The organism is Bradyrhizobium sp. U531 (assembly GCF_051710265.1).
GTDB lineage: Bacteria > Pseudomonadota > Alphaproteobacteria > Rhizobiales > Xanthobacteraceae > Bradyrhizobium.
On sequence record NZ_JASVEN010000002.1, the window covers coordinates 569,869 to 625,395 of the forward strand.

The following is a 55,527-nucleotide window of genomic DNA, read 5'->3' on the forward strand; positions in this document are numbered from 1 at the left end:
CTTGCGGATCGCGCTGTCCCACCATTGCGGACCGCGGCGGTTGATGAGCTTTTCCAGCTCGGCGCCGGGAATGATGCCCTGATAGGCGGAGCGCCAGGCTTCGTCATGAGTTGACGCCACCGCAGTTGCATCTGCAGCTTTGGCCGGCCGGACCTCGATCAGGGTTGTGCTCATGGGCGTGATCAAACCAAGTCGCCGCGCCGGCGGCAAGACCTATCGTTAATTATCGGTTAACGTGTGGACTTTGTGCATCAGTCTCTTAACCATGTTGTACCGAAAGAAGACAATACGCCAATTCGAAGGGCACCGGCGTGCCATGCGCCGGTGCAAAACTCCGTTGCGGCAGCGACTGGATGGCGATGACGACGCAGAAAGCCTGCCGATACTGATTCGTTCCGAGTAGTCTCATTGGCGCTGTTCTCGCCTCCGGCAATTCATGCGGCTTCTCAAAACCCTCGCGCTCCTGTCTCTGCTGGCCCTGCTGACCGCACCGCCTCTGTGCGCTCAGGTCACGTTCGGTGCATCGGGCGAGGAAGGCGAACCGTTTCGCCGGCAGGCGTGGCGCGTGCCGTCGCCGGATACCGGCATCGCAGCGCATGCCCTGCTGTTTCGCCCCGCCGGCGCCGGTCCGTTCCGGCTTGCTGTCATCGCGCACGCCTCGACGCAGAACGTGCTGCGTCGTGCGCAAATGCCGCAGCCGGAATACCGCCCGCTCGCCGCCTATCTCGTCGCGCGCGGATTTGCCGTGCTGGTGCCGGAGCGGCTCGGCCATGGTGCGACCGGTGGTCGCTATGTCGAGGACCAGGGTGGATGCGACGAGGCCGACTATGCGCGCTCGGGCCGTGCGACCGCCGAGGAAATCCGGCTCGCGCTCGATCATTTGCGAAAGCAGGATTTCATTCGCAAGGAGGACGCCGTCGTGATCGGCCATTCTGCCGGCGGTTGGGGCGCGCTGGCGCTTGCCGATGCCGATCCGAAAGCGATCGCCGCGATTGCGGTGTTCGCGCCCGGGCGCGGCGGCCATGCCAATGACGAGCCGAACCGGATCTGCGCGCCGCATACGCTTCGTGGCGCTGCGGCGGAATTCGGCAAGGCGGCCCGCATTCCCGTCACCTGGCTCGTCGCAACCAATGACAGCTACTTCGCGCCGGCATTTTCCAAGAGCCTGGCTGATGCGTTTCGCGGCGGTGGCGGCAAGGTGGACTTCCGCATCCTGCCCGCCGTCGGCAGCGAAGGGCATTGGATGATCGAGACCGAGGCCGGCGTCAAAGCCGCAGGCAGCGATCTTGCGCGAGCGCTGAACCAGGCACGGCCAATGGCGACCAAGAAGCCATGACGCCGTATTTCCTGGTCAAATTCCTGCATGTGCTCGGCGCCGTCGTCATTCTCGGCACCGGGACGGGTATTGCGTTCTTCATGCTGATGGCGCATCGCACGAACGACGTGGCGTTCATCGCACGTACTGCATCGGTCGTGGTGATCGCGGACGCGATCTTCACGCTCTCCGCCGTGCTGCTCCAGCCATTGACGGGCGGCTTGTTGATGATGCTGTCGGCAACGCCGATCACGGAGCGCTGGCTGCTCGCCTCGCTCGGGCTCTACGCCGTCGCCGGGCTGTTCTGGATTCCCGTGGTGTTCATGCAGATCGAGATGCGCGATCTCGCGCGCAAGGCCGCCGATCAGCACGCGGCTTTGCCGGAGCGATACTTCATCCTCTTTCGCCGTTGGTTCGCGTTCGGCTTCCCCGGCTTCGGTGCGACGATGTTGATCCTGTGGCTGATGATCGCAAAACCGTTTTGAGAGACGTGATGGCTGAACGAACCATCTTGGTGCTCGGCGCTTCCGGCCTGATCGGCCGCTTCGTCACCGACGATCTCCGCGCACGCGGCTTTCGCGTGGTCGGTGTGGCGCGCAGCCTGTCGCCGGCGCAGAGGACGAACGCGCTGGATATCGAGCTGCCGATCCTCTCTCTCGATGGGGCCGCGCTGACGCGATTGCTCCAGGAGCGCGCCGTCGATGTCGTCGTGAACTGCCTTGGCGTGCTTCAGGACGGTCCCGGCAGCGACACCAACGCCGTGCATCGTGATTTCGTCGCGCGCCTGCTGAAAGCAATCGGCGACACTGGTCGTGCCTCACGCCTGGTGCACATCTCGATCCCCGGAGCCGCGGAGGCCGACCGCACCGCCTTTGCGACGACCAAGCGCGAAGCCGAGCGGCTGATCACGGCCTCCGGCATTCCCTACGCCATTCTGCGGCCCGGCTTCGTCGTCGCGCCGTCCGCCTATGGCGGCAGCGCGATGCTGCGCGCACTCGCGGCCTTTCCGGTCGATCTGCCGGACAAGGAGATGGCGACGCCGTTCCAGCCCGTCGCGGTCGAGGACATCGCCGCGACCATCGCCTGGCTCGCCGCGCGCGATATCGAGGATGACTCGGTGGGGGCGGTGAGCTGGGATCTGATGCAAGCCGAGCCTGTCACCATGAGCGGCCTCATCGAGCATTTCCGGGCCGCGCTCGGCACGGCCGGCTGGCGGCGCATCGCGATGCCGAGCTTCATGCTCGATCTCGGCGCGAAGACCGGTGATCTCGCCAACATGCTCGGCTGGATGCCGCCGATGCGCTCCACGGCCATCGCCGAGCTCCGCCGCGGCGTGACGGGCGATCCGTCGGCGTGGGCTGCCGCCACTGGCATTACCCCGAAGACACTGACTGATGCGATCGGGCGTCATCCCGCGACCATCCAGGACAAATGGTTCGCGCGCCTGTTCCTGATCAAGGCGCTGATCTTCGCGAGCCTGGTCGCATTCTGGCTCGTCTCCGGCTTCATCGCGCTGTTCGTGTCCTACCGCGCCGCCGCCGGCATTTTGACGGCTCACAACTTTCCGCCGGCGCTGGTCGATCCCGTCACGATCGGCACCAGCCTGATGGATATGAGCATCGGCGTCCTCATCGCCTTCCGCCGCACCGCGGCGATCGGGCTCGTTGCAGGGATGGTGGCCTCCCTCGGCTACATGTTCGGGGCGGCGATTCTGACGCCGGACCTCTGGATCGAGCCGCTCGGCGCGCTGGTGAAGACTGGGCCCGCGATCGTGCTGATGCTGGTCGCACTTCTGATGTTGGATAATCGCTGATGCCCAAATGGCCCGATGACGACGTAATCCTGTTCGACGGCGTCTGCATCTTCTGCTCGCGCTGGGTCCGCTTCGTGGCCAAGCGCGATACGGCGAAGCGGTTTCGGTTCACGCCGATCCAGTCGGATTATGGCGCAAAGCTCGCGCGCACCTTCGGGATCGATCCCGATGATCCCGACACCAACGCGGTGGTCCACGGCGGCGAAGTATTCATGAAGTCTGACGCTGCGCTGACCGTGCTGTCGCTGCTTCCCGGCTGGGGCTGGGTGCGTGCGCTATTCGCGGTGCCGAAGCCCCTACGCAATGCCGTCTACAGCCTCGTCGCGCGCAATCGCTATCGCATCTTCGGCAAGTATGACGCGTGCTTTGTGCCGGATGCGGATTTACGGGCCCGGGTGATCGAATAGCGAACCGTCATTGCGAGGAGCAAAGCGACGAAGCAATCCAGAGTGTCTCCGCGGAGGGATTTTGGATTGCTTCGTCGCAAGGGCTCCTCGCAATGACGGAGTTTGCGGTTACAGCTTTCCCAAAGCCCCCAGCACTTCCTTCGCCGCCCGCTCGCCGCTGTCCCTTGCCCCATGCGCCGTCGTGAAGAACTCCGGCGACGTCGCCTCTCCCGCGAAGAACAGCCGCGCATCCACCTGCGCCGCCAGCACGGCGCGATCGCCGGCGTGGCCGGGCAGCGCATGCGAATAGGATCCTCGCGCGAACGGATCGTGCGCCCATCGGGATTCATAAAGCGGCTTCAGCTTGCGGCGGATGTCGTTGCCGAGAAAGCTCGCGATCTCGCTGATGGCGTGCGCGGCAATCGCGCCGTCGCCGGTCTCCTCCAATTCGCGCGCAAAGCTGCCTCCGAAAAAGCCTTCGATGCAGGGCTGGCCGAACGGGCGGATGTGATAGGTGCCCATCTCCGTGCGCATGGTGGCGCCGCGCAGATTACCTTCCTTCGGGTAGGCTTCGGCATCGGCGAGCGCCAGCGTCACCTTGTCGTCGGCGCCGAGCGGCAGGCCGGCTGCCGCGTCGACCTTGGACGGCAGGGGTGGTGAGAAGCGGATTGTCTCGTCAGCGATCAGGTTGGTCGGCACGGTGACGATCACCTTGCCGGCGGTCAGCGTGCCCTGCGATGTCTCGATGCGGATGCGCTTGCCCGAATGGTCGATCAGCGTGACCTCGCAGTTCAGCGCGACCGGGCAGGGCGCGCCATAGGCCGCAACGAGCGCGCCGTAGCCGCGTCGGACGCGCCAGTTGAGCTCGCTGTCCTCATAGGCGTCCCAGTCGAGCGTGGACATGTCCTTGAGTTCGCAGCCGTTGATGTAGGTCGAGACCGCGTCGATCATAAGATTCCAGCGATTGCCCGGCTCGAGACTCAGGCTCGCGGGCTCGTCCTTGCCCGTCTGCGCGGCCTGCCAGAGGCGCTCGTAGAACGCGTCCATCGCGCGCGTGAAATCGTCGCGCTCGCTTTGCGGAAATGCATTGCCATAAGCGCGCTCGCGCCATGGCGGCAGGTCCGTGTTGAGCTCGAAACCGAGCTGTCTTGCGATCGTAACGAAGGAGTTCTTGTCGGCCGAATGCAGCCAGCCGCAGCCGACGTCGAAGGTCACCTCAGGCGAGGCCTGCACGGTCCAGGCGCGGCCGCCGAGCCGATTGCGCGCCTCCAGCACGATCACCGAGAGACCGGAGCCAGCCAGCGCATGCGCTGCGCCAAGGCCGGCTGCACCGGCGCCGATGATCGCGACATCGACGGAGGAGGGCAGGGAAGTCATGGGCGGGCTCTAGCACGTCTGTGAAACGCGCTAAAGGTATCACCAGGGGAAGTGTCATCGCCCGCGCAGGCGGGCGATCCAGTACCCCGAGACGGCAATGATTAAACCGAGAAGCCGCGGCGTACTGGACTCCCCGCCTTCGCGGGGAATGACAGTCGATTGGTGGGCACGCTTGCGCTTTGCCCACCCTACGGCACCGGGGTGCGCGGTGGCCTTACGCCACCGCTTCCTTGGCCTTTTCCGCGCGCTTGCGCTCGTTCGGATCGAGGTGCTTCTTGCGCAGGCGGATCGACTTCGGGGTGATCTCGACGAGCTCGTCGTCCTCGATATAGGCCAGCGCCTTTTCCAGCGTCATGCGGATCGGCGGGGTCAGGCGCACAGCCTCGTCCTTCGAGGTCGTGCGGATGTTGGTGAGCTGCTTGCCCTTGAGAACGTTGATCTCGAGATCGTTGTCGCGGGTGTGCTCGCCGACGATCATGCCGCGATAGACCTTCCAGCCCGGCTCGATCATCATCGGGCCGCGGTCTTCCAGCTTGAACATGGCATAGGCCACCGACTCGCCCTGGTCGTTCGAGATCAGCACGCCGTTGCGGCGGCCCTGGATCGCGCCCTTGTACGGCAGATAGTTGTGGAACAGGCGGTTCATGATCGCCGTGCCCTTGGTATCGGTCATCAGCTCGCCCTGATAGCCGATCAGGCCGCGGGTCGGCGCGTAGAACACCAGGCGCAGGCGGTTGCCGCCGGACGGCTTCATCTCGATCAGCTCGGACTTGCGCTCGCTCATCTTCTGCACGACGACGCCGGAATGCTCCTCGTCGACGTCGATCACGACCTCCTCGATCGGCTCGAGGGTCTGGCCGGTGGCTTCGTCCTTCTGGAACACGACGCGCGGACGCGACACCGAGAGCTCGAAGCCCTCGCGGCGCATCGTCTCGATCAAAATCGCGAGCTGCAATTCGCCGCGGCCGGATACTTCCATCGCGTCCTTGTCCTGGGACTCGACGACGCGCAGCGCGACGTTGCCTTCGGCCTCGCGCAGCAGGCGGTCGCGGATCAGGCGGCTGGTGACCTTGTCGCCCTCGGTGCCGGCGAGCGGCGAGTTGTTGACGATGAACGACATCGACACGGTCGGCGGATCGATCGGCTGAGCCTGGATCGGGGTCTCGACTGTGGGGTCGCAGAAGGTGTCGGCCACGGTGCCCTTGGGCAGTCCGGCGATGGCGACGATGTCGCCGGCCTCGGCGATCTCGACCGGCTGACGCTCAAGGCCACGGAACGCCAGGATCTTGCTGATGCGGCCGGTTTCCACCAGCTTGCCGTCGCGCGACAGCACCTTGACGGATTGGTTCGGCTTCACGGTGCCCGACGAAATGCGGCCGGTGATGATGCGGCCGAGATAGGGGTTGGCCTCGAGAATCGTGCCGAGCAGGCGGAACGGGCCTTCCTCGACCACCGGCGGCGCCACATGCTTGAGCACGAGCTCGAACAGCGGCTTCATGCCGACATCGTGGGAGGCGTCGGGCGAGTTCGCCATCCAGCCGTTCTTGCCCGAGCCGTAGAGAATCGGGAAGTCGAGCTGCTCGTCGGTGGCGTCGAGCGCCGCGAACAGGTCGAACACCTCGTTGACGACTTCGGAGATCCGCGCGTCAGGACGATCGACCTTGTTGATGGCGACGATCGGCTTCAGGCCGAGCTTGAGCGCCTTGCCGACCACGAATTTGGTCTGCGGCATCGGGCCTTCAGCGGCGTCGACCAGCACGATCACGCCGTCGACCATCGACAGGATGCGCTCGACCTCGCCGCCGAAATCGGCGTGGCCGGGGGTGTCGACGATGTTGATCTGGGTGCCTTCCCAGGTCACCGAGGTGCACTTGGCCAGAATGGTGATGCCGCGCTCACGCTCCAGATCGTTGGAGTCCATGGCGCGCTCGGCGACCTTCTGGTTGTCGCGATAGGTGCCGGATTGCTGCAGCAGCTTGTCGACGAGGGTCGTCTTGCCGTGGTCGACGTGGGCGATGATGGCGATGTTGCGAAGGTTCATGAGTGAGCTTCTTTGCGGTCGAACAATGGGTTAAGCGCGATCTCGCCGGTCAGACCGGGACCTCTTCTCGAAACAACGCTGGAAGACTGGAAACGGGGCGCTTTCCGCCCAAAAAGGAAACCCGGCCATATCGACCGGGCACCCTATGCGTTGCGGCGCAATATATGCAAAAACAGCCAAAAAACAATGTGTTCTTTGCCGGTTGGTTGACCGAATTTTGTCCGGGAATCCCCGGGGCTTAGCTGTCGTTCCGAATTGGCGGGGCCTTTCGCCCCCTGATGGCCGCCCAGATCAGGGCGCCGCCGCCTATCCCGACGACCAGACCCAGAAAGACCAGCGGCGCGATGTCGGCATCGACCCGGCCGGTGTCGGATATCGAGATTCCCCCGAACAGGACCGCGCACAGGCCGGGCAGCAGCAGGATGATGCCCGAGATCACCATGAACGCGGTGAGGCACCCGCTGCGTGGCACGGGCGGCGGAGGCGGCGGCAGGGCCGAAGGCGGCTGCTGGTTGTCAGGATTGCTCATGATGGCGGTGGCCCCAATCCCCATTTTCTGATCGCGGCGGAAAGTAACAAGGCAGCGGCGGCGCAGAGCAGGACCAATCCGATCAGCGCTAAACCGGAAGAGTTGCCTCCCACGGCCAGGAAGCACATGCCCGGTAATAGCAGCAACAGTCCGCCGACCACCATGAAAGCCGTTGCGCAACCGCTACGTAGTGGCGGCGCTGTCGGAAAAGCATCCGCATCTGGAAGCGGCGGCTTCGGTGCGGGCGGCGTTGTGCCGTCGTCGCTCACCGCGGCACCTCCTCGCCCGCCTCCACGTCCTGATAGGTCTGCCCGGCCAGCGCGGCGCGGATGCCGTCGATCTTTCCGTTGCGGTAGAACAGATTGTAGGTGTCGAACGGAATGATCGCGCCTGCTTCCGTCACGAAATGGATGCAGCTGCGCTTGACGTTGCCGACGCAGAAATTGAAGCGGTCGAGAAACTGCACGATGGTGACGCGGAAGACGTTCTCGTAAGACAGCCCGTCCGGCACCTGGAAGCTCGGCAGGCAGCACAGCAATTCGCAGACGCGCTCGGAGGTGTTGAGTGGCCCCGACGACAGCGAGAACAGATCGACGAACTTTTCCCGTAGCACCGGATATTTCTCTGGGCTGATGGTGTTGGGCATCACCGCGATCAGTTGCTCCTGCGGGATCAGCGAGGTCAGCGGCAGCACCTTCTCGCCGTTGCGCAGGCCGTAGCCGATCGAGATGCTTTCGGGATTGCAGGGCAGCGGGATCATGTCCTTGTCGCCGAACACGCCGGTCTCGATCACGTGCTTGCGGATCTCCGACAGCATGATGCGGTCGGTCTTCTCGTCGAAATCGTCGTTGCGGCCGGCATCCTGCACCGGCTGCAGCGTGACGCCGCGCACGCACTTCCAGGTGAGGGCATGGCGAACGATGTCGCCGATCTCGGCATCGTTGACGCCGCGCTTGATGGTGGCGACCAGCGTGGTCGACACGCCGAATTGCTCGAGATTCTCCAGCGCCTGCTGGCGAATCCTGCGCAGATCTGCGCCGCGGAGATTGACCAGCGCGTCGCGCTGCAGCGAATCGAACTGGAGATAGACCTCGAGGCCGCGCTTGTTCTCGGCGAGCCGCGCCACGAAATCCTTCTCGCGCGCGATGCGCAGGCCGTTGGTGTTGATCATGACGTGGCGGATCGGGCGGGCGCGCACGGCATCCAGGATCGCGAAGAAATCCGGGTGCAGGGTCGGCTCGCCCCCGGAAATCTGCACCAGATCAGGCTCGCCCTCGCTGGCGACCAGCGCGTCCAACATCTTCTCGATGGTGGCGAGCGGGGTGAATTTTGTTCGCGCCGGCGAGGATTCGGCGAAGCAGACCGGGCAAGTGAGATTGCAGTGTTCGGTGATCTCGATCAGCGCCAGGCAGGAATGCTGCTCGTGATCAGGGCAGAGGCCGCAATCATAGGGGCAGCCGAACTCGGTGCGGTGCTGGAATTGCAGCGGCCGGTCGCCGGGTTTGATGAAATCCTTGCACAGGCGCCAGTAGGCGGCATCCGTCGACACCAGCGTCGACTGGACGCCGTGCTCTTTGCAGCGCTTTTCGTACCAGACCTCGTTGTCCTGGATCTGGATCTTGGTCGGCACGAGCTTCAGGCAGATCTCGCACAGGGATTGGGTCTGGCCCCAGAAGATATAGGGACGCGATCTACGCAACGGCGCATTCATGCAAGTAACTCGCTTTGCAGGCGTCTCGCTTTGGGGGCTGTCGCCAGCATGACGCCGGCGTAGAGCAGAATAGACAGCGACAGCACATGAAACAGGGTGAGCGGGCCGAGCAGTGCGCCGTAGGGCTTGAGGAATTCCCACAGGAAGCGCTGCGCTCCATAATAGGCGAGCGCGAGGTAGAAACCATTGGTGATCGTGAACGCGTTCCGGTTCACGACCGCCAGCACATAGGCAAGCGCGAATACGGCCATCGCCGCGCTCTCATAGAGCTGGACGGGATGGCGCAGAACGCCGTCGCCGAAATCGTGGCCGAAAGGCAGCGTCGTCGGCGTGCCGTAGGTGAAGTCGTCGAGGCCCGCGAAATAGCAGCCGAGCCGGCCGATCGCGATGCCGACGGCCAGCGGCAGCGCGAACCGCGCGCCGGTGCGCAAGGTGATGCCGGCCGTCCATTTGTAGAGCTCGATCGCCACGATGCCGCCGGCCAGCGCGCCCTCGACCGAGCGCGCGATGCCGCTCTGCCCCGACAGCCACAGATTGGCGGAGCCGAACAGATAGGCGCCGAGGCCGGCGCCGAACACCAGCGCGGCGATATAGGGCATCTGGAAGGATTGCGCCGGAAACTGCAGCCGCTGTCGCGACAGCCACCAGACGGCGCCGGCCGCGGCCAGCCATGCCAGGATGTCGAAGACGGTGTGAAGAAAAGCCCCGCTCATGCGGGGCAGAATATAGCACGACCATGTTCAGAAAAGCGCGCTGCGCATTGCCGTGCCCTCTCCCCTTGTGGGAGAGGGCCTCACCGCTCGCAGACAAGGGCTCATTGGGGTGAGGGGTCTCTCTCGGCAGACGAACTCTTGGATAGAACCCCTCATCCGGCGCTTCGCGCCACCTTCTCCCACAGGGGGAGAAGGAAGCAAGAGCCGCTACCCGGCCTCTCGCTCTTCGGTCGGATAGACGCCGCGTAATACTTCCTCGAAGTGCATCTTCACGGCATCGTTGCACAGGCAGGCGCGAAGCTTCAGGCCGTCGCGGTTGAGAACGAGGATCGATCCGCGCCTCGTATCGAGAATCCGTTCGGCCTTGAACGACTGCAGCACGCGGCTCGCATAGCTGCGGCCAACGCCGAGCAGCGTCGCAAGCTGTTCGTGGGTGAGCGGCACGCTGCTCTCGTCGCCGGTTCGCTCCATCGCCGCCAGGATCCATTTGGCGGTTCGCTGCTCGATCGAGTGGATCGCGTTGCAGGCGGTCGACTGGAAGATCTGCGCCAGCATGCAGTCGGCATAGCGGGCGAAGATGTTGCGTAGCGACGCCGAGCGCAGCTTGGCGGCCTCCAGCTTGGCGACGTGAATGCGCGCAAACGGCCCGCCGAACTTGACGCAGATCCGGGTATAGGCCGGCAGGAAACCCTCGCTGACGATGCCGCCCACCGCGCCTTCGCGGCCGACCAGGATGGTTTCGACGTCGCGGCCGTCCTCGTTGGGGACCAGAAATGTCGCGAGCGCCGGTCCGCAGGGGAAATGGACCACCTGGACGTCGTCGCCGGGGCTGTAAAGCAACTGGTTGGCGGCGGCACTTTCGACGGTCACGTGCGGTGCGAGCATGGCGTAATCCGCCTGGCTCAAGCGCCGCAACAAATTGTTGGCCGGCCGGCTTTCGACCTCGTTTGCCTTGCCGATACGCGCATCCATCGTGAACTCCCCCATCCTCCCTCCGACCTTAGCGGGTTCCGTCCTGCTGTTGTGTGTACAAGTGGACAGACTGAGGAACGGCGATGTGGTGGGTTTCGTTCCGGGAACCCTCCGGTGCGCTGCACGCAGGCATCGTGTCGCGGCAGTCCTGATCCGCAAACCCCCACATTGAAGATGTGATCATGGCATCCGCACCACCCGATGGCTCCGGCCGGCCGGCCAACGTCCTGATCGTCGAGGACGACCCGATCATCGCGATCGATTTCGAGGACCGGCTGATCGGCTTCGGGGTGACCAGCGTGCGGTCCGTCGGGTCGGTGGCGCAGGCGCTGGATGCCATCGCGCAACATGCGCCCGACTTCGCCCTGCTCGATGTCGAGCTGATCCGCGAAACGAGCTTTGCGGTGGCCGAGCGGCTGGTGGCGCTGAAGATCCCGTTCGTCTTCGTCACCGGCTATGGGGCCGAGGCGCGCATCCCAGCCGAATTCTCCGGTCAGCCGCGTTTGCAGAAGCCCTGCTCGAGCGACGCGCTGGAGGCGGCGTTGCGTACGGGCGGTGCCTGACGTCTCACTTGCCGGTGCGGATGCAGAGCGCGGCGAGGTCGTTTTCGACGCCGCGGAAATAGGTATGCGGAAGCGGCGGCGGCGATGAGACCTTGCTGGTCGCGGCGCGCCGCGCGAGTGCCGCTTGCTCCGACAATTGCAGGAAGCGCTTCAGCGCGGACGATCTTGATTTCGCGGCGAATTGCTCCAGCGCGTCTTCGGTCGCCTCGATCGGATTGCGATCGAGCAATTCCTTGTTGCCGGTCGCAACCGGCGAGACCGCGCCGAGCTTGATCCCGCTGATCAGGACGTAGCGATCGAAATGCTCGAAGACGAGATCGAGGACCTTGGCCTGTCGCATCGGCTGTTCGATCGCGAGAAACCGTTTGACGTCTGCGTTTCGTTCGAGGCGTTCCCGCTCGGCAGCACCGGGAAACGGATTGGCGGCATTTTGCTGGTCGATGAGAGCGCCCGTGCTTTCGAGCATGCGCGTGCCCCATGAAAGGATGATGTCGCGGCCGCGCGGCTCGAGCTGCTCGGCCGCGAGCCCCTTTTCAGTCAGGCATGCGGGATCGGCGCTCGCGCGCAACGCCTTGCCGAGCTCGGCGGTCAGCGCCTTGCCATAAGGCGATGCAAAGGCCTCGCGCACCAATGTCGCCCTGTCCTGGCTCTGCGCCCATGTGGGGGACGCTGCACTCAGCAGGAGTGCGACGACGATGGTTCGACGGCTGAACAGCACGGATCAACTCGAAAACGGCTCGGACGATATCGGGCCAGCGAAAATGCGCGGCCCTGCAATGGTCGTTCGGGCCGGCCGGATGGTTCATCGCCATCCGCCTCCGTTTGCCTTAGGTACGTTTCGGATCGAGCGTGGTTGACCACAATGCGACGTCGGCGCGGTCGCGCAGGGTCACGGTCATCTGGCCGGAGGCGCCGTCGATCTTGACGTGACCGAAGAACTGCATGCCGGCGGAGGGCGGCAGGTTCTGGTTGTCCTTGCCCGGCGCCTTGACGAAGCGCACTTCTGGACCAAACGTGTTGTCGAGCGCGGCTGGACCGAACGTGCCCGCATGCAGCGGACCCGCGACGAATTCCCAGAACGGCTCGAACTCCTGGAATTGTGCCTTGTTCGGATCGTAATAATGCGCGGCGGCGTAGTGCACGTCCGCCGTCAGCCACACCGTGTTGCTGATCGGTGCCGTCTTGATGAAGCGCAGGATGTCGGCGATCTCGAACTCGCGGCCGCGCGCCGGACCATCGCCTTGCGCGAAGGCTTCCGAACCGCCGGCATCCGCCACGACGAGGCTGAGCGGCATGTCGGAAGCGATCACCTTCCACGTCGCGCGCGAGTTGAGCAGGCCGCGCTTGAGCCAGGCGATCTGGTCCGGGCCGAGGAAATGACTGGCGGGACCATAGGCGGTCTCGAGATTGGGTCCGTTCGGACCGCGATAGCTGCGCTCGTCGAGCATGAACACGTCGAGATGCGGGCCGTAGGGAATCCGGCGATAGACCCGGCCCGGCTCGTCGATGCTTTCGCGCATCGGATACATTTCGTGGAAGGCGCGCGCGCCGCGCGCGGCGAGCAGCGCGATGTCGCGCTCCCGATAGGTCGCCGGCAGCTCCTTGGACGCCGACCAGTTGTTGGTCACCTCGTGGTCGTCCCACTGCACGAAGATCGGCACCTCGGCATTGAAGGCGCGGACATTGTCGTCGGTCAGATTGTATTTGTGCGCGGCGCGAAACTCGTCCAGCGTTTCGGCGACCTTGGCCTTCTCGGGGATGGTGACGTTCTTCCAGATGCTGCCGTCGGCGAGCTTCACCTCAGATGCAATGGGGACGTCCGCGTAGATGGTGTCGCCCGAATGCAGGAAGAAATCCGGCCGGTGCTTGCGCATGGTGGAAAAGCTGACCATGCCGCCGTCGTCGGGGTTGATGCCCCAGCCCTGGCCGGCAACGTCCCCGCCCCAGACGAAGCTGACATCGCGGCGGTCGGCCGGCGCGGTGCGGAAGCGGCCGACGACCGGCTCGCCCTCGATCGCGTTGTGCGAGAGGTCGCGGAAGCGGACCCGGTAGAAGATGTCCTGGCTGCCCGGCAGGTTCTCCAGCAGCATTTTCGCGGTGAAATCGCTTTCGGGGAGCGCTGCAATCGGCGGCAGCGCACGGACATCCCTGAACGTGTCCGTCGTCGCCACCTCGACCAGCATCTGCGCGGGCCGGTCGGTGCGCGCCCACACCATGCCGCCGTCAGCCGTGACGTCGCCCGACTGGACGCCATGCGTGACCGCCGGCCGATCGGCCGCGCGCGACAGATAAGGCATTGCCATCGTGCCAAGCGCGCCGGCGCCGGTGGCGAGGAAGCGGCGGCGGGAGAAGGTGAAGGTCATGGCTGGCTCCGAATCTCGGCTCGCAGAAGGGCCCGTCATTCCGGGGCGCGCGTAGCGCGAGCCCGGAATCCATGTCTCCTCGCGAACGCCGCTCGATGGATTCCGGGTTCGCGCCAAGGGCGCGCCCCGGAATGACGGCGGAAGCTATATTGAGGCAATGTGACGCAGCGATTACGCGCGCCGGTGCTCAGGCGCTGCCCGCGGCCCGGAATTGCGCGCTCGCGCGTTGCAGGTTCTGCGGCAGGCTGAACAGCACCGCCTTGCGGTCGGCGACGGCTGCGTGGAATTGATCCAAGGCGATGTTGAAGGCGGTGAGCGAACCTTCCTCGATCGCGCCGTGATCGAAGCAGCGCAGTGTATCGCGCAGGATCTCGTCGGCCTCGGCCTGCATCTGGTCGAGCTCTTCGGTCGTCTCGCTCTTGCGCGCGGTAGCGATCATGTCCAGCAGCCGCTCGCGCAGATGGCTGTTGTTGTCGCGCTCGTCCTTTTTCAGGTAGCCGGCGAACCAGGCGCCGATCGAGCCCATGGCGGAGAGCGCCATCAGGCTCCACCAGATGTAATCGCTGTACTTGTCGAGGAAGGTCTTTTCTTCGCCGTCGACGAAGGCGGCGGCGCCGGGATGCACCGGGATCACCGCGTCCTTGTCGGTGTCAGGCGTTTCGATCTTCGCCGCGAGCGGGAACTCCGTCACCAATTGCTGGCGCACGGCGAACAGCTGGCGCGTGAACGCCGCGATGGTGGTCTCGGACACGCCTTTGCGTGCCACGATGTGGTGCGAGAAGCTGACAGTCTTGACCTCGTCCTCCGGGCGGGCCGGCGAGCCACCATAGGTGCCGGCGGGAATCTCGGATGCTTCGTAGACCGGATGGTTCTGCGCGATCGCGTCCGCCGAATCGATCGCAATGAAGCTGGGCGCGCCGAAATCCTTGGTGGTGGCGGCGATCGCATCCGCCGTGATCTTGCTGTTGACGGGGCCGGCCGCGAGATAGACGTCGGCCTTCTGGCCCTTGATCGCCTCGGCAACTTCGTTGGCCGGGAACTGCACGATCTCGACCTTGGCGGGATCGACGCCGTATTGCTGCAGGATCACCTTGAGCAGATTGACGTTGGCCTGAGTGCGACCGACCACGCCGACGCGGTGGCCGGCGAGCTGCGAGATCTTGGTGATCTTGGAGCCGCGCTTCTTGCCTTTGCCCGGGACGGACCACAGCACCACGACGTTCTTGCGCAGGGTGGCGACCGCTTGCGCGTTCTTGGGCACGTCGAGGTCGCCGCGCACGATGGCGAGATCGACCTTGCCTTCCGCAAGGGCATCGGCGCTGGCCGTAGCGCCGTCGGTCTGGATTGGCCGCAGCCGGATCTGGCTCTTGTGCTGCGTAAAAGCTTGCGTCAGCGCCTGCACGACCTTGACGTCATCGCTGTTGGCGGGTCCGACCGCGATCTTCAGCGTCACCGGCCGCATCGCGAAGTAATAGCCACCGGCGAGTGCGCCGATGATGGCGAGCACGAATGCAAGCGACACCAATGCCGTCTTCCGCGCCGCGGATCGCGGCGAAGGCGGAGGGGGCGCTTCGGCCAGGTCCAATCCCCCGGTCATCGATCTCCCAAACAGGCGTTTCAGGTTCGGTTTCATCTTGGCCGGCGATTTACGCCCGCAAGTGTAGCAAATTTCTTGTCTGGCGGGGTTACATCTCCGTCATGGTTAGCGGATGACCGAAATCCCGTATGAACCCGGACTGTATGCCGGGTGTTAGGGTAAAGTTCCCCTGAAGGACGGAGAGGACCATGGCAGAACGGCTTTCGGCGGAGGCGCGCGCGCAGGCGCTGGGCGGACTATCGGGCTGGAGTGTCGTTCCGGGCCGGGACGCCATCGCCAAAACCTTTATCTTCAAGGATTTCAACGAGGCGTTCGGTTTCATGAGCCGCGTCGCGCTGGTCGCCGAGAAGATGGATCACCATCCCGAATGGCGCAACGTCTACAAGACGGTGGAGGTGGTGCTGTCGACCCACGACGCCGGCGGCGTCACGGCGCTCGACGTGACGCTGGCCAAGGCGATGAACGCGATCGCTGGCTGAGGCCGGCTGGCGTCTTGCAGGGACCGGTCACATCCCCATCTTGTGATCAGCCGGGATGCGGCGATCCGCCGCCTCGGGGCTGAACGAGGAGTTTATCGAACATGGCTGCCGAACACAGCGTCGGTTTCGAGCCGGCCGATCGGCTCGCGGAAGATCGCGAGAGCGTGCGCCGCCGCTTCTGGCGCAAGCTGAAGCGCGTGGTCGGGCATCTGCCGTTCGCCGAAGACCTGCTGGCTGCCTATTACTGCGCATTCGACCGGCAGACGCCGCGCCACGTCCAGGCCGCGCTGTTAGGGGCGATCGCCTATTTCATCCTGCCGTTCGACTTCGTCGCCGACGTGATGCCGGTGCTCGGCTTCGCCGATGACGCCGCGGTGCTCGCCACCGCCATCCGCATGGTCTCCGGCCACATCACGACAGAGCACCGCGAAGCCGCCCGCGCCGCGCTGAAGCGCGGAGTGGGTGAGGCGGACGTGGAAGCTGAAGCGGCGTAGCCGACGCGACCTCAGCGACGCCCTCCGCCGTCATTCCCCGCGAAGGCGGGGAATCCAGTACGCCGCAGCCCGTCGGCTCATCACAACCGTCTCGGCGTACTGGATCGCCCGGTCAAAGCCGGGCGATGACAGTCGTTGTCGTGCATGCCGCTCCATCCGGGCTACGGATCTCGCAATGACGTCTTCTATTTCTGCGCCCGCGCCTTCTCCGCGTCCCACGCCTGGAATTGCTTGAACAGCGTCTCCTTGTCGGTGTCGGACACTTTCGCAGCCGTGGGGTTCTGCTTGAGAAAGGCTTCGAAGCGCTGGCGCGTCACCGGCTCCACGCCGTGCTTGTCGAGCCATTGCTGCGCCACCGGCAACCTGTTCCAGCCGGACAGGGGCGCCGCGAGCGAGACCTCCTTCCATTTGGGATGGAAGGGCGGGTTCTGCAGCGTCGGGAATTTGGTGAAGAAGGCGTCCACGAACAGCGCGAGCTTGCGATAGCGTTCCGTGTTCGGTGCCCAATTATAGGCCGCGAGGACTGCGGGCACCGCAATCGTGTCCACGCTCTCGCCCTCCTTGATCAGGTTCGGATAGTCCTTCGCGGTCAGCGTCGCCGGCAGATAGTCGCTCTGCAGCGGCTTGGCGTAGTCGACCCGTGCGAGATGGAAGCGGCCGTCATTGCCGAAGGTCGAGACCGATTTGTACGGCTTGCCGCCGACCACGATGACGGCGTCGATCTCCCCGGCCTTCAGCTTCTCCATCGCGATACGCTGCTCGACATAGACGAACTTCGCCTTGATTCCGAGCCGCTCGAACACGGTGAGCGCGGTGACGAAGGTGCCGCCGTTCGGCAGATCCACGCTGACCGTCTTGCCTTCGAGATCCCTCAGCGTTGCGACCGATTTCGGCGCAATCACCTGCATCTCCTCGTTGTACAGCTTCGTCACATAGGTGAACTGCCGCTTGATGTCCTTGGCAAAGCCCTTGCGCTCGAGATAATCGAGCGTGTCGGCGCGCACGATGCCGAGATCGACGCCCTGCAGAAACAGGATGTCGGCGACGCTCTGCACCGAGCCGCGGCCGACGATCGGAAGCACGCGGATCTTGTTGCCGTCGTCGAGCACGGAGGCGAGGTCGGCGCCGAACTGCACATAGGTGCCGCCGATCGTGCCTGTGATCAGCGTGACGGTATTGGCGTTCAGCGCCTGCTTGGTCGAGCTCGAGCCGAACTGGAAGACGGCCTTCAGACTGTCCGAGACTTTTGCCGGATCATATTCGGTCTGCTCGGCGCGTGCGGTGAAGGCGCAGATGGTCATGATGGCGGCAAGCGCCATGCTCAAAGCGTTACGCATGATGTCCCCTGAAATGGTCTAGTTCGAGAGCTGGGCGAGGCGCCGTCGCGCCTCCGCCGATCCGAGACTGGCGGCGCGCTGGTACCAGTCACGAGCGGCCGGCCCGTCGGCAATGACGCTGCGTGCGTCGCTGGTGCCGAGCACGGCGGGATCGTAGGTCTGCGCCAGCAGCAGCGCTGCCGTCGCATCATTCGCGTTGGCCGCCCGTTCCAGCAGCAGGCGCGCCGCGGCGATGTCGCCGACGCCGATCAGATTTCTGGCGCGCGTCATCAGCCCGGCGAGCGTGTCGGCGTCGAGCGTCCTGACGGGCTCGGGCGGTGCCGCCTGTGCTGCGATGGGCGCCTGGACCTGCGCCTGCATCTGCGCTTGCGCCGGAGTTTGCACTTGAGCTTGGGACTGGGCTTGCAGGGCAACCTGATAGGCGGTCGCGATTGCTTCGCGGCTTGGCGCCGAAGGTGCCGGAAGCTCCTGCCTGTCGGCGCTCGCCAGCATCGTGTTGGTCACGCGGGCCGGATCCTTGAGCGGGACCTGCCGTGCCACCGGCGTGTTGCTCGGCGTCATGGCTTGCCCGGGCGTGCCGCCGCCGACGAGGTTGCGCAGGTCGGACTGAAACAGCGCGGCGAGAATCGCAGCGCCCGAGATCGCGAGCCCCGTTGCAAGAAGGCGCGGGACGATCCTGCTTCTGGCGCGCAGTCCGTGCGGCTCATATTCCCTGGGATCCGGCGCCCCGAGCGGATCGGACAGGAATAGAGGCATGGGATCGTCTGAGAGTTCGGCCCGAGCGGCGCGCGCACGGACGTAGGACGCGGTGGACGAATGTGATGCTGATCGATCGGAGTCGAACGCCCGCGACTCCCCGGACGGACGGAATGCCGTCGTCTCCATGGTGATGCTCCCCATTACTGACTACGCAGGGGCATTCCCGGGTTTAGTCTTTTTGTTGTTGTCCAGAAGCGCCCCGCAAACTGGAACCGGTAAATCGCCGTCCGATTCAGCCCAAAAAGCGACGGCGGTTTGCGCGAATCTGGAGATATTTGGGTTTGATTGGGGCGACGACGCGGAATGCACCGCAATTTCGGCAGCGATGGTTGAGGGAGTTTCTACCGGGCGCGACGTCGCGTAAAGAACTGCGAGTCATTGCGCCGCCCACAAAGCTCCGCCGTCATGCCCCGGCTTGACCGGGGCATCCAGTACGCTGCGGCGTCTCGGCTAAATCACTGGCGTCTCTGGAATACTGGATCGCCCGGTCGAGCCGGGCGATGACAGTCGTGCATGTTGAGCGCTGTGCGGCAATCGCCGCGATGACCTCACATCCTCACGGATGCAGGATCACCTTGCCCATGGCCTGGCGTCCGGCCAGCACCTTCAATGCGTCCGCGGTCTGGGCCAGCGGGAAGGTGCGATCGACATGCGATGAAATCTTTCCTTCCGCGGTCCACTTCACGAGCTTCTCGAGATTGGCGCGGTTCTTCTCCGGATTCTGCCGGGTCCATGCGCCCCAGAACACGCCGCGGATGTCGCAGCCCTTCAGCAGCGCAAGGTTCAGTGGCATCTTCGGAATGTCGCCGGCGGCAAAGCCGATCACGAGGAAGCGGCCTTCCCAGGCGATCGAGCGCAGCGCCTGTTCGGCATAAGCACCGCCCACGGGATCGAAGATGATGTCGACGCCCTTGCCGCCGGTGAGTTTTCGCAAGCCTTCCTTCAGGTCTTCCTTGGCGTAGTTCAGCGTCAGCTCGGCGCCATGCGCCTTGGCGAATTCGAGCTTCTCGTCCGACGAGGCGCAAGCGATCACCTTCAGTCCCATCAGCTTGCCGAGCTCGCACGCGGCAAGGCCGGTGCCGCCGGCCGCGCCCAGCACCGCGAGCGTCTCGCCCGGCTTCGGGCTGGCGCGATCCTCCAGCGCATGCAGCGCGGTGCCGTAGATGATGATGATGCCCGCGGCGCGGTCGTAGTCGAGATTGTCGGGAATCTTCACGATGGAGGCCGCGGGCAGCGCGATCTTCTCGCGCGCGCCGTTGTGGCCGCAGGACGCGACGACGCGATCGCCGACCTTCACGTCGGTCACGCCGGGGCCGATGCTCTCGATCACGCCGGCGACTTCCGCGGCGGGCGAGAACGGGAACGGCGGCTTGATCTGGTATTTGCCCTGGATCATCAGGATGTCGAAGAAGTTCAGCGCCGCCGCCTTGATCGCGATCACGGCCTCGCCGGGACCCGCCACGGGATCCGGCACCTCGGCGAGAACGAGATCGTCGGGCTGGCAATATTGCGAGCAGAGGATGGCTTTCATGGCGGCACCTGAAGCGTTTCGAGTGGAATTATAGTTGGCCCGTTTCTGCCGGATTTAGCGCGGCCGGACAATCCGGATTCTTTGTCTGAAGCCGAGCACCGGCTTATCCTCGTCATTGCAAGCGCAGCGAAGCAATCCAGACTATTTCCGCCGGACGGACTCTGGATTGCTTCGCTGCGCTCGCAATGACGTAATCCGCAGAGATAAGGATTCAAACGATGTTTGAAACGGGCCTGCTCAAGCAAAAGCGCATCCTCGTTACCGGTGGCGGCTCGGGCCTTGGCGCCGCGATGGGGCGCCGTTTCCTCGCGCTCGGCGCCGAGCTCGTGATCTGTGGCCGCAAGCTCGACCGGCTGGAGGTGACGGCCGCGGAGATGCGCGCGCAGAGCGGCGGCAAGGTCACGACGATCGCCTGCGATGTCCGCGATGGCGCTGCAGTCGAGACCATGATGGATGCGATCTGGCGCGAGGCGCCGCTCGATATCCTCGTCAACAACGCAGCCGCGACGTTCATCGCACAGAGCGAGCATCTGTCGTTCCGCGCGGCCGACGCGATCCTTGCGCCGACGCTGCATGGCGCGATGTATTGCACGCTCGCCGCCGGCAGGCGCTGGATCGACGGCAGGCATGGCGGCGTCGTGCTCTCGATCCTCTCGACCTCGACCATCACCGGCCGCGCCTTCACGGTGCCGTCGGCGATGGCGAAATCGGCGCTGCTGGCGATGACGAAGAGCCTCGCGGTGGAGTGGGGCCCGAAGGGCATTCGCACCGTCGCCATTGCGCCCGGTCCGTTCCCGACCGCGGGCGCGACGGGACAGCTCCGCCCGGAAGGCCGCGATGAAGGCTGGACCGCGCGCAACCCGCTGGGCCGGACCGGAGAGCATGGGGAGCTTGCCGACCTCGCCAGCTTCCTGGTCTCGGACCGTGCCGCGTATATCAACGGCGAGATGGTGGTGATCGACGGCGGTGCGCACCTGCGCAGTTCCGGCGCCGAGGACCTCCTGGGCTGGACCGAGGCGCAATGGTCCGAGCAACGCGCCGCACGATCCAAGGGCTGATCGTAATCGCGCTAACTGCCTTCCCAAATTGGGCTTTCCCGGCTATCCCTGCCACGGGGACAAAGCACGGCCGGGCCATCTTCCAGTCACAATATTGAGGGAACCACTCCAGCATGTGGCGGGTGCTGATTTTAGCTTTGATGACTGGCGTGGCGGCCGGGGGAATCGCCGTTTCTGCGCAGGCGCAGACGGCACAACCGGCGCCGAAGGCGGCGCCAAAACCGGCGGCGAGCACGACTGCGAAATCGGCTGCAAAGCCGGAGAGCAAACCCGTGGCCCCGCCCGCGGCAGTTGCGGGCGGCGCGGAGCCGACCCTGATCGGTCAGTTCGGCACCTGGGGCGCCTATTCGGCGACGCCCAACGGCAAGAAGGTCTGCTTTGCGCTGGCCAAGCCGTCGTCGTCGAAGACCAACCCACCGAACAGGCCGCGCGATCCCGCCTATGCCTTCGTCTCGACCCGGCCGGCCGAGAAGGTGAACAACGAGGTCTCGGTGATGATCGGCTATGCGCTGAAGCCGGGCTCGGAATCCTCGGTCGAGGTCGGCGGCGCTGCCTTTGCGATGTACACCCAGGGCGACGGCCTCTGGATCAAGAACGCGGCCGAGGAGGAGCGGATGGTCGAAGCCATGCGCAAATCCGCCGATCTCGTCGTCAAGGGCGTCTCGGCCAAGGGCACGGAAACGACCGATACCTTCTCTCTGAAGGGGCTGGCCCAGGCGCTCGACCGGATCTCGCAGGATTGCCGAAGATAAGCTTGCCGGCGTTAAGCCTGCGGGCGAGAAGGTCGCAATCGGCGGCCCCGGTTGCTATATAGGGCCGGTTCCAAGTTTTTCCGTCATTCCGGGGCGATGCGCAGCATCGAACCCGGAATCTCGAGGTTCCGGGTTCAGCGCTTCGCGCCGCCCCGGAACGACCCACGTAGTCAGGCCCATTCCATGCAACCGACGACCGAGCCGCGCGACGCAATCCTGGTGGAGAAAACTCCACTCGAAACCTATGTGCCGCCGGCCAAGCCATCGCTGATCGGCCTGTCGCGCACCGAGCTTGCCGACCGGCTCGGCGAGATCGGCGTCGCGCCCGCACAGCGCAAGATGCGCGTGCAGCAGCTCTGGCACTGGCTCTACTTCCGTGGCGCGCAGAGCTTCGACGACATGACCTCGATCTCGAAGGGCATTCGCGCCGAGCTTGCACAGCATTTCACGGTCGACCGCCCCGAAGTCGTGGTGGAGCAGATTTCCAGCGACGGCACCCGCAAATGGCTGCTGCGCCTGCCGAGCGGCGACAATGTTCAGAAGGCGCATGAAGTCGAGTGCGTCTACATCCCCGAGACCGATCGCGGCACGCTCTGCGTTTCTTCGCAGGTCGGCTGCACGCTGAACTGTTCGTTCTGCCACACCGGCACGCAGCGCCTGGTGCGCAACCTCACCGCCGGCGAGATCGTCGGCCAGATCATGGTCGCGCGCGATCGCCTGAACGACTGGGCGGATCGCGAGGACGGCACGCGCCGCGTCACCAACATCGTGATGATGGGCATGGGCGAGCCGCTCTACAATTTCGACGCGGTGCGCGATGCGCTTCTGATCGTCGGCGACAATGAAGGCATCGGCATCTCCCGCCGCCGCATCACGCTGTCAACCTCCGGCGTGGTGCCGAACATCGTGCGCGCCGGCGAGGAGATCGGCGTCATGCTCGCGATCTCGCTGCATGCGGTGCGCGACGAATTGCGCAACGAGCTCGTGCCGCTCAACCGCAAATATCCGATCAAGGAATTGCTGCAAGCCTGCCGCGATTATCCCGGCGCCTCCAACGCGCGCCGCATCACCTTCGAATATGTGATGCTCAAGGGCGTCAACGATTCGCTCGACGATGCAAAACTGCTGGTGAAGCTTCTCAAGGGCATTCACGCCAAGATCAATTTGATCCCGTTCAATCCCTGGCCCGGCACCGCCTATGAATGCTCGGACTGGGACCAGATCGAAAAATTCTCCGAATACATCTTCAACGCCGGCTATTCCTCGCCGGTGCGCACCCCGCGCGGCCGCGACATCCTCGCCGCATGTGGCCAGCTCAAGTCGGAGACCGAAAAGCTCTCGGTCCGCGAACGCCAGGCGCTGCGCGCCATGGCGATGACGGATTAGCGGATATGTTCGCGCTCTTTCGTCATTGCGAGGAGCGCAGCGACGAAGCAATCCAGACTGCTTCCGCGGATGCATTTCTGGATTGCTTCGCTGCGCTCGCAATGACGGCGATGGTATCGTTCTCCGCATGTCCCTGATCGGCCGCCTCATCGTCGTCTTCATCGGCTTTCTCGCCGCCTGCTTCGTCGGCGGCATGATCGTGGTCGTCGCGCTGCTGTTTCCGGAATTCGCGGATCTCGGCGCCGGTCCCGTCGATCAGGGCGCGATCGACATCCTGCTGGGCTTCGGCTTCATCTTCGTCTCGGGCTTTGCGCTGGTGCCGGCGGCCGTGATCGTTGCGATCACCGAGGCGCTCTATATCCGCAGCGCGCTCGCTTACGCGGTCGGCGGCGGCGTCGTCGGGCTCGCCTGCTATCTCGGTCTCGTTCCCTTCCACTCCGACACGCTGCAGTTCGAAGGCGTCGTGCGGCGTCACCTCGAGATCATGACCGGTGCCGGCATCGTCGCCGGAATCGTCTACTGGCTGATCGCCGGCCGCAACGCCGGCGCCTGGCGCGGCCCGCCGCCCCCGCCACGCAAGCCGCCCCCGCCACTGCCCGCGAATTCGCGGCCGGATGCGAGCTAGTTTTGCGCCGTCATTCCGGGTTCGGCTCTTCGAGCCGCCACGGATGACGGTCACAAGGGTTTTCATCCCCGCCCCACTCCGCTAAACCGCGCGCCATGAACCGGACTGGACTCTTCATCGCCCTGGCGCTGTGGCTCGTGATCGGCGTCGTTTTCGGGCTCTATCCCGAGCTCGATCTCAAGCTCGCCTCGCTGTTCTTCGACCCCGACACGAAGACCTTTCCGCTCAAGCTGAACGACTGGGCCGGCTTCGCGCGCGATGCCGCGATGTGGGTCGCCTGGGCCTTCGTGCTGCCGTCGCTCGTGGCGCTCGTGGTCAAGATGATCAGGCCCGATCGCCCGCTGATGGTGTCGGGTCGCGCGATCGTGTTCCTGCTCGTCACGATCATCCTGTCGGCCGGCATCCTGACCAACCTCACCTTCAAGACCTATTGGGGCCGCCCGCGCCCGGTGGTGGTGACGCAGTTTGCCGGCGACCAGCAGTTCGTGCCGTGGTGGGATCCGCGCGGCGGCTGCGCGCGCAACTGTTCGTTCTTCTCCGGCGAGGGCGCGACCGCGTTCTGGACCCTGGCGCCGGCCGCGCTGGCGCCGCCGGCCTGGCGGCCGCTCGCCTATACCGCCGCATTGGTGTTCGGCGCCGTCACGAGCGGGCTGCGCATGGCCTTCGGCGGCCATTTCTTCACCGACGTGTCGATCGCCGGCCTCGTCACCTTCCTGGTGATCTGGTTCGGTTACGCGCTGATTTACCGCTGGCCGCGGACGCGGTTTTCGGACGAGGCGGTCGATGCCGCCCTGACCCGGCTGAACATGCCCGCCTACCGGCTCCGCCAGCGCCTGTTCGGCCGCAAGACCGGTCCCGAGCCCTCGGTTTGATCCATTAAATGCGTGCCGAGGCGTGCGAAATTTGATATTCGCCGCCCCGAGCCACGAAAAACATCAGCTATTTGAGACCGATTGGACGCGCCATGACCACGATCCTGAAGAGCCTGCCCAAGGGTGAGAAAGTCGGCATCGCTTTTTCGGGCGGCCTCGACACATCAGCGGCGCTGCTCTGGATGAAGCAGAAGGGCGCGCGCTGCTACGCCTACACCGCCAATCTCGGCCAGCCCGACGAGGCCGACTACAACGAGATCCCGCGCAAGGCGATGGAGTTCGGCGCCGAGAAGGCGCGCCTCGTCGATTGCCGCACCCAGCTCGTCCATGAAGGTATCGCCGCGATCCAGTCCGGCGCCTTCCACATCTCGACCGGCGGCATCACCTATTTCAACACCACGCCCCTGGGCCGCGCGGTGACGGGCACGATGCTGGTCGCTGCGATGAAGGAGGACGGCGTCAACATCTGGGGCGACGGCTCGACCTTCAAGGGCAACGACATCGAGCGCTTCTACCGTTACGGCCTGCTCACCAATCCCGGCCTGAAGATCTACAAGCCCTGGCTCGACCAGCAGTTCATCGACGAGCTCGGCGGCCGCGCCGAGATGTCGGCGTTCATGACCGCGCAGGGTTTCGCCTACAAGATGAGCGCCGAGAAGGCGTATTCGACCGACAGCAATCTGCTCGGCGCCACGCATGAAGCAAAGGATCTCGAAAGCCTCGACAGCGGCATCAAGATCGTCAACCCGATCATGGGCGTGCCGTTCTGGCGCGACGATTGCGCCGTGAAGGCCGAGAAGGTCGTCGTGCGTTTCGAGGAAGGGCAACCGACCGCGCTGAACGGCCAGACCTTCTCCGATCCCGTCGCGCTGTTCCTCGAAGCCAATGCCATCGGCGGCCGTCACGGCCTCGGCATGAGCGACCAGATCGAGAACCGCATCATCGAGGCCAAGAGCCGCGGCATCTACGAGGCGCCCGGCATGGCGCTCTTGCACATTGCCTATGAGCGCCTCGTCACCGGCATCCACAACGAGGATACCATCGAGCAGTACCGCATCAGCGGCATGCGTCTCGGCCGCCTGCTCTATCAGGGCCGCTGGTTCGACTCGCAGGCATTGATGCTGCGCGAGACCGCGCAGCGCTGGGTCGCGCGCGCCGTCACCGGCGAGGTCACGCTCGAGCTGCGCCGCGGCAACGACTATTCGATCCTCAACACCGAGAGCCCCAACCTCACCTATGCGCCGGAGCGGCTCAGCATGGAGAAGGTCGAGGATGCCCCGTTCACGCCGGCCGACCGCATCGGCCAACTCACCATGCGCAACCTCGACATCGCCGACACCCGCACCAAGCTCGGTCTTTATTCCAAGACCGGCCTGCTCTCGGGCAGCGAAGGCTCGCAGATCTTCCGGCTCGAAAACGACAAGGGGTGAGCTAGTAGGGCGGGTTAGCCGAAGGCGTAACCCGCCGTGCTTCCGCGTTCGCCGAACGAAGTTGGCGGGTTACGCTTCGCTAACCCGCCCTACAAAAGAAAAAAATGGCCGGGATCGCTCCCGGCCATTTGCATTTGTGTGTGCCGTTTACCGCGGCGGCGCGGTGCCGGGCGGGGGCGGCGGCAGCGAGGCCTGGCCACCGTTGAGCAGCGGCGTGATGTTGCGGATGGTGACGCGCCGGTTGATCAGGCTCGGCCCTTGCGTCTGCTCCTTCAGGTACTGCTCGCCATAACCCTGCGACGTCAGGTTCTCGGCGGGCACGCCGAACTGCTGAGTCAGCAACTCGGCCGCGGACTGCGCACGACGGTCCGACAATGAGAGATTGTCGACCTCGTTGCCGACCGCGTCGGTGTGGCCTTCGATCAGGTACACCGCGCGCGGATTGGCCTGGATCGCACGGTTGAGACCGTCGGCGATCGCCTGCAGCCGGGCCGCCTGGTCCGGCGGGATGGTCCACGATCCCGTCTCGAAGTTGATCGTGTTGACGTCGATGCTCGGCATCTGCATGCGAACATTGGGGCTGTAGCGGATCTCGTCGAGCGAGTAACGCCGGTCGATCCGCTGCACCGGCGGCGCGACCATCGTCTGGTAGATCACGTCCGGCGACGCTTCCTGGGCGTCGACGATGTAGCGATCATAGGGAATGTTCACGACCGGCGGTGGCGCGTCGACATAGAAGCCGCCGACTGCCCGCGGATCGCGGTAGGTGTTGTCGATGATGATGATCTCGCGTCCGCCGCTGTCCCTGCGGATTCGCCGCCGCAGCGAACCGTCCGGTCCGACCACGGTGATGATCTCGCTGCCGTCGGGACGGACCACCACGGTGCGCGTGTCGCCGCCTTCGTTGAAGGTACGGATGTCGCGTGCGCCGTAGCGGAAGCGATAGAGATCGTTGCCGCGGACGTAAGCCTGCCCGCCGGGATCGCGGATGATGATGCGGTCCGGCTCGGTGTAGACGGTGCGGCCGCCTTCGACGACCTCGCGTCGCTGGCTATGCATGTCGGCAATGGTGGCGCCGATCACGGCACCGGCCACGACGCCTGCACCGATCGCGAGCGGCGTCAGGTCACGCTGCTGCGGACGCGGCGGCGGCGGCAACGGTGCTTGAACGGTCGGTGCGGCCCGGAACGCCGGTGCAACCGTCGGCGGCCTGAATTGGGCCCTGTCTGGCGGCGGCGCTGCGGCCGGCGTGCCTGGGACGACCGTTGGAGCTGCGGCGCCGGCGGGAGGTGCCGGCGGCCGGGGCAGAGTCCCGGCCTGCGGTGCCGCAGCCGGGGTGCCGGCCGCGGGTGCTCCGGCGGGCGGCGTTCCACCCTGCTGACCTGGGGCCGGCGTCGCGCCGGGAGCCGGTGGCGGCGAACCCGGACGTCCAGGCGGCGTCGTCGGCGTGCCACCCGGCGCGGGCGTCGCGGTCGGAGCGGGAGCGGCGCCAGGAGCCGGCGATGCTGCCGGGGGCGGCGCACCGGGACGGCCGGGCGGCGGCATACCGGGGCGGCCAGCCGGCGCTGCGCCGGGCGTGCTGCCTGGCGCGGGAGTCGCGGTCGGTGCAGGCGTTGTCGTCGGAGCCGGAGTCGTCGCCGGCGCGGGAGAGCCAGGACGGGCCCCAGGCGCTGCGGTCGGAGCCGGCGGGGGCGCCGTCGGTGCCGGCGCGGGCCGCGCGGAGGGAGCCGCTGCCGGAGGAGGCGGCGGCGGAGGTGGTGTCGGAGTCGGACGCGCCGCAGCAGGCGGCGGCGGGGTTGGCGTGTGCTGCGGAGCCGCCGCGGGCGGCGGAGCCGGCGGGGTGGGAGCCGGCCGGGCCGCAGGCGGTGCGGGTGGCGGCGGTGTCGGGGCATGCTGCTGCGGAGCCGCGGCCGGAGGCGGCGACGGCTGCTTCGGTGCGGCAGGCGGCGGGGGTGGCGGCGGCGGGGCCGGACGAGCCGCAGGAGGCGGCGGAGGCGGAGGCGGCGCGGCCGGGCGCGGCGGTGCGGCTGCAGGCGGGGGCGCAGCAGGCGGATGGGGAGGTGCTGCCGCGGGCGGCGGTGCAGCAGGGCGCGCGGGTGCCGCAGGCGGCGCGGCCGCAGGCGGTCCCTTCGGCGGCTGCTTCGGTTTTCCGTCGGGCCCGGTGTCTTGCGGCTGGGCCTGCGCGACGACGAGCGGCGCAGCGCCTTGCGCATGCGATGCGGTGTTTGCCAATTGCATCGCGGTGAGAGCCGTCGTCGCAAGCAGCACGAAACGAAGGTTGGTCATGGTGGTGAACTTCCCCGGAAGGTTCTTTGACGAAGTGTCGTGATGAACGGCTACGCGTTAGGCCGCATTGTGGCAGGCGAAGCGGCCGCTGCCCGATTTATTTCTGCACGCAAATCGACTCACTATGATGACGTTCATTGCGCATTCAGGCGTGGGTTGCAATCGCCTCACATGTGATGCTTCGCCTCATATGTGATTGCGCGACGGCATCGCGTCCGTCGCGGGATTGGGCGTGAGCGGGCCGCTCGGTCCACGCGATGGAATCTCTTCAGGCACGCGGCCCGGCAATTCGTCGGGCCGCGGGGACTCGCCGGGCTCGCGCACCGGCGGCGCGATTTCGGGCTGCGGACTGCCGGGCGGAATTCCCGGCGGCGGCTCGGTCGGCGTGCCGGGCGTCGACGGCGGAATCTCGGGCGGCTCGATCGGCATCACATCGAGACCTTGCGGTTCTCGCCGATGTCGGGCCGCGTGTTCGTCACTGCCGCAGCCGCCATCTTCACATAGGAGATCACCGTGCCCGGCGAATCCCAGAACTCGGCATCGTCGGGCGTGACCTTGAGCACGCGGATGTTGGGATCTTCGGCGCTGTCCCACCACGCCTTCGCCGGCGTCGAGAACAGCTCCTTGATCTTGGCTCGGTCGTTGGAGACGACGGCCGTGCCCGTCAGCGAGACGTATTTCTGGCTGCCGGCATCCGCGAACGACAGGTTGATGGAGGGATTGCGCGCGATCTCCTCGTCCTTGTGACGCCGCGCGTCGGTCAGGAAGTAGATCGTGTTCGCATCGCGATCGAGCTGGGCGCTCATCGGCCGCGCGCGCAGCTTGTCGCCATCGCGCGTCACCAGCATTGCGAACCCGATCTTCTTCATGAGCTCCCAGACGCGGTCCACATCGCGGGCATTGTCGTTGGCCATGTCGTACCCCTCTTGCAAGGGACGATAACGGCCTGCCGGTTGCGATGTTCCCGTGGGAATCCCGGCCTATTCCGGCATGTGGCAGACGGCCTCGATGTTGTGCCCATCGGGATCGAGCACGAAGGCGCCATAGTAGTTGGGGTGGTAGTGCGGGCGGATGCCGGGCGGGCCGTTGTCGCGGCCGCCTGCCGCAAGGGCCGCCTTGTAGAAGGCGTCGACGGTGGCGCGGTCCCTGGCCGCGATCGCGACATGCACCGGCTTGTTCATGGCGCCTTCGCCGCCGATCCAGAAGTCCGGCTTGCCGTCGGCGCCGAAGCCCGCGGCCGCGGCGTGGCCGGTCTGCTCCGCCGTCACTTCCATGATCAGGCCGTAGCCGAGCGGAGCCAGCGCCCTGGTGTAGAAGGCCTTGGCGCGCTCGTAGTCGGAGACCGAGAATCCCAGATGATCAATCATCGTCATGCCCCTCGTTCGTCGTCATCCGCGCGACAGGAACGTATTGCTTCGCGTCCTGCGCGCGATGGCGAAACCGCGTGCGACCATGTCGGCAATACAATCCTGCTGCCATTCGTCTTGTGACAGATGCTCGATCACCACCGCGCGCGGCCACAGCGACGGCGGCGCGTCGCGGAAGAATCCGATCAGGACGCGGTCCTCGAAACCCTCGACGTCGATCTTGAGCGAATCGACCTGGGAAACGCCGGCCTCGTCGAGGATGCGCGTTAACCGCAGCGACGGCACCCTGATCGCGTCCGCGCTGGCCGTGCCGGTGACGACATGCGTGGCGCCGAGATTGCCGCCGCCGCTCTCGATCATCAGCTCGCCGTCGCTGTCGCCGGCCGCGGCCTGCACCAGGCGCACTTGAGCAGCTTTCGATGCGGCATGGTTGAAGGACAGTCGTCCGAATGTCAGCGGATGCGGCTCGATCGCGACCACCTTGCCGGCGGTGCCGACCTGTCGCGCCATCACCAGCGCAAAGGTGCCGACATTGGCGCCGACGTCGACGAAGGTGCCGCCCGACGGGGTGTGCTGGCGCAGGAAGTCGAGCTCGTCGAGATTGTAGTCGGGATTGAACAGCGCGCCGCGCTCGGTCGCGCTGCCCTGGTGATAGAGCCGGAACGAGGCACCCTGATACTGCACGTCGACAGGGCCGCTCCGCAGCAGGTTCACCAGCCGCGACATCCACGGCCGGAACGCACCGCGCTTCAGCCCCGATTGTTGCGTGAGGCCGATGATCGCAGCCTGCGCCGCGTTCGGCGCAAACGCGCCGAACGGCGCGGACGAAGGGATGTTGTCGGTCGTCAAGCAGGCGATCCTCGTTGCAGGCGGCGCATGCATAGCCGGTTTTGTGGAGGACTCCAACGTCGAGGGAAAAGAATGTAGCCCGGATGGAGCGCAGCGAAATCCGGGGCTTTAGCCTCACGGAGAGACTTACCCGGATTGCGCTGCGCTCCATCCGGGCTACGGCCTCACGCCGCCTTCTTCGGTGCCTTGCGCTGCCGCAGGAATCGCCCGAGCAGCTTGCGCTTGCCCTTGCGCGGGATGAGGTCGATGTCGCTGACGAGCTTGGCGCCGCCCTTGCGCCGCTCCAGCACGATCTTGCGGCTGTGGAAGGCTTCAAGCTCGACGCGATGCGCGACACTGACGATGGTCGCCTTCGGCAGCTCGTCGGTGACCATCTGCATCATCTTGTCCTGGCTCTTCTCGTCGAGCGCCGAGGTCGCCTCGTCCAGCACGACGATATCGGGGTTGTGCAAGAGCAGCCGCGCGAAGGCGAGGCGCTGCTTCTCGCCGCCGGAGAGCGTCTGGTCCCAGGGGCCTTCTTCCTCGATCTTCTCCTTGAGATGATCGAGGCCGACCTTGTGCAGGGCCTCGCCGATCTCCTCGACGGTCCAGTCCTCCTCGGCGCCGGGATAGGCGACCGCGCGGCGCAGGGATCCGGATGGCACGTAGGGCCGCTGCGGCAGCATGAACAGCCGACGGTCGGCGTGGAAATTGACGCTGCCGCCGCCCCACGGCCACAGCCCTGCGATGGCGCGCACCAGCGTGCTCTTGCCGGTGCCGGATTCGCCGGCGACCAAGAGCCGCTCGCCGGGCTCGATCGCGACCTCGGTCTCGCCGACCACGGCGGTGCCGTCGTCGAGCGTGACCGAAAGGTCCTTGAGCTCCAGCATCGTCTCGTTGCTGGTCTCGCCGCGCTTGATGCGGCCGAGGCCGTCGCCCTGCTCGGCGCGCTCGAGGCCGTCGAGCGACATCATCAGCGAGGCGATGCGGCGCGCGCAGGCGTTCCAGTCGGCGAGCCGCGGATAATTGTCGACCAGCCAGCCGAACGCGCTCTGCACGATGGTGAAGGCGGAAGCCGCCTGCATCACTTGTCCAAGCGTCATGCTGCCGTCGAGAAATTTTGGCGCGCAGAGCAGCAGCGGCACGACCGGTGCGACGAGGCTCGATCCTTGCGACACCAGCGTAGTTCGCATGTGCTGGCCGGCCAATCGCGCCCACTGCCTGAGCACGCCAGTGAAGTTGCGATCGATGCCCTCGCGCTCTTCCTCCTCGCCGCCGAGCAGCGCGATGCTCTCGCCGTTCTCGCGCACGCGCGTCAGCGTGTAGCGGAAATCGGCCTCGGCCTGGTTCTTGTCCTCGGACACCTGCACGAATTGCCGGCCGATCACCAGGATCGAGCCCGAGGCGATCGCGGCGTAGAGCATCGCGGCGATTACGAGGAAGCCGGGAATGGTGATGGTCGAGCCACCGAGCGTGACGGTCAGCGCGCCGCCGATGGTCCAGAGCACGACGATGAATGTCGCCGCCGACAGCATCGCCGAGGTGACGCCGGCGAGGAAGTCGACCGGCGAATCGGTGGCGACGCGCAGATCCTCGGCGATCCGGTATTCCGGGTTCTTGTGGTCGCCGCCGACGAGGTTGAGCTGGTAGTAGCGGCCGTTCTTGAGCCAGCGCGTCAGCACGCTGTTGGTCAGCCAGGCGCGCCAGCGCCGCTGGATGCCCATCCGCACAAACACTTGCGCGACGCCGAGCACGATGCTGCCGATCGCGAGCGGAAAGAACATCGCGGAGAGATGGAAGACGGCTCCCGCATCGCGCTTCTCGATCGCGTCGAAGATCGCCCTGTTCCAGACATTGATGCCGTACTGGAAGCCGACGGTGAGGACGATCAGTGCGACGAGGCCGAGCGAGAACGGCCAGGCCAGGCGATCGCCGCTGCGGCCCCAGAAGCCGCGCGCGCTGATCCAGAACCGCGTCAGCAGATAATCCTTGCGGGCCTGCTCGGCCTCCTCGGGCGAGAGTTCGGAGTCGGGCTCGAGCAGCTCCGGGGGCGGCGGCTCGACCTCGTCGCCATTCTCGCCCTTGATCCTGACGATCGGCGGCTTGTCCTGGTCGCGCTTCGCGGTGGGCTTGTGCATGGGCCGACAACGCGAGGGAACTCAACGGGTTCCCCAGGGTTCCGCAACGCCTATTCTGCGGCGCCGTCCCGGACCTGCCGGATCCGGGCTGCCCGATGCAGAACGCGCGACAATTCCTCGATGGAATAGGGCTTTTGAACCAGATCGAAGCCCGCCGCGCCGTCCTGTGACAGGGCCTGGCTGTAGCCCGTGGTCAGCACGACCGGCACGTCGATGCCGCGCTCGCGGATGGCCTGCGCCAGATCGAGCCCGGTCATCCCGGGCATCACCACGTCCGAGAACACGACGTCGAAGCGGTCGTCGTCCACGACGAGCTCGGCGAGCGCATCGGTCGCATTGTCGACCAGCGTGATGCTGTAGCCGAGCTCGGTGAGACCATCGGCGGCGAAATTGGCGAGCTCGATATTGTCCTCGACCAACAGCACGGACATGCCGCTGCCGGCCACCGCCGGCGCGGTGTTGGGCGCCTGCCGCTGCGGCAGCAGCTCCGCCGGCACGCGCGGCAGATAGAGCGAGAAGGTGCTGCCGTGCCCCAGCTCGCTCGTGACCGTCACCTCGCCGCCGGACTGCCGGGCGAAGCCGAACACCTGGGACAGGCCGAGGCCGGTGCCGTGGCCGACCTGCTTGGTGGTGAAGAACGGCTCGAAGATGCGTCCGAGCCGGGCGGCGGGAATGCCGATACCGGTGTCGCTGACGGTCACGCTGACGAAGCCATGGTTTGCCGGGATATGGCTGCCCGAAGCGGCGGCCAGCGTGTCCGGAACGGTCGTCGCGACCTCGACCTTGAAGGTGATGCGGCCCTTGCCCTGCATGGCATCGCGGGCATTGGTCGCCATGTTGATCAGCGCCGTCTCGAACTGGCCGGCATCGGCCCGGACGAGGCAGGGCTCGGCGGGCAGGCGCATCGCGATCTCGATGGCCGACCCGAGCAGGGGCGCGAGCATGTCGTGCAGCGACTGCATCCGTTCGCCGACGTCGAACACCTCCGGCTTCAGGGTCTGGCGCCGCGCAAAGGCGAGCAGCTGCGAGGTGAGCTTGGCGGCGCGGGCGACCGCGTCGGCGATCGCGGTGATGTAGCGCTGGCGCCGCTCCTCCGTCAGTTGCGGCCGGTTCAACAGGTCGACCGAGGCGCGGATCACCGTCAGCAGATTGTTGAAATCATGCGCGACGCCGCCGGTGAGCTGGCCGAGCGCCTCCAGGCGCTGGCTGTGCTTGAGCGCCTCCTCGGCCTCGCGCCGCTTGGCCGCTTCGGCCTGGAGGTTTTGCGTGCGCCGGAATGCCAGCGCCAGCAGCAGAAACAGCAGCGCGGTGGCGGGAAGGCCGAACACCAGATGCTGGCCCATGGTGGCCAGCCAGCGTGCGCGGATCGCCGAGGTCGCGAGCCCGGCGCTGACATAGATCGGATACTCCGCGACGCGCCGATAGCCGATGCGGCGCTCGATCCCGTCCGACGGCCAGGCGATGGTGATGAGGCCATGGTCGGGGCGCGCCGCGATTTCCTGGCCGACCGGCCCGGTCGGGTCGAGCCTGAGGTCGTGGTCGAGCCGCGGGAAATGCGTGAGCATCGCGCCGTCGGTGCGGCCCATCGCAAAGAAGCTGCCGGGATCCGAGCCGATGCGGGCGTAGAAGCTCTCGAAATATTCGGGGAGGACCGAGGCCTGGATCACGCCGGTGAAGCGGCCGTCGTCGGACTCGCGGCGGCGGCTCACTCCGAAGAATCGCGCGCCCTGATAGGGCGGACGGGGCGTCAGGGCCATGCCGATGAAGGTGCCGATGCTCTGGTCGACATGGGCGTAGAAATAGTCGCGGTCCGCAAAGCTCACCTCCGGCGGCGGCGAGGCGAGGCTGTTGACCAGCGCCTTGCCGTCGGCGTCGAAGATCCAGGCCGATTTGAGCTGCGGCAGCGAATCGGTCAGCCGCTTCAGGCGGCGGTGCAGGGTCGGCTCGCGCGCGCGGATGGTGTCGTCGGACAGGCCGCGGACCACCTCGTTGAGCTCGGCGAGGCTGCGGTCGATGGTCTCGAACACCTTGAGCGCGTGCTCATGCGCGACGTCGAGCGTGCGCTCGATCTCGCGGTCGGCGATGTCCCTGGTCGAGGTGTAGGAGATCGTGGCGGCGATCGCGAACAGGGCAACCGGCAGCGCCAGGGATGCCGCCATCATCCACTGCAACAGCCTCAGCGAGTTGCGTTGCGCCCTTCGCACAGTCGCTCCGTCCCTGAGGGGAGCTTAACTGAATCTCGCGAAGGGAAGGAAGCGGCTTGTGCGGGAACCGCAGGTTGTTAGCCCAGAATTTGCGCGCGCGGCGGGTCGGAGAAAATTCTGCTCGAATTGACCGCGATTGCAAAATGTCCCGGCCGGTCCGGCCGGGACGCAAAGCATGAACCTGGCCGTCAGATCTGGCGCTCGACCATCTTGAGCTTGAGCTCGGCGATGGCTTCGGCCGGGTTGAGGCCCTTCGGGCAGGCCTTGGCGCAGTTCATGATGGTGTGGCAGCGATAGAGCCGGAACGGGTCCTCGAGATTGTCGAGCCGCTCGCCGGTCGCCTCGTCGCGCGAATCGGACACCCAGCGGTTGGCCTGCAGCAGCGCGGCGGGGCCGAGATAGCGATCGCTATTCCACCAATAGCTCGGGCACGAGGTCGAGCAGCAGGCGCACAGGATGCACTCGTAGAGGCCGTCGAGCTTCTCGCGGTCCTCGTGGGTCTGGCGCCATTCCTTCTGCGGCGTCGGCGAGGTCGTCTTCAGCCACGGCTCGACCGAGGCGTACTGCGCGTAGAAATTGGTCAGGTCGGGGACGAGGTCCTTCACGACCGGCTGATGCGGCAGCGGGTTCACCTTCACCGCGCCGTCCTTCACGTCGTGCATCGAGCGGGTGCAGGCCAGCGTGTTCTGGCCGTCGATGTTCATGGCGCAGGAGCCGCAGACGCCTTCGCGGCAGGAGCGGCGGAAGGTCAGCGATGGATCGATGTGGTTCTTGATCCAGATCAGGCCGTCCAGCACCATCGGACCGCAATCATTGGTGTCGACGTAATAGGTGTCGACGCTCGGATTCTTGCCGTCGTCCGGATTCCAGCGATAGACCTTGAACTCGCGCGTCTCGGCCGCGCCCGCGGGCTTCGGCCAGGTCTTGCCGCCGGTGATCTTGGAGTTCTTCGGAAGTGCGAATTCAACCATAAGTCCTGCCTCTGGTTTCTTCCGTCATGCGCGGCTTGACCCGCGCATCCATCTTTGAGGGATGGGTTGCCGGGTCAAGCCCGGCAATGACGAGTCCTTATCAATACACGCGCGCCTTCGGCGGGATGTACTGCACGTCGTTGGTCATGGTGTAGTCGTGAACCGGGCGGTACTCGATCTTGACCTTGCCGGCATCGTCCAGCCAGGCCAGCGTGTGCTTCATCCAGTTCTTGTCGTCGCGGTCGGAGAAATCCTCGCGGGCATGGGCGCCGCGACTCTCGGTGCGGTTGGCGGCCGAGTTCATCGTCACCACCGCCTGCGAGATCAGATTGTCGAACTCGAGCGTCTCGACCAGGTCCGAATTCCACACCAGCGAGCGGTCGGACACGGCGATATCGGTGATACCGCTGTGAACCTTCGCGATCAGGTTCTGGCCTTCGCTGAGGACTTCGCCGGTGCGGAACACCGCGCAATTGGTCTGCATCACGTTCTGCATGCCTTCGCGCAGCTTCGCGGTCGGCGTGCCGCCGGAAGCGTAGCGATAGTGATCGAGGCGGCCGAGCGCGAGATCCGACGAACTCGCCGGCAGCTCCGGCTGCTTGGCGTTCGGCGTCAGCTTCTCGGCGAGGCGGAGCGCCGCGGCGCGGCCGAACACGACGAGGTCGATCAGCGAGTTGGAGCCGAGACGGTTGGCGCCGTGCACGGAGACGCAGGCGGCTTCGCCGATCGCCATCAGGCCCGGAATGATGGCGTTGTCATCGCCATCCCGCTTGGTCAGGACTTCGCCGTGATAGTTCGTGGGGATGCCGCCCATGTTGTAGTGCACGGTCGGCACGATCGGGATCGGCTCGCGCGTCACGTCGACATTGGCGAAGATCTTCGCGGATTCGGAGATGCCCGGCAGGCGCTCGGCCAGAACAGCGGGATCGAGATGATCGAGATGAAGGAAGATGTGGTCCTTCTTCTTGCCGACGCCGCGGCCTTCGCGGATCTCGATGGTCATCGCGCGCGAGACGACGTCGCGCGAGGCGAGGTCCTTTGCCGACGGCGCATAGCGCTCCATGAAGCGCTCGCCCCCGGAATTGACGAGGTAGCCGCCTTCGCCGCGGGCTCCTTCGGTGACGAGGCAGCCCGAGCCGTAGATGCCGGTCGGATGGAACTGGACGAACTCCATGTCCTGCATCGGCAGGCCGGCGCGCAGCACCATGCCGCCGCCGTCACCGGTGCAGGTGTGCGCCGAGGTGCAGGAGGCGTAGGCGCGGCCGTAGCCGCCGGTGGCGAGGATCACGGTCTGGGCGCGGAAGCGATGCAACGTGCCGTCGTCGAGCTTGAGCGCGATGACGCCGCGGCAGGTGCCCTGGTCGTCCATGATCAGGTCGATGGCGAAGAACTCGATGAAGAACTCGGCCGCGTGGCGCAGCGACTGGCCATACATCGTGTGCAGCATGGCGTGGCCGGTGCGGTCGGCGGCGGCGCAGGTGCGCTGCGCCTGGCTCTTGCCGAACTCGGTGGTCATGCCGCCGAACGGACGCTGATAGATCTTGCCGTCCTCGGTGCGCGAGAACGGCACGCCCCAATGCTCGAGCTCGTAGACCGCGTCGGGCGCGTTGCGCACCATGTATTCGATCGCGTCCTGGTCGCCGAGCCAGTCCGACCCCTTCACGGTGTCGTACATATGCCAGCGCCAGTCGTCCTTGTGCATGTTGCCGAGCGAAGCGGAGATGCCGCCCTGCGCCGCGACCGTGTGCGAGCGGGTCGGAAACACCTTGGTGATGCAGGCCGTCTTCAGGCCGGCCTCGCTGCAGCCGACCACCGCGCGCAGGCCCGCGCCGCCGGCGCCGACCACGACGACGTCGTAGGTGTGGTCTTCGATCGGATAGGCTTTGCCGTTGGTGGCGGGAGCGCCGTTGCCCGAGCCATTCGTTGTGGTGGCCATGGGTTACACTCCGGAAGAAAGCTTCAGGATCGCGTAGGTCGAGGCGAGCGCGACGGCGACCGAGAAGAAATTGTTGAGCATGATCGAGACGAGCTTCAGCTTCTCGTTATGGACGTAGTCCTCGATCACGACCTGCATGCCGATCTTCATGTGCCAGGCGCTGGCGAAGATGAAGAGCAGCAGGATCACCGCGATCGGCAGCGAGCCCAGGATCTGCGCGGCGCCGGCCTGGTTGCGGCCGAGCAGCATCATGACGATCACGATCACCGGGATCATCAGCAGCGTCATGGCGACGGCGGTGATGCGCTGGCGCCAGAAGTCGGAGGTGCCGGAATGCGCGGCGCCGAGATTGCGGACGCGGCCGAGCGGGGTGCGCATGCTGCGCTTGGGCGTATCGGCTGAGCTCATCGGCCGCCTCCGATCGCATAGGCAATGATCCAGACCAGCACCGTCAGCGCGATGCCGCCGATCAGCGCGCCCCAGGTCAGGGCTTCGCGCTCATTGGCCTTGAAGCCGTAGCCGAGGTCCCAGACGAAATGCCGGATGCCGCTCAGCATATGGTGCATCAGCGCCCAGGTGTAGCCGAACACGATCAGACGGCCGATGATGCTGCCGGTGAAGGCCTGGACATGGGCATAGGCAGCCGGGCCGGAGGCCGCTGCAATCAGCCACCAGGCCAGCAGCAGGGTGCCGACATAGAGGGCGATGCCGGTGGCGCGATGAACGATGGACAGCGCCATCGTCAGCGTCCAGCGGTAGACTTGCATGTGTGGTGAAAGCGGTCGTTCGATCCGTGCGGTCATGGGCTTTGATGTTGTGTGGCGGCCCAGCAGAGGGCGCGCGGGGATCGCGAAAGGTCGGCTCTATTTACGGAGTCGATTTGCCCTGCGCAATCACCAAATCGCCATAAATCGAACCTGGGTTCAGCTCTAGAGCCTTGATGTAACAAGGCCAATCAGGGGCTTGGTATACCAGCATGCCGGTCCGCCAACTAAGGAGAGAACATAAATTCATCCTTTGCGGGCGATGACGAGGCGCATTGAAATTACTATTGGAACGCCTCTAAGCCCCCGCCCACGGCGCGCCGTTCGAACCAGTCAGTTCATGGCGCACTCGGCGACGCTAAACGGGGCCGAGACGGCGCGCGGCGCCGTCCGGCGGAATAATCCGCGCCGCCTCCGCGGATATGCGCAGCCCGCATTCCACCCCAGCCGGTTGGCGCGGCGTGTCGACCGGACAAAATGGATCGCCTACAGCTTGGCGGCACGGCCGATATCCGCACCGAGGTGCCGGAGACATTGCGACCGGTCGCGGGGGCAGGTCAGAGGTGATTGCAGGTCTTGATATCAAGGAGATCGTCGAGCTCGCGCTGTTGCTGATCGCAACCGGCGCGCTCTCGGGATTCCTGGCCGGCGTGTTCGGCATCGGCGGCGGCGCGATTCTGGTGCCGGTGTTCTACGAATGCTTCCGCATTGCCGGCGTGCCGCTCGAGGTGCGCATGCCGCTCTGCATCGGCACCTCGCTCGCGGTGATCATTCCGACCTCGATCCGTTCGTTCCAGGCGCATTACAAGCGCGGCGCCGTCGACATGACGATCCTGCGGGTGTGGTGGCTGCCGATCGTGATCGGAGTCGTCGCCGGCAGCGTGATCGCGCGCTACGCCCCGGAGCGGCTGTTCAAGATCGTGTTCGTCTGCGTCGCCTATTCCGCGGCGGCGCGTCTCATCTTCGCGCGCGAAGGCTGGAAGTTCGGCGACGACCTGCCCCATGGCCCCCTGATGCGCGTCTACGGCTTCTGCGTCGGCATCCTGTCGACACTGATGGGCATCGGCGGCGGCCTGTTCTCCAACCTCCTGATGACCTTCTACGGCCGACCGATCCACCAGGCGGTCGCGACCTCGTCGGCGCTCGCCGTGCTGATCTCGATCCCCGGTGCGCTCGGTTACATCTATGCGGGCTGGCCGGCGGCCGCGACCTATCCCGGCGTGGCTGCTCTGCAAATGCCGTTCGCGCTCGGTTACGTCTCCCTGATCGGTGCCGTGCTGGTGATGCCGATGAGCCTCGTCACCGCGCCGCTCGGCGTGCGAGCCGCGCATGCGATGTCCAAGCGCACGCTGGAAGTCGCGTTCGGCTGCTATCTGTTCATCGTCGGCAGCAGGTTTGCGATGAGTTTGGTGGGCGGGCAGTAGCTGCTCGAGCCCAGCCGCGTGCCACGCCCTCGGTGTCATCGCCCGACTTGATCGGGCGATCCAGTATTCCACCAGCGTCAGTGATTGAGCCGAGAGGCCGCGGCGTACTGGATGCCCCGCCTTCGCGGGGCATGACAGCGTGTTGTGTGGATGCTCCTCGTCGCAACAGCTCGCGACAAGGCCGCCCCTCACTTCTTCGCGAAAATATCCTTGTATGTATCGCGCAGGATATTCTTCTGCACCTTGCCCATCGTGTTGCGCGGCAGCTCGTCGACGACGAAGACGCGCTTGGGCATCTTGAATTTCGCAAGGCGGCCGTCGAGGCCTTTCAGCACGGCCGCTTCGTCGATGCTCGCGCCGGGCTGGCGCACCAGCACCGCCGTGACGCCTTCGCCGAAATCGGCATGCGGCACGCCGATCACGGCGGATTCGATCACGCCCGGCATGGCGTCGATCTCGCTCTCGATCTCCTTGGGGTAGACGTTGAAGCCGCCGGAGATGACGAGGTCCTTGCCGCGCCCGAGGATGTGGACGTAGCCCTTGGCGTCGATCTTGCCGAGGTCGCCGGTGATGAAGAAGCCGTCGTCGCGGAATTCGGCCTTGGTCTTCTCCGGCATGCGCCAATAACCCCTGAAGACGTTCGGGCCCTTCACCTCGATCATGCCGATCTCGTCACGCGGCAATTCCTTGCCGGTCTCGGGCTCGGTGACGCGCACGGAGACGCCGGGCAGGGGGAAACCGACCGCGCCGGGCACGCGCTCGCCGTCATAGGGGTTCGACGTGTTCATGTTGGTCTCGGTCATGCCGTAGCGCTCGAGCACGGCGTGGCCGGTGCGCGCCGACCATTCGCGATGGGTCTCGGCCAGCAGCGGCGCAGAGCCCGAGATGAACAGCCGCATGTGCTTCGTCGTCTCCTTTGACAGCGCAGCATTCTGGAGCAAGCGCGTGTAGAAGGTCGGCACGCCCATCAGCACGGTGGCGCGCGCCATCAGCTTGATGATGAGATCCGGATCGAGCTTGGGCAGGAAGATCATCGACGCCCGCGCGAACAGCGTCACGTTGGTCGCCACGAACAGGCCGTGCGTATGATAGATCGGCAGCGCGTGGATCAGGACGTCCTTGTCGGTGAAGCGCCAGTAGCCGACCAGCGAGAGCGAGTTCGACGCGAGATTGTCGTGCGTCAGCATCGCGCCTTTGGAGCGCCCCGTCGTGCCCGAAGTGTAGAGGATCGCAGCGAGATCGTCGTTGGCGCGCGAGACGGTCGCGAAGTCGGAGCTGGCCTTGTCGGCGGCCTCGGTCAGCGAGCCCTTGCCGTCAGGCCCGAGCGTCTCGACCCCAGCCTTCACCTTGGCGGCGATGGGGGCAAGACCTTCGGCCTTGGAGGGATCGCACACCACCAGCGAGGGCTCGGCATCGCCGATGAAATAGTCGAGCTCGTTGAGCGTATAGGCGGTGTTGAGCGGCAGATAGACGGCGCCGGCCCTGACGGTGCCGAGATAGAGCACGATATTGGCGACCGATTTCTCGACCTGCACCGCGACGCGGTCGCCCGGCTTCACGCCGCGGGCCACCAGCACGTTCGCCATCTGCCCCGCGCGCGCGATCAGATCGCCATAGCTGATGCGGGTACCATCCTGCATCTCGATCGCCAGGCGTTTGGGGTCGTCGAGGCCGTCGAACAGGCGGGAAAACAGGTTGGCGTTGGCTGCTTGGTTCATGCAAGATTTCCTCGACCGCAAGACTGACAAGGCCGGTCAAAACCGAGGGCTGGATTAGCAAAAACCGCCCCAATGAAGCAACGGAGACAGTTTGCATGACAAAAGGTGGGAAACGCGTGGCCTGGGTTACCGGCGGCGGCAGCGGGATCGGCGAGGCCGGCGCCGAGGCGCTCGCGGCCGACGGCTGGACGGTGGTGGTGTCCGGCCGACGCCAGGCAGCCCTGGACGAGGTGGTTGCGAAGATCACCAAGTCGGGCGGCGCGGCCGAGGCGATCGCGCTGGACGTCGCCAACGCGGCCGAGGCCCAGAAAGCCGCCGACCAGATCGTCGCCAGGCACGGCCGCATCGACCTGCTGGTGAACAACGCCGGTATCAACGTCCCCAAGCGCAGCTGGAAGGACATGGAACTCGAAGGCTGGGACAAGCTGGTCCAGGTCAATCTCAACGGCGTGCTCTATTGCATGCACGCGGTGCTGCCGACGATGCGCAAGCAGCAGGATGGCGCCATCATCAACGTCTCGTCCTGGGCCGGCCGCCATGTCTCGAAGATGCCGGGCCCCGCCTACACCACCACCAAGCATGCGGTGCTGGCACTGACCCATTCCTTCAACATGGACGAATGCGTCAACGGCCTGCGCGCCTGCTGCCTGATGCCCGGCGAGGTCGCAACGCCGATCCTGAAGCTGCGCCCGGTGGTGCCGAGCGAGGCGGAGCAGGCCAAGATGCTGCAATCCGAAGATCTCGGCCGCACCATCGCCTTCATCGCGAGCATGCCCGCACGCGTTTGCATCAACGAGGTGCTGATCAGCCCCACGCATAATCGCGGCTTCATCCAGACGCCGAACAACAGGGATTGAGACGCGGCGTACCACACATTCGGTGTCATCCCCGCGAACGCGGGGATCCATAACCGCAGACGGAAATTAAGGGTGCCGCTGGTCACTCCGAGTCTTCGCCAAACCACACCCTGTGGCTATGGGTCCCGGATCGGCGCTTCGCTTGTCCGGGACGACAGCGCCGTGTGCCGCCTGAGCTCGCAACACACGAACATCCCCGCCCATAGTTTCACGGATCACAAAGAATTTTTCCTCGAAACCGCGCGCCGAACCCTCCCGTAGTTCGGTCCAACGACGGCACTGCTGCATCACCCCTTCAACTGTCGCAGTCGCCGTTGTTGCCCCAACCCTGCACCGGCCATCGCCGGTTACAATTCAATCGGGAGACTTCCATGTCCAAGCGCATTGCCTATCTCGCCGCCGCCGCCTTCAGCGCACTCGCCATCACCGCGACCGTCGTCGCGCCGGTGCGCGCCGAGGAGAAGACCGTCATGGTCGGCGGCGCCGCGATGTTCCCCTCGAAGAACATCGTCCAGAACGCGGTCAACTCGAAGGACCACACCACGCTGGTGGCGGCGGTGAAGGCGGCCGGCCTGGTGCCGACGCTGGAAGGCAAGGGCCCGTTCACGGTGTTCGCGCCGACCAACGCCGCCTTCGGCAAGCTGCCGGCCGGCACCGTCGACAATCTGGTCAAGCCTGAGAACAAGGCGACGCTGACCAAGATCCTCACCTACCACGTCGTGCCGGGCAAGCTGGAGGCCTCCGACCTCACCGACGGCAAGAAGATGAAGACGGCCGAGGGCGAAGAGCTCACCGTGAAGAAGATGGACGGCAAGGTCTGGATCGTCGACGCCAAGGGCGGCACCTCGATGGTCACGATCTCCAACGTCAACCAGTCCAACGGCGTCATCCATGTGGTCGACACCGTGCTGATGCCCGCGACGTAACACCGCGCCATCCTGTTTCATCCCCCTGACAGGATGCTTCGAGACCGCGAGCCGGGGATACCCGGCTCGCTTTTTTGTGACCACAATAGCCTGACGGCATCGATTCGATGGCCGGCAGGGCGTAACGGAAACCCACGAGCCGGCGTATAATTCCAGGACACACGATCCCAGGCACGGACGATCAGGACGGAACCATCATGGCGAGCCTCACAGTCACCGACGAGCAGGTCGGGGCCACCCCGGCCAAAGTGATCCAGCCGGCCTGGGTGCGGGTCATGCACTGGATCAACGCGTTTGCCATGGTCCTGATGATCCTGTCGGGCTGGCAGATCTACAACGCCTCGCCGTTGTTCGGTTTCACCTTCCCGCGCGACTACACGCTGGGCGGCTGGCTCGGCGGCGGCCTGCTCTGGCATTTCGCGGCGATGTGGCTGTTGATGATCAACGGCCTTGCCTATCTCGTCACCGGCTTTGCCACCGGCCGCTTCGCCAGGAAGCTGTTTCCGATCACCCCGTCAGGCGTGCTTCACGACGTCAGGGCCGCCCTGACCTTCAAGCTCGGCCATGACGATCTCACCGTCTACAATTACGTGCAGCGCCTGCTCTATGCCGGCATCATCGCGGTCGGCGTGCTGATCGTGCTCACGGGGCTCGGCATGTGGAAGCCGGTGCAACTGCACTGGCTGGTCTCGCTGTTCGGCGACTACCCGACCGCGCGCTACATCCATTTCTTCTGCATGGCCGCGATCTGTGCGTTCCTCGTCGTTCACGTCTTGCTAGCGCTGCTCGTGCCGAAGAGCCTGCGCGCCATGATCATCGGTCGCTGATTAGGAGAATTGTCATGGCCAAGCGTTCATTCCTGATCCCCGGCGTCGACAAGCGGCTCCTGATCAAGGACTCCATCAAGACCATGCCCGACGTCACCCGCCGCCGCTTCATCGCGGGCGGCGCCAGTCTCGGCGCCCTGACACTGCTGACCGGTTGCGACGTCGTCGATTCCTCCTCGGCCGAGGAGATGCTGAAGAGCGTCTCGAAGTTCAACGACGCGGTGCAGGCCTTCATCTTCAATCCCGACGCACTCGCTCCGACCTTCCCCGAGAGCGCGATCACGAAGCCATTTCCGTTCAACGCCTATTACGATCTCGACGACGCGCCCGATGTCGCGGCCGCGGACTGGAAGCTCGAGGTGCGCGGCCTCGTCGACAACAAGAAGTCCTGGACGCTGGACGAGCTCTACAAGTTGCCGCAGGTCAGCCAGATCACCCGTCACATCTGCGTCGAAGGCTGGAGCGCGATCGGCAGCTGGACCGGCACGCCCTTGCGCGATTTCCTCAAGCTGGTCGGCGCCGACACGCGCGCGAAATACGTCTGGTTCCAGTGCGCCGACAAGGAAGGCTACAACTCGCCACTCGACATGCGTAGCGCGCTGCATCCGCAGACCCAGATGACTTTCAAATATGCGAACGAGATCCTGCCGCGCGCCTACGGCTTCCCCATGAAGATCCGCGTGCCGACAAAGCTCGGCTTCAAGAATCCCAAATACGTGGTCTCGATGGAAGTCACCAACGACTACAAAGGCGGCTATTGGGAAGACCAGGGGTACAATTCGTTCAGCGGAAGCTGACTGAGGAAGTCATTCCGGGGCGCGCGTAGCGCGAGCCCGGAATCCATTCATCCACCGATGCTGCCGCCCGATGGATTCCGGGTTCTCGCTACGCGAGCCCCGGAATGACACCTAGGCTGGCCCCACCTTCCGCTGGCACAGCGCCGCCACGGCGCCCAGCGCCAGCAACGCCGCCGAGACATTCAGCGCGTAGCTCAGGCTACCCAGTGCATCCGTGATCGCACCGACCACGATCGGGCCGAGCGTCTGGCCGACGCCGAACGAGATCGTCATCGCGGCGATCGCGGTCGGCCACACCTCCGGCGGATAGTTGAAGCGCACGAAGGCGGTGGTCGAGCCGACCACGGCGAAGAAGGCAACGCCGAACACCACGGCAGAGACGGCGAGCCATGCCGGCGAATGCCCGAGCATCGGCAGCGCGGCGCCCAGCGCATTGGTGCCGAGGATGATGGCGGTGGCCAATCCGCCGCGATCGAGCGCGAGCACGCCGCGCCAGGCCCAGGGCGTTACGAAGGCGGACAGGCCGATCAAGCTCCAGAACGCCGCCTGCGCCGCGGCCCCGCCGCCGCCGTCGCGCACATAGGCGATCATGAAGGTCATGTAGGCGATGTAGCCGGCGCCGAACAGGAAGTAGCCGGCGAGATAAACCAGCACGGGCAGGATCGCGAACGAGATGTGACTGCCTTCCGAGAAGCGGACGCTGCTCTCGATGCGGATCAGGAACAGCGGGATTGTCATCGCCACTGACAGCAGCGTCAGCGCCCACCACACGATCCACCACGAGCCCGGCCCGAAATATTGCAGTGTGAACGGGGCGATCAGCCCCGAGGACAGGATGCCGATGCCGGGCCCGGCATAGAACAGGCTGAGCAGGAAATTGGCCCGCGCGGGCTGGGTCTGGGCGATGGTCGCCGCCAGCGCGCCGCCGGCGACGAAGCCGGCCGCGGCGCCAAGCCCCAGCACGAGGCGTGCGAGGCTGAGCGCCACGAAATTCCCCGTCAGCGCGCAGGTCGCGAGCGCGGCGACGCAGGCCAGGGTTCCCAAGCGGATGGCGGCCGACCAGCCGACGCGCTGGATCAGGCGGGACGCCACCAGCGCGCCGACGAGGTAGCCGACGGCGTTGATGGTGTTCATGAATCCGGCCGCCGAGTAGGACCAGCCGAGGGTCTCCCGCATGTCCGGCAGCACCAGCGCATAGGCGAAGCGGCCGATGCCGAGCCCGACGGTCGCGGCCAGCGACAGCGTCAGGATCAGCCGCGCGGGATGCGCGTAGGACGGGGGTCGGTCAGGGGCGTGCAAGGGGATTCTCCGGCCCGCCCAGTGTGGCAGGCCCCGCCCGTGTTGCACAGCGGCGAGGCGGCAATGGTGTCTTGCCAAGCGCGCAACGCCGCTCTAGCACTCCGGCCGAACCGTCATTCCGGGGCGCGCGAAGCGCGAGCCCGGAATCCATTTCCCTGCTTGCGCTGTGGCCTGATGGATTCCGGGCTCGCTCGCTTTGCTCGCGCCCCGGAATGACGAGAGAGGATCGAAAAGGAAAACGACCATGGCGACCCACAAACTGCTGCTGCTTCCCGGCGACGGTATCGGCCCCGAGGTGATGGGCGAGGTGAAGCGGCTGATCGACTGGCTGAATTCGGCCGGGATCGCCAAGTTCGAGACGGATACCGGCCTCGTCGGCGGCTCCGCCTATGACGCGCACAAGGTGTCGATCTCCGAGGGCGACATGGCCAAGGCGCTCGCTGCCGACGCCATCATCTTCGGCGCGGTCGGCGGCCCGAAATGGGACGCCGTCCCTTACGAGGTCCGCCCCGAAGCCGGCCTGCTGCGCCTGCGCAAGGATCTGGCCCTGTTCGCCAACCTCCGTCCGGCCGTCTGCTACCCGGCGCTGGCGGAAGCCTCCAGCCTGAAGCGCGAGGCGATCGAGGGCCTCGACATCGTCATCGTGCGCGAGCTCACCGGCGGCGTCTATTTCGGCGAGCCCAAGACCATCACCGATCTCGGCAATGGCCAGAAGCGCGCCATCGATACCCAGGTCTACGACACCTATGAGATCGAGCGCATCGGCCGCGTCGCCTTCGAGCTTGCCCGCAAGCGCAAGAACAAGGTGACGTCGATGGAGAAGCGCAACGTCATGAAGTCGGGCGTGCTCTGGAACGAGGTCATGACGGCGGTCCACAAGCGCGAATACCCCGATGTCACGCTCGAGCATCAGCTGGCCGATTCCGGCGGCATGATGCTGGTGAAATGGCCGAAGCAGTTCGACGTCATCGTCACCGACAATCTGTTCGGCGACATGCTGTCCGACATCGCGGCGATGCTGACGGGCTCGCTCGGCATGCTGCCCTCGGCCTCGCTCGGCGAGGTCGATGTGAAGACCAAGAAGCGCCGCGCGCTGTACGAGCCCGTGCACGGCTCGGCGCCTGATATCGCCGGCAAGGGCCTCGCCAATCCGATCGCGATGATCTCGTCGTTCGGCATGGCGCTGCGCTATTCCTTCGACATGGGCGAGCTCGCCGACAAGGTCGACGCCGCGATCGCCGCCGTGCTGGCGAGCGGCCTGCGCACCGCCGACATCAAGTCGGAGGGCACCACGGCCGCGTCCACCACGCAGATGGGCGAAGCGATCCTGAAAGAATTGCAGAAGCTGCACGCGTAAGGCGGGCGCAGCTTTCGTAGCAGAATCGTAGGGCGGGTTAGCGCAGCGTAACCCGCCTTTTCTGTTTCCGCGGAAGCCAAAATGGCGGGTTACGCCTTCGGCTAACCCGCCCTACGGCACCTTCTCCTGGAGCCCTCTCATGGATTCACCCCGCCCAAAAATCGCGGAAACCTTCATCCATGAAACGGTGCGCCTGCGCGAGGCGCAGATCGGCCGGCGCTGCGAGGTTCTCGCCAACACCCGCATCGAATATGCCGCGCTCGGCGACTATTCCTATCTCGGCGAGAACTGCGATGTCGCGGATGCCACGATCGGAAAATTCACCGCCGTTGCCAATTCGGTCCGGATCGGCGCGCCGAACCATCCGATGGGCCGCGCCTCGCAGCATCGCTTCACCTATGTTCCCGAATATTACGAAGTGAGCGCAACGCGCGATCGCGATTTCTTCGCAGGTAGGCGCGGCGATCGCGTCATCATCGGCAATGATGTCTGGATCGGCCACGCCGCGATCCTGCTGCCGGGCGTGAGCGTCGGCGATGGCGCGGTGATCGGCGCGGGCGCGGTCGTCAGCCGCGACGTCGCGCCGTACACGATCGTCGGCGGCGTGCCCGCGCGCGCCATCCGCAAGCGCTTCGACGATGCCGTCGCCGCGAGCCTGCGCCGAATCGCCTGGTGGGATTGGTCGGACGAACTCATCTTCGAGCGTCTCGCCGATTTCCGCTCCGAGGCGATCGAGGAGTTTTGCCGGCGCTACGATCCCGCGGCCAATTCATAGCCTCAACCGTCATTGCGAGCGCAGCGAAGCAATCCAGCGTCTTTCCGTGGAGAGATTCTGGATTGCTTCGCTGCGCTCGCAATGACGATGGAGAGGCAGGCAGGAAAAACAAAAAAGGCCGGGCGTGAGCCCGGCCTTTCTGATTCGGTTGCTTTGCCCCGCTTAGTACAGCGGGAAATTCTGCGGATAGCCGCCGATATCCTGCGGCGTCGAGAGCGGCTGGCGGTCGATCGGGCGGTTGAGATTCTCGCGCGCGAAGGACGGATAGCCGACGGCCGGCGGGAAGGCGTAGTCGCTGAACTTGCGGTCGCCCGGATTGACCTCGGTGCCGCCGTCGAGCCAGGAGCGCTTGCTCACATAGATGCGGGTGCGGCCCTGCTGGTAGACGGCGTTGGGTCCGCTCGGGCCGTAATAGTGCCGGCCGCGCTCGTCATAACGCTTGGTCTTGTTGTCGGCCGAGGCTGGCGTCGCCAGAACAGAGGACATGGCAATCACGGCGCCCGCAGCAAACAAGGTCGCCCATTTGGCAGAGAATTTCGAGCTCATCACGTCCCCTTCAGGCGGCGCACCGCCAGTCGATGTCTCCCCATACTAGCCCGGCCGGGGTGGGCGCAACTAGGTCAATTGGGTCACACCAGCTCGGAATAATCGCGGCCGCCGGCAAAAGTTGCATCAATACCAGCCACTTGAGCTTGATGCCGGTCAAAGCGCCCCGCGCAATTGCGCGTTCGCGGCGCCCAGCAGCCAGTCCGGCGAGCCGGCAGGGTTGCACGCGCCGCGCTTCAGCTCGGCGCGGGCGAACAGATCGGCCAGCTTCGGCTCGTTGCCCGAGGTTAGCAGCGTCAGCCGGTTCAGCGTGCAGGCGATGGCCGCGCGCTGGGCGGGCAGGGTGTCGCCCTGGCAGGAGAAGCCGGAGATCTGCAGGCCCGGCTCCTCGCTGCGCTTGAGATAGCCAAGGCAGGCCCGCGCGCCCTCCGTTGCTCCGACCGGCCTGAACAGGGCGACGGGGCCGAATTTGGTCTCGATCAGGCCGGCCTGCTCGAGGGCGCCGGCTGCTCCCAGGCCCATCTGGGCCGCGAGGTCCATCCCGGCCGGACGGGCCACGTCGAATTCGCCGCCCTCCCGGTAAATCTCGAGCTCGGCCAGCGGCTTGTCCATCTCGCCGGCCCAGCGCATGACGTCCCTGCGGCCGCCTTCGGGATGCCTCAGGATCGTGTAAGAGACTGTTTTATCTGATGAATCAGCCCGGCTGAGGGCGAAGGCCGGATGCGAGCGGTCGGCCACGCTCCAGCCCGACTTCGGCGCGGGCTCGTCGCCGCGCAAATCCGGCAGCTGGCCGAGCGCCGCAAGGCCGAGGATGGCAAACAGGGCCAGCGTCCCCACATAGGCGAACAGCCGCGCCAGCGTGCCCACGACCTCGTCGGCGAAGGCTGCCAATGCCAGATGGAGACTGGTCCGGGTTGAGAGTGCGGCCGTGCTGGCCTCAGGCGACTGCATCCACGGCCATCCGGCATGGTCCCACGTTGTCTTGAGGCCGGTTCTCGCATAGAAGCGCTGCTCTTCCTGTTTAAGCGTCAGCTTCAGGAACGGGCTTTTTCATCGGAGAGTGAACGATGGGTTACAAAGTCGCAATCGTCGGCGCGACCGGCAATGTCGGACGGGAAATGCTCAACATCCTGGATGAGCGCAAATTTCCCGCGGACGAGGTCGTGGCCCTGGCGTCACGCCGCAGCGTCGGCGTCGAGGTCTCCTATGGCGACCGCACCCTGAAGTGCAAGGCGCTCGAGCATTACGACTTCTCCGACGTCGACATCTGCCTGATGTCGGCGGGCGGCTCGGTGTCGAAGGAATGGTCGCCGAAGATCGGCGCCGCCGGCGCGGTCGTGATCGACAATTCCTCGGCCTGGCGCATGGACCCGGACGTGCCGCTGATCGTGCCCGAGGTGAACGCGGCCGCGGCCGAAGGCTTCAAGAAGAAGAACATCATCGCCAACCCGAACTGCTCGACCGCGCAGCTCGTGGTCGCGCTCAAGCCGCTGCACGACAAGGCGACCATCAAGCGCGTGGTGGTCTCGACCTATCAATCGGTGTCGGGCGCCGGCAAGGACGCGATGGACGAGTTGTTCTCGCAGACCAAGGCGGTCTACACCAACAGCGAGCTGGTCGCGAACAAATTCCCCAAGCGCATCGCCTTCAACGTCATCCCCCACATCGACGTCTTCATGGAAGACGGCTTTACCAAGGAAGAGTGGAAGATGATGGCGGAGACCAAGAAGATCCTCGATCCCAAGATCAAGCTCACCGCCACCTGCGTGCGCGTGCCCGTGTTCGTCGGTCACTCCGAAGCCGTCAACATCGAGTTCGAGAACCCGATCACCGCGGACGAAGCGCGCGAGATCCTGCGCAAGGCGCCCGGCTGCCTCGTCATCGACAAGCAGGAGCCCGGCGGCTACGCCACGCCGTACGAAGCGGCCGGCGAGGACGCCACCTATATCAGCCGCATCCGCGAGGACGCGACGGTGGAGAACGGTCTCGTGCTGTGGTGCGTGTCGGACAATCTGCGCAAGGGCGCGGCGCTCAACGCGATCCAGATCGCGGAAGTGCTGATCAACCGCAAGCTGATCAGCGCGAAGAAGCAGGCGGCGTAACGAAAAAGTAGGGCGGATTAGCCCGCGGCTGCGCGAAGCGCAGTCCGCTCGGCGTAATCCGCCACTTCTGTTCCCGTGGAGGCAAAGCGGCGGATTACGCTTCGCTAATCCGCCCTACGGGCGCGGTGGCCTACGCCACGCCCCGCGCGTTCCTGAATTCCTTCGCGGCCTTGTCCAGCACGAACAGCGATCCCTCCGCGACGCCGAAATAGGCGCCGTGGGTCTGCATCTGGCCGCTCTCCACGGCCTTCTGCACGAACGGGAACGTCATCAAATTCTCCAGGCTGCGGAACACCGCGGCCTTCTCGATGCGTTCGACGAACTGCGCCATGCTTTCGTGATCGCGCTGCTCGACGACCTCGCCGGGCTTGATGAACATCTGCATCCATTTGCCGATGAAGTCGCCGGGCGTCAGCGGCTCGATCTTGTCGACGAAGGCGCGGATGCCGCCGCATTGCGCGTGGCCGAGAATGACGATGTGCTTCACCTTCAGCACCGTCACCGCATATTCCAGCGCGGCCGAGACGCCATGCGCGTTGCCGTCGGGCTGATACACCGGCACCAGATTGGCGATGTTGCGCACCACGAACAATTCGCCCGGCCCGACGTCGAAGATCACCTCGGGCGAGACGCGGCTGTCGCAACAGCCGATCACCATCACTTCAGGGAACTGCCCCTTCACCGACAGCTCACGATAGCGGCTCTGCTCGGTCGGCAGCCGCTGGGTGGCGAAGGCCTGATAGCCTTCCAGCAAATGCTTCGGGAATGTCATCATGGCTATGCCTAATCATATACCGCAGGGGCGAACAAGCCTTTCGAATAGGCAGGCCAGATGCTATCGGCTTGGTTTGTCGTTTGAGTATGATCCTCTCGGAAAACCGCCCCACACTTTCCGGGATCATGCAGCAGAAACGCCCGAGGAAACCGGAAGGAACGCCCGCATGACCCGCCCGCGCCGCAGCCATCTGTTCATGCCCGGCTCCAACCCTCGCGCGCTTGAAAAGGCGCGCAATCTCGCCGCCGACGGCCTGATCCTCGATCTCGAAGACTCCGTCGCGCCCGAGGCCAAGGCGGTGGCGCGTGACGGAATTGCCGCCGCGATCGCCGCCAAGGGCTTTGGCAAGCGCGAGATCCTGATCCGGACCAATGGGCTCGATACGCCCTGGTGGGGCGACGATCTCGCCATGGCGGCCAAGGCGTCGCCCGACGGCATCCTGGTTCCAAAAGTTTCAAGTGTCGAAGATCTCGATACGATCGGCCTCCGTCTCACCGAGCTCGGCGCGGCGCCGACGGTGAAGGTCTGGGCCATGATCGAGACCGCGCGCGCCGTGCTGCATGCGGAGGAGCTGGCCGAGGCCGGCCGCGATCAATCGCGGCGTCTCTCCGGCTTCGTGTTCGGTCCCAACGACATCTCGCGCGAGACGCGGATCCGGATGATGCCCGGCCGCGCCGCGATGATCCCGATGATCACGCACTGCATCCTGGCGACGCGCGCCCACGGCCTCGAGATCCTCGACGGCCCCTATAGCGACATCGCCAACCCCGATGGCTTCGCCACCGAATGCGCGCAAGCGCGCGATCTCGGCTTCGACGGCAAGACGCTGATCCACCCCTCGCAGATCGAGGCCTGCAACGCGATCTTCACGCCGCCCGAAGAGGACATCGCGCGTGCGCGAAAGATCATCGCGGCGTTCGAGCTGCCGGAGAACGCCTCGCGCGGCGCGATCCGCCTCGACGGCGCCATGGTGGAGCGCCTGCATGCCGACATGGCCAAGCGCACGATCGCAATCGCGGACGCGATCGCGGCGATGGGGAAGAGCTGAGGGCAGGCCCCCCGCGCCGCGCCGTCCGAGACGAAGCGCGGCTGACGCGCAGGAGGGCAGCGCAATTTGCGTGAACGGCCGCTTACTGCCGTCGTCTCGCATTCTTCAGCGTGTCGGACGGCAGCTCGCCGATGGCCTGACGATATTCGGATGCGAAGCGTCCGAGATTTCGAAAGCCGCATTTGAACGCCACGGCAAGCACGCTGGTCCTTTCATCAGGCCGCCGCAACAGCTCCGCAGCGCGATGAAGCCGGACGCGCCGCGCGAACTGTCCAGGTGATCCCCGTCCGGAGTCGGAGAACTCCCGGAACACCGTCCGCAGGCTCACATTGGCGACCTCAGCGATCCTTTCGAGATCGAGCGGCTCGTCCCAATGCGCCTCGATGTAGGCCTCCACGATATCGACCACGGACCGGTTGGCGCCTGGCGCGGAACGCTGCAGCCGATCGGAGAAACTGTGCCGATGCGCCAGAAGGATCCGGACCATCAGCGCCCGCTCGAGCTCGGCGATGGCGATGGGCGAGTAATCCTGCCCGAATCTCTCCAGCTCCTCGGCAAACCTGAAAACGTCGTGGCGCACATGCGCCATCACCGCCGGATCCGCCTCGTCCGAGACGAAACGCAAATCCATGTCGCGATCCTCCCCGAGCAGGCTCTTCAACAGGCGCGCGATTGCCGCGGCGTCGATCCTCAGCACCAACTGGCGGTAACCCGGCGTGAAGTGGAGATCCAGCCTGGCGTCTCCCGAAATGATCGGAGTCCAGGCGTCGATCGATCGGCTATGCCCGTTGGTGGTGAAGCCCGCAGCTCCCTGGATCGAGAAGAACTGGCGGAGGATCTGCGATTCCGGAAAGGACAGCGACGCCGCACCGTCATAGCCACAGAACGCGAGGCCGATAGAATTCAGACGGGCAAGATTGGCCTGGACGGCGAAGTTGTTGTCGTGCTTGTCGAAGCGGTCCGCACCATACGCCGCAAACAGACGATCGCGTGCGAACTCGCTGTCCCGGGACTGCAGCAGCGGATAACGGTCGAGGTAGGAGACGGCGCGCAAATCAGAATCCTCAAAACGCACAAGCTACTAAATCGGAATCGGTGCGCTACCAATTGGAAATTGCATGAAGCGGCTCGGACGCGACCGATCGGTTGTCAGGCGGCAGCGCCAACTTGACTGCGACGGCGACAAGTGGCCGGGCACGCGATGCAAGTAAACGATCGCGTCTTTCCGCTCGCAGAGCAGCCATGTGTGGACATGCGAGCTGTGTATTTACAGGGCTCGATGTCGGCGTTTTGCCGAATACCGATAGCCAATTTAGCGTGCCCTTCGCGGTTGGGGCCCCACGGCGCTGCCGATCTCGTCGTGTGTCGCTGTCAGGTTAATCGGCCTGGCAAAATGCGGCCATTGTGTCTGCGATCGGACAAATACTCTGATAATTCGATTTAGTTATCTGCTTCATTCGCACGGACCGGCCCGTCGAGCGAGCTCGACTGCGCGCTGCTCCGCGGCAGGACAATGAATGCTGGAGGCCGGTCAGCTCTGTGCTGCGGCCTGAACATCAATTTCGGAGCAAGAAGAATGTTTGGTCGCAAATCCCTGGGCGCTGCTCAGGCGCAGATTGATGCCGTCGGTCGCTCGCAGGCCATGATCGAGTTCAGCATGGACGGCACAATCCTCCATGCCAACAAGAACTTCCTGGACGCGCTCGGCTACAATCTCGACCAGATTCAGGGCAAGCACCACTCTATGTTCGTGCAGGCGGATCAGCGTGATGGTGCCGATTATCAGGCGTTCTGGGCGGCGCTGCGCCGCGGAGAATTTCAGGCTGGAGAGTTCAAGCGCATCGCAAACGGTGGCCGCGAAATCTGGATCGAGGCCTCCTACAACCCGGTCCTCGACAAGGACGGCAAGCCGGTCAAGGTGATCAAGATCGCGACCGAGATCACGGCGAAGAAGCTGCGCAGCATGGCCGATGCATCCAAGCTCGTCGCGATCAATCGGGCCCAGGCCGTGATCGAATTCCAGCTCGATGGCACCGTCGTCACGGCCAACGAGAATTTCTGCACAACGCTCGGTTATTCCCTGGCCGAGATCGAGGGCAAGCACCACAGCCTGTTCATGCCGCAGGCCGACCGGGGCAGTGCGGCCTACCGGGCGTTCTGGGAGAAGCTCAACCGGGGTGAGTACCAGGCCGGCGAGTTCAAGCGCATCGGCAAGGGCGGCCGCGAGGTCTGGATTCTGGCGAGCTATAATCCCGTGATGGACGACAACGGTCGGCCGATCGGCGTGGTCAAGTTCGCGACCGACATCACGGCGGAGAAGCTGAAGAACGCCGATCTCGCCGGCCAGATCGCCGCGATCGACAAGGCGCAGGCGGTGATCGAGTTCAACATGGACGGCACGATCATCACCGCCAACGCCAACTTCCTTGGCGCCGTCGGCTATTCTCTCGACGAGATCAAGGGGCGGCATCACGGCATG

General features: G+C 65.3%; 54 protein-coding genes (2 of these 54 cut by a window edge). 23 read left to right on the forward strand and 31 right to left on the reverse strand.

The window, feature by feature from the left end; all coding sequences use genetic code 11:
- Positions 1 to 174, reverse strand: the 5' portion of a protein-coding gene (locus QRQ56_RS14575) for a GNAT family N-acetyltransferase (RefSeq protein WP_018318962.1). 336 nt of this gene lie to the left of the window's left edge; only the first 174 of its 510 coding nucleotides appear in the window; its start codon is at positions 172 to 174; its stop codon lies off the left edge, out of view.
- Between the two features lie 262 nt (positions 175 to 436).
- Between QRQ56_RS14575 and QRQ56_RS14580 the strand changes: the two genes are divergently transcribed.
- The 4 genes from QRQ56_RS14580 to QRQ56_RS14595 are packed head-to-tail and all read left to right on the forward strand — an operon-like array spanning position 437 to position 3,535.
- Complete coding sequence (locus QRQ56_RS14580) at positions 437 to 1,336, forward strand: alpha/beta hydrolase family protein (protein ID WP_438740941.1); 900 nt, start codon at positions 437 to 439, stop codon at positions 1,334 to 1,336.
- Positions 1,333 to 1,800 carry a DUF2269 family protein gene (locus QRQ56_RS14585; RefSeq protein WP_438740943.1) on the forward strand — a complete coding sequence of 156 codons (468 nt, stop codon included), beginning with the start codon at positions 1,333 to 1,335 and terminating at the stop codon, positions 1,798 to 1,800. The genes QRQ56_RS14580 and QRQ56_RS14585 overlap by 4 nt, the downstream gene beginning before the upstream one ends.
- A gap of 8 nt (positions 1,801 to 1,808) precedes the next feature.
- Positions 1,809 to 3,128, forward strand: a complete 1,320-nt coding sequence (locus QRQ56_RS14590; RefSeq protein ID WP_438740945.1) for an SDR family oxidoreductase — start codon at positions 1,809 to 1,811, stop codon at positions 3,126 to 3,128.
- Positions 3,128 to 3,535, forward strand: a complete 408-nt coding sequence (locus tag QRQ56_RS14595) for a thiol-disulfide oxidoreductase DCC family protein (protein ID WP_438740946.1) — start codon at positions 3,128 to 3,130, stop codon at positions 3,533 to 3,535. The genes QRQ56_RS14590 and QRQ56_RS14595 overlap by 1 nt, the downstream gene beginning before the upstream one ends.
- Before the next feature lie 108 nt (positions 3,536 to 3,643).
- On the opposite strand, the gene QRQ56_RS14600 is transcribed toward QRQ56_RS14595, so the two are convergent.
- The 7 genes from QRQ56_RS14600 to QRQ56_RS14630 form a co-directional block, all read right to left on the reverse strand.
- Positions 3,644 to 4,891: a flavin monoamine oxidase family protein gene (locus QRQ56_RS14600; RefSeq protein ID WP_438740949.1), complete on the reverse strand. Its 1,248-nt coding sequence runs from the start codon at positions 4,889 to 4,891 to the stop codon at positions 3,644 to 3,646.
- A gap of 214 nt (positions 4,892 to 5,105) precedes the next feature.
- Complete coding sequence (gene typA, locus QRQ56_RS14605; RefSeq protein WP_438740951.1) at positions 5,106 to 6,932, reverse strand: translational GTPase TypA; 1,827 nt, start codon at positions 6,930 to 6,932, stop codon at positions 5,106 to 5,108.
- 238 nt (positions 6,933 to 7,170) lie between these two features.
- Positions 7,171 to 7,461 carry a hypothetical protein gene (locus QRQ56_RS14610; protein ID WP_438740953.1) on the reverse strand — a complete coding sequence of 97 codons (291 nt, stop codon included), beginning with the start codon at positions 7,459 to 7,461 and terminating at the stop codon, positions 7,171 to 7,173.
- Positions 7,458 to 7,730, reverse strand: coding sequence for a hypothetical protein (locus QRQ56_RS14615; RefSeq protein ID WP_438740955.1), 273 nt, complete (start codon positions 7,728 to 7,730; stop codon positions 7,458 to 7,460). Before QRQ56_RS14615 ends, QRQ56_RS14610 begins: the two co-directional genes overlap by 4 nt.
- Entirely contained in the window at positions 7,727 to 9,172 is a 1,446-nt protein-coding gene (locus tag QRQ56_RS14620; protein ID WP_438740958.1) for a radical SAM protein, read from the reverse strand. The genes QRQ56_RS14615 and QRQ56_RS14620 overlap by 4 nt, the downstream gene beginning before the upstream one ends.
- The gene (locus tag QRQ56_RS14625; RefSeq protein WP_438740959.1) at positions 9,169 to 9,885 is read right to left on the reverse strand and encodes a prolipoprotein diacylglyceryl transferase family protein; all 717 of its coding nucleotides are present in this window, start codon (positions 9,883 to 9,885) and stop codon (positions 9,169 to 9,171) included. The genes QRQ56_RS14620 and QRQ56_RS14625 overlap by 4 nt, the downstream gene beginning before the upstream one ends.
- A 207-nt stretch (positions 9,886 to 10,092) precedes the next feature.
- Positions 10,093 to 10,857 (reverse strand): Crp/Fnr family transcriptional regulator, encoded by a 765-nt coding sequence (locus QRQ56_RS14630; protein ID WP_438740961.1) that lies wholly within the window; start codon positions 10,855 to 10,857, stop codon positions 10,093 to 10,095.
- A gap of 182 nt (positions 10,858 to 11,039) precedes the next feature.
- Between QRQ56_RS14630 and QRQ56_RS14635 the strand changes: the two genes are divergently transcribed.
- The gene (locus QRQ56_RS14635) at positions 11,040 to 11,420 is read left to right on the forward strand and encodes a response regulator (RefSeq protein WP_438740963.1); all 381 of its coding nucleotides are present in this window, start codon (positions 11,040 to 11,042) and stop codon (positions 11,418 to 11,420) included.
- A gap of 4 nt (positions 11,421 to 11,424) precedes the next feature.
- Here QRQ56_RS14635 and QRQ56_RS14640 read toward each other — a convergent pair whose 3' ends face one another.
- From QRQ56_RS14640 to QRQ56_RS14650, 3 genes are all read right to left on the reverse strand, one after another.
- Positions 11,425 to 12,138 (reverse strand): hypothetical protein, encoded by a 714-nt coding sequence (locus QRQ56_RS14640; RefSeq protein WP_438740964.1) that lies wholly within the window; start codon positions 12,136 to 12,138, stop codon positions 11,425 to 11,427.
- A 109-nt stretch (positions 12,139 to 12,247) separates the two neighbouring features.
- On the reverse strand, positions 12,248 to 13,783 hold the full coding sequence (locus QRQ56_RS14645; protein ID WP_438740966.1) for an alkaline phosphatase D family protein: 1,536 nt from the start codon (positions 13,781 to 13,783) through the stop codon (positions 12,248 to 12,250).
- Positions 13,784 to 13,970: 187 nt separating this feature from the next.
- Positions 13,971 to 15,416 carry a TAXI family TRAP transporter solute-binding subunit gene (locus QRQ56_RS14650; RefSeq protein ID WP_438740968.1) on the reverse strand — a complete coding sequence of 482 codons (1,446 nt, stop codon included), beginning with the start codon at positions 15,414 to 15,416 and terminating at the stop codon, positions 13,971 to 13,973.
- A gap of 152 nt (positions 15,417 to 15,568) precedes the next feature.
- On the opposite strand from QRQ56_RS14650, the gene QRQ56_RS14655 reads away from it, so the two are divergent.
- Together QRQ56_RS14655 and QRQ56_RS14660 are read left to right on the forward strand one after the other, a co-directional pair.
- Positions 15,569 to 15,859, forward strand: coding sequence for a 4a-hydroxytetrahydrobiopterin dehydratase (locus QRQ56_RS14655; protein ID WP_438740969.1), 291 nt, complete (start codon positions 15,569 to 15,571; stop codon positions 15,857 to 15,859).
- A 101-nt stretch (positions 15,860 to 15,960) separates the two neighbouring features.
- Positions 15,961 to 16,353, forward strand: a complete 393-nt coding sequence (locus QRQ56_RS14660; RefSeq protein ID WP_438740972.1) for a YkvA family protein — start codon at positions 15,961 to 15,963, stop codon at positions 16,351 to 16,353.
- Between the two features lie 185 nt (positions 16,354 to 16,538).
- Here QRQ56_RS14660 and QRQ56_RS14665 read toward each other — a convergent pair whose 3' ends face one another.
- The 3 genes from QRQ56_RS14665 to QRQ56_RS14675 form a co-directional block, all read right to left on the reverse strand.
- Positions 16,539 to 17,690, reverse strand: coding sequence for a TAXI family TRAP transporter solute-binding subunit (locus QRQ56_RS14665; protein ID WP_438740974.1), 1,152 nt, complete (start codon positions 17,688 to 17,690; stop codon positions 16,539 to 16,541).
- An 18-nt stretch (positions 17,691 to 17,708) separates the two neighbouring features.
- Positions 17,709 to 18,446, reverse strand: coding sequence for a hypothetical protein (locus QRQ56_RS14670; protein ID WP_438740975.1), 738 nt, complete (start codon positions 18,444 to 18,446; stop codon positions 17,709 to 17,711).
- Between the two features lie 559 nt (positions 18,447 to 19,005).
- Positions 19,006 to 19,980 (reverse strand): NADPH:quinone oxidoreductase family protein, encoded by a 975-nt coding sequence (locus QRQ56_RS14675; protein WP_438740977.1) that lies wholly within the window; start codon positions 19,978 to 19,980, stop codon positions 19,006 to 19,008.
- Positions 19,981 to 20,198: 218 nt separating this feature from the next.
- Between QRQ56_RS14675 and QRQ56_RS14680 the strand changes: the two genes are divergently transcribed.
- The 6 genes from QRQ56_RS14680 (at position 20,199) to argG (ending at position 26,103) form a co-directional block, all read left to right on the forward strand.
- On the forward strand, positions 20,199 to 21,038 hold the full coding sequence (locus tag QRQ56_RS14680) for an SDR family oxidoreductase (protein ID WP_438740979.1): 840 nt from the start codon (positions 20,199 to 20,201) through the stop codon (positions 21,036 to 21,038).
- Positions 21,039 to 21,151: 113 nt separating this feature from the next.
- The gene (locus QRQ56_RS14685) at positions 21,152 to 21,790 is read left to right on the forward strand and encodes an invasion associated locus B family protein (protein WP_438740980.1); all 639 of its coding nucleotides are present in this window, start codon (positions 21,152 to 21,154) and stop codon (positions 21,788 to 21,790) included.
- Between the two features lie 183 nt (positions 21,791 to 21,973).
- A complete protein-coding gene (rlmN, locus tag QRQ56_RS14690) occupies positions 21,974 to 23,176 on the forward strand; it encodes a 23S rRNA (adenine(2503)-C(2))-methyltransferase RlmN (RefSeq protein ID WP_438740982.1) in 1,203 nt (400 codons plus the stop codon).
- A 127-nt stretch (positions 23,177 to 23,303) separates the two neighbouring features.
- Positions 23,304 to 23,801, forward strand: coding sequence for a hypothetical protein (locus tag QRQ56_RS14695; RefSeq protein ID WP_438740984.1), 498 nt, complete (start codon positions 23,304 to 23,306; stop codon positions 23,799 to 23,801).
- 95 nt (positions 23,802 to 23,896) lie between these two features.
- Positions 23,897 to 24,673 (forward strand): phosphatase PAP2 family protein, encoded by a 777-nt coding sequence (locus tag QRQ56_RS14700; RefSeq protein ID WP_438740985.1) that lies wholly within the window; start codon positions 23,897 to 23,899, stop codon positions 24,671 to 24,673.
- Positions 24,674 to 24,765: 92 nt separating this feature from the next.
- Entirely contained in the window at positions 24,766 to 26,103 is a 1,338-nt protein-coding gene (gene argG, locus QRQ56_RS14705) for an argininosuccinate synthase (protein ID WP_438740986.1), read from the forward strand.
- 147 nt (positions 26,104 to 26,250) lie between these two features.
- Here the strand turns inward: argG and QRQ56_RS14710 are convergent, their stop codons facing one another.
- The 11 genes from QRQ56_RS14710 to sdhC form a co-directional block, all read right to left on the reverse strand.
- Positions 26,251 to 28,389 carry an OmpA family protein gene (locus tag QRQ56_RS14710; protein WP_438740987.1) on the reverse strand — a complete coding sequence of 713 codons (2,139 nt, stop codon included), beginning with the start codon at positions 28,387 to 28,389 and terminating at the stop codon, positions 26,251 to 26,253.
- 186 nt (positions 28,390 to 28,575) lie between these two features.
- Positions 28,576 to 28,818 carry a hypothetical protein gene (locus tag QRQ56_RS14715; protein ID WP_438740988.1) on the reverse strand — a complete coding sequence of 81 codons (243 nt, stop codon included), beginning with the start codon at positions 28,816 to 28,818 and terminating at the stop codon, positions 28,576 to 28,578.
- Positions 28,818 to 29,303 carry a pyridoxamine 5'-phosphate oxidase family protein gene (locus QRQ56_RS14720; RefSeq protein ID WP_438740989.1) on the reverse strand — a complete coding sequence of 162 codons (486 nt, stop codon included), beginning with the start codon at positions 29,301 to 29,303 and terminating at the stop codon, positions 28,818 to 28,820. Before QRQ56_RS14720 ends, QRQ56_RS14715 begins: the two co-directional genes overlap by 1 nt.
- Before the next feature lie 66 nt (positions 29,304 to 29,369).
- A complete protein-coding gene (locus tag QRQ56_RS14725; protein WP_438741477.1) occupies positions 29,370 to 29,756 on the reverse strand; it encodes a VOC family protein in 387 nt (128 codons plus the stop codon).
- Positions 29,757 to 29,777: 21 nt separating this feature from the next.
- Positions 29,778 to 30,605 (reverse strand): FkbM family methyltransferase, encoded by an 828-nt coding sequence (locus QRQ56_RS14730; protein ID WP_438740992.1) that lies wholly within the window; start codon positions 30,603 to 30,605, stop codon positions 29,778 to 29,780.
- A gap of 164 nt (positions 30,606 to 30,769) precedes the next feature.
- Positions 30,770 to 32,722: an ABC transporter ATP-binding protein/permease gene (locus QRQ56_RS14735; RefSeq protein WP_438740993.1), complete on the reverse strand. Its 1,953-nt coding sequence runs from the start codon at positions 32,720 to 32,722 to the stop codon at positions 30,770 to 30,772.
- Positions 32,723 to 32,772: 50 nt separating this feature from the next.
- A complete protein-coding gene (locus QRQ56_RS14740) occupies positions 32,773 to 34,926 on the reverse strand; it encodes an ATP-binding protein (protein WP_438740995.1) in 2,154 nt (717 codons plus the stop codon).
- A gap of 188 nt (positions 34,927 to 35,114) precedes the next feature.
- Positions 35,115 to 35,897, reverse strand: a complete 783-nt coding sequence (locus tag QRQ56_RS14745; protein WP_438740997.1) for a succinate dehydrogenase iron-sulfur subunit — start codon at positions 35,895 to 35,897, stop codon at positions 35,115 to 35,117.
- A 100-nt stretch (positions 35,898 to 35,997) separates the two neighbouring features.
- Positions 35,998 to 37,833, reverse strand: a complete 1,836-nt coding sequence (gene sdhA, locus QRQ56_RS14750) for a succinate dehydrogenase flavoprotein subunit (RefSeq protein ID WP_438740999.1) — start codon at positions 37,831 to 37,833, stop codon at positions 35,998 to 36,000.
- Positions 37,834 to 37,836: 3 nt separating this feature from the next.
- The gene (gene sdhD / locus QRQ56_RS14755; protein ID WP_194405383.1) at positions 37,837 to 38,241 is read right to left on the reverse strand and encodes a succinate dehydrogenase, hydrophobic membrane anchor protein; all 405 of its coding nucleotides are present in this window, start codon (positions 38,239 to 38,241) and stop codon (positions 37,837 to 37,839) included.
- Positions 38,238 to 38,636 (reverse strand): succinate dehydrogenase, cytochrome b556 subunit, encoded by a 399-nt coding sequence (gene sdhC, locus QRQ56_RS14760; RefSeq protein ID WP_035703016.1) that lies wholly within the window; start codon positions 38,634 to 38,636, stop codon positions 38,238 to 38,240. The genes sdhD and sdhC overlap by 4 nt, the downstream gene beginning before the upstream one ends.
- Positions 38,637 to 39,160: 524 nt before the next feature.
- Between sdhC and QRQ56_RS14765 the strand changes: the two genes are divergently transcribed.
- Positions 39,161 to 40,021: a sulfite exporter TauE/SafE family protein gene (locus QRQ56_RS14765; RefSeq protein ID WP_438741003.1), complete on the forward strand. Its 861-nt coding sequence runs from the start codon at positions 39,161 to 39,163 to the stop codon at positions 40,019 to 40,021.
- A 188-nt stretch (positions 40,022 to 40,209) separates the two neighbouring features.
- Here QRQ56_RS14765 and QRQ56_RS14770 read toward each other — a convergent pair whose 3' ends face one another.
- The gene (locus QRQ56_RS14770; RefSeq protein WP_438741007.1) at positions 40,210 to 41,739 is read right to left on the reverse strand and encodes a malonate--CoA ligase; all 1,530 of its coding nucleotides are present in this window, start codon (positions 41,737 to 41,739) and stop codon (positions 40,210 to 40,212) included.
- 95 nt (positions 41,740 to 41,834) lie between these two features.
- Here QRQ56_RS14770 and QRQ56_RS14775 point away from each other — a divergent pair, with 95 nt between their 5' ends.
- The 4 genes from QRQ56_RS14775 (at position 41,835) to QRQ56_RS14790 (ending at position 45,146) form a co-directional block, all read left to right on the forward strand.
- The gene (locus QRQ56_RS14775; protein ID WP_438741009.1) at positions 41,835 to 42,596 is read left to right on the forward strand and encodes an SDR family oxidoreductase; all 762 of its coding nucleotides are present in this window, start codon (positions 41,835 to 41,837) and stop codon (positions 42,594 to 42,596) included.
- A 371-nt stretch (positions 42,597 to 42,967) separates the two neighbouring features.
- Positions 42,968 to 43,522: a fasciclin domain-containing protein gene (locus QRQ56_RS14780; protein ID WP_438741011.1), complete on the forward strand. Its 555-nt coding sequence runs from the start codon at positions 42,968 to 42,970 to the stop codon at positions 43,520 to 43,522.
- Positions 43,523 to 43,719: 197 nt separating this feature from the next.
- Complete coding sequence (locus tag QRQ56_RS14785) at positions 43,720 to 44,349, forward strand: cytochrome b/b6 domain-containing protein (RefSeq protein WP_438741013.1); 630 nt, start codon at positions 43,720 to 43,722, stop codon at positions 44,347 to 44,349.
- Positions 44,350 to 44,363: 14 nt separating this feature from the next.
- Positions 44,364 to 45,146 (forward strand): molybdopterin-binding protein, encoded by a 783-nt coding sequence (locus QRQ56_RS14790; RefSeq protein WP_438741015.1) that lies wholly within the window; start codon positions 44,364 to 44,366, stop codon positions 45,144 to 45,146.
- 111 nt (positions 45,147 to 45,257) lie between these two features.
- On the opposite strand, the gene QRQ56_RS14795 is transcribed toward QRQ56_RS14790, so the two are convergent.
- Positions 45,258 to 46,445 carry a YbfB/YjiJ family MFS transporter gene (locus QRQ56_RS14795; RefSeq protein WP_438741017.1) on the reverse strand — a complete coding sequence of 396 codons (1,188 nt, stop codon included), beginning with the start codon at positions 46,443 to 46,445 and terminating at the stop codon, positions 45,258 to 45,260.
- A 244-nt stretch (positions 46,446 to 46,689) separates the two neighbouring features.
- On the opposite strand from QRQ56_RS14795, the gene leuB reads away from it, so the two are divergent.
- Positions 46,690 to 47,802 carry a 3-isopropylmalate dehydrogenase gene (gene leuB, locus QRQ56_RS14800; RefSeq protein WP_438741020.1) on the forward strand — a complete coding sequence of 371 codons (1,113 nt, stop codon included), beginning with the start codon at positions 46,690 to 46,692 and terminating at the stop codon, positions 47,800 to 47,802.
- A gap of 139 nt (positions 47,803 to 47,941) precedes the next feature.
- Entirely contained in the window at positions 47,942 to 48,577 is a 636-nt protein-coding gene (locus QRQ56_RS14805; RefSeq protein WP_438741022.1) for a DapH/DapD/GlmU-related protein, read from the forward strand.
- 162 nt (positions 48,578 to 48,739) lie between these two features.
- On the opposite strand, the gene QRQ56_RS14810 is transcribed toward QRQ56_RS14805, so the two are convergent.
- Entirely contained in the window at positions 48,740 to 49,123 is a 384-nt protein-coding gene (locus QRQ56_RS14810; protein WP_438741024.1) for a hypothetical protein, read from the reverse strand.
- A gap of 156 nt (positions 49,124 to 49,279) precedes the next feature.
- Complete coding sequence (locus QRQ56_RS14815; protein ID WP_438741026.1) at positions 49,280 to 50,074, reverse strand: hypothetical protein; 795 nt, start codon at positions 50,072 to 50,074, stop codon at positions 49,280 to 49,282.
- Between the two features lie 116 nt (positions 50,075 to 50,190).
- Between QRQ56_RS14815 and QRQ56_RS14820 the strand changes: the two genes are divergently transcribed.
- Positions 50,191 to 51,225 carry an aspartate-semialdehyde dehydrogenase gene (locus QRQ56_RS14820; protein WP_438741029.1) on the forward strand — a complete coding sequence of 345 codons (1,035 nt, stop codon included), beginning with the start codon at positions 50,191 to 50,193 and terminating at the stop codon, positions 51,223 to 51,225.
- Between the two features lie 130 nt (positions 51,226 to 51,355).
- Here QRQ56_RS14820 and QRQ56_RS14825 read toward each other — a convergent pair whose 3' ends face one another.
- The gene (locus QRQ56_RS14825; RefSeq protein WP_438741031.1) at positions 51,356 to 52,000 is read right to left on the reverse strand and encodes a carbonic anhydrase; all 645 of its coding nucleotides are present in this window, start codon (positions 51,998 to 52,000) and stop codon (positions 51,356 to 51,358) included.
- A gap of 166 nt (positions 52,001 to 52,166) precedes the next feature.
- Here QRQ56_RS14825 and QRQ56_RS14830 point away from each other — a divergent pair, with 166 nt between their 5' ends.
- A complete protein-coding gene (locus QRQ56_RS14830; protein WP_438741032.1) occupies positions 52,167 to 53,048 on the forward strand; it encodes an HpcH/HpaI aldolase/citrate lyase family protein in 882 nt (293 codons plus the stop codon).
- Between the two features lie 82 nt (positions 53,049 to 53,130).
- Here QRQ56_RS14830 and QRQ56_RS14835 read toward each other — a convergent pair whose 3' ends face one another.
- The gene (locus QRQ56_RS14835; RefSeq protein ID WP_438741034.1) at positions 53,131 to 54,102 is read right to left on the reverse strand and encodes an AraC family transcriptional regulator; all 972 of its coding nucleotides are present in this window, start codon (positions 54,100 to 54,102) and stop codon (positions 53,131 to 53,133) included.
- 522 nt (positions 54,103 to 54,624) lie between these two features.
- On the opposite strand from QRQ56_RS14835, the gene QRQ56_RS14840 reads away from it, so the two are divergent.
- Positions 54,625 to 55,527: the 5' portion of a methyl-accepting chemotaxis protein gene (locus QRQ56_RS14840; RefSeq protein WP_438741036.1), read on the forward strand. 774 nt of this gene lie beyond the right edge of the window; the window shows 903 of its 1,677 coding nt (coding positions 1–903); it begins with the start codon at positions 54,625 to 54,627; its stop codon lies off the right edge, out of view.

Bases quoted from the DNA above. Each gene is read 5' to 3' on its own strand.
- QRQ56_RS14580 (WP_438740941.1), top strand. From the start codon at position 437: ATGCGGCTTCTCAAAACCCTCGCGCTCCTGTCTCTGCTGGCCCTGCTG.
- QRQ56_RS14585 (WP_438740943.1), top strand. From the start codon at position 1,333: ATGACGCCGTATTTCCTGGTCAAATTCCTGCATGTGCTCGGCGCCGTC.
- QRQ56_RS14590 (WP_438740945.1), top strand. From the start codon at position 1,809: ATGGCTGAACGAACCATCTTGGTGCTCGGCGCTTCCGGCCTGATCGGC.
- QRQ56_RS14595 (WP_438740946.1), top strand. From the start codon at position 3,128: ATGCCCAAATGGCCCGATGACGACGTAATCCTGTTCGACGGCGTCTGC.
- QRQ56_RS14600 (WP_438740949.1), bottom strand. From the start codon at position 4,891: ATGACTTCCCTGCCCTCCTCCGTCGATGTCGCGATCATCGGCGCCGGT.
- typA (WP_438740951.1), bottom strand. From the start codon at position 6,932: ATGAACCTTCGCAACATCGCCATCATCGCCCACGTCGACCACGGCAAG.
- QRQ56_RS14610 (WP_438740953.1), bottom strand. From the start codon at position 7,461: ATGAGCAATCCTGACAACCAGCAGCCGCCTTCGGCCCTGCCGCCGCCT.
- QRQ56_RS14620 (WP_438740958.1), bottom strand. From the start codon at position 9,172: ATGAATGCGCCGTTGCGTAGATCGCGTCCCTATATCTTCTGGGGCCAG.
- QRQ56_RS14625 (WP_438740959.1), bottom strand. From the start codon at position 9,885: ATGAGCGGGGCTTTTCTTCACACCGTCTTCGACATCCTGGCATGGCTG.
- QRQ56_RS14630 (WP_438740961.1), bottom strand. From the start codon at position 10,857: ATGGATGCGCGTATCGGCAAGGCAAACGAGGTCGAAAGCCGGCCGGCC.
- QRQ56_RS14635 (WP_438740963.1), top strand. From the start codon at position 11,040: ATGGCATCCGCACCACCCGATGGCTCCGGCCGGCCGGCCAACGTCCTG.
- QRQ56_RS14645 (WP_438740966.1), bottom strand. From the start codon at position 13,783: ATGACCTTCACCTTCTCCCGCCGCCGCTTCCTCGCCACCGGCGCCGGC.
- QRQ56_RS14650 (WP_438740968.1), bottom strand. From the start codon at position 15,416: ATGAAACCGAACCTGAAACGCCTGTTTGGGAGATCGATGACCGGGGGA.
- QRQ56_RS14655 (WP_438740969.1), top strand. From the start codon at position 15,569: ATGGCAGAACGGCTTTCGGCGGAGGCGCGCGCGCAGGCGCTGGGCGGA.
- QRQ56_RS14660 (WP_438740972.1), top strand. From the start codon at position 15,961: ATGGCTGCCGAACACAGCGTCGGTTTCGAGCCGGCCGATCGGCTCGCG.
- QRQ56_RS14665 (WP_438740974.1), bottom strand. From the start codon at position 17,690: ATGCGTAACGCTTTGAGCATGGCGCTTGCCGCCATCATGACCATCTGC.
- QRQ56_RS14670 (WP_438740975.1), bottom strand. From the start codon at position 18,446: ATGCCTCTATTCCTGTCCGATCCGCTCGGGGCGCCGGATCCCAGGGAA.
- QRQ56_RS14675 (WP_438740977.1), bottom strand. From the start codon at position 19,980: ATGAAAGCCATCCTCTGCTCGCAATATTGCCAGCCCGACGATCTCGTT.
- QRQ56_RS14680 (WP_438740979.1), top strand. From the start codon at position 20,199: ATGTTTGAAACGGGCCTGCTCAAGCAAAAGCGCATCCTCGTTACCGGT.
- QRQ56_RS14685 (WP_438740980.1), top strand. From the start codon at position 21,152: ATGTGGCGGGTGCTGATTTTAGCTTTGATGACTGGCGTGGCGGCCGGG.
- rlmN (WP_438740982.1), top strand. From the start codon at position 21,974: ATGCAACCGACGACCGAGCCGCGCGACGCAATCCTGGTGGAGAAAACT.
- QRQ56_RS14695 (WP_438740984.1), top strand. From the start codon at position 23,304: ATGTCCCTGATCGGCCGCCTCATCGTCGTCTTCATCGGCTTTCTCGCC.
- QRQ56_RS14700 (WP_438740985.1), top strand. From the start codon at position 23,897: ATGAACCGGACTGGACTCTTCATCGCCCTGGCGCTGTGGCTCGTGATC.
- argG (WP_438740986.1), top strand. From the start codon at position 24,766: ATGACCACGATCCTGAAGAGCCTGCCCAAGGGTGAGAAAGTCGGCATC.
- QRQ56_RS14710 (WP_438740987.1), bottom strand. From the start codon at position 28,389: ATGACCAACCTTCGTTTCGTGCTGCTTGCGACGACGGCTCTCACCGCG.
- QRQ56_RS14715 (WP_438740988.1), bottom strand. From the start codon at position 28,818: ATGCCGATCGAGCCGCCCGAGATTCCGCCGTCGACGCCCGGCACGCCG.
- QRQ56_RS14720 (WP_438740989.1), bottom strand. From the start codon at position 29,303: ATGGCCAACGACAATGCCCGCGATGTGGACCGCGTCTGGGAGCTCATG.
- QRQ56_RS14725 (WP_438741477.1), bottom strand. From the start codon at position 29,756: ATGATTGATCATCTGGGATTCTCGGTCTCCGACTACGAGCGCGCCAAG.
- QRQ56_RS14735 (WP_438740993.1), bottom strand. From the start codon at position 32,722: ATGCACAAGCCCACCGCGAAGCGCGACCAGGACAAGCCGCCGATCGTC.
- QRQ56_RS14745 (WP_438740997.1), bottom strand. From the start codon at position 35,897: ATGGTTGAATTCGCACTTCCGAAGAACTCCAAGATCACCGGCGGCAAG.
- sdhA (WP_438740999.1), bottom strand. From the start codon at position 37,833: ATGGCCACCACAACGAATGGCTCGGGCAACGGCGCTCCCGCCACCAAC.
- sdhD (WP_194405383.1), bottom strand. From the start codon at position 38,241: ATGAGCTCAGCCGATACGCCCAAGCGCAGCATGCGCACCCCGCTCGGC.
- sdhC (WP_035703016.1), bottom strand. From the start codon at position 38,636: ATGACCGCACGGATCGAACGACCGCTTTCACCACACATGCAAGTCTAC.
- QRQ56_RS14770 (WP_438741007.1), bottom strand. From the start codon at position 41,739: ATGAACCAAGCAGCCAACGCCAACCTGTTTTCCCGCCTGTTCGACGGC.
- QRQ56_RS14775 (WP_438741009.1), top strand. From the start codon at position 41,835: ATGACAAAAGGTGGGAAACGCGTGGCCTGGGTTACCGGCGGCGGCAGC.
- QRQ56_RS14780 (WP_438741011.1), top strand. From the start codon at position 42,968: ATGTCCAAGCGCATTGCCTATCTCGCCGCCGCCGCCTTCAGCGCACTC.
- QRQ56_RS14785 (WP_438741013.1), top strand. From the start codon at position 43,720: ATGGCGAGCCTCACAGTCACCGACGAGCAGGTCGGGGCCACCCCGGCC.
- QRQ56_RS14790 (WP_438741015.1), top strand. From the start codon at position 44,364: ATGGCCAAGCGTTCATTCCTGATCCCCGGCGTCGACAAGCGGCTCCTG.
- leuB (WP_438741020.1), top strand. From the start codon at position 46,690: ATGGCGACCCACAAACTGCTGCTGCTTCCCGGCGACGGTATCGGCCCC.
- QRQ56_RS14805 (WP_438741022.1), top strand. From the start codon at position 47,942: ATGGATTCACCCCGCCCAAAAATCGCGGAAACCTTCATCCATGAAACG.
- QRQ56_RS14810 (WP_438741024.1), bottom strand. From the start codon at position 49,123: ATGAGCTCGAAATTCTCTGCCAAATGGGCGACCTTGTTTGCTGCGGGC.
- QRQ56_RS14815 (WP_438741026.1), bottom strand. From the start codon at position 50,074: ATGCAGTCGCCTGAGGCCAGCACGGCCGCACTCTCAACCCGGACCAGT.
- QRQ56_RS14820 (WP_438741029.1), top strand. From the start codon at position 50,191: ATGGGTTACAAAGTCGCAATCGTCGGCGCGACCGGCAATGTCGGACGG.
- QRQ56_RS14825 (WP_438741031.1), bottom strand. From the start codon at position 52,000: ATGATGACATTCCCGAAGCATTTGCTGGAAGGCTATCAGGCCTTCGCC.
- QRQ56_RS14830 (WP_438741032.1), top strand. From the start codon at position 52,167: ATGACCCGCCCGCGCCGCAGCCATCTGTTCATGCCCGGCTCCAACCCT.